Source organism: Aquimarina sp., assembly GCF_977115655.1.
In genome coordinates this window covers 57672-115308 of the sequence record NZ_CDSBKO010000010.1, presented here as the reverse complement: position 1 = coordinate 115308, position 57637 = coordinate 57672, and the positions used below count along the sequence as shown (strand labels likewise).

General features: G+C 32.3%; 51 protein-coding genes and 1 pseudogene (1 of these 52 running past the window's edge). 23 read left to right on the top strand and 29 right to left on the bottom strand.

Annotation, left to right across the window (positions count from 1 at the left end):
- Window positions 1–237: 237 nt before the first annotated feature.
- The gene (locus tag ACZIYX_RS06450) at window positions 238–1875 is read right to left on the bottom strand and encodes an ABC-F family ATP-binding cassette domain-containing protein (protein WP_462681386.1); all 1638 of its coding nucleotides are present in this window, start codon (window positions 1873–1875) and stop codon (window positions 238–240) included.
- A 506-nt stretch (window positions 1876–2381) separates the two neighbouring features.
- Here ACZIYX_RS06450 and ACZIYX_RS06445 point away from each other — a divergent pair.
- The gene (locus tag ACZIYX_RS06445) at window positions 2382–3098 is read left to right on the top strand and encodes a DUF2071 domain-containing protein (protein WP_462681385.1); all 717 of its coding nucleotides are present in this window, start codon (window positions 2382–2384) and stop codon (window positions 3096–3098) included.
- 1626 nt (window positions 3099–4724) lie between these two features.
- Here ACZIYX_RS06445 and ACZIYX_RS06440 read toward each other — a convergent pair.
- Window positions 4725–5033 (bottom strand): hypothetical protein, encoded by a 309-nt coding sequence (locus tag ACZIYX_RS06440; RefSeq protein ID WP_462681384.1) that lies wholly within the window; start codon window positions 5031–5033, stop codon window positions 4725–4727.
- 123 nt (window positions 5034–5156) lie between these two features.
- Here ACZIYX_RS06440 and ACZIYX_RS06435 point away from each other — a divergent pair, with 123 nt between their 5' ends.
- The 5 genes from ACZIYX_RS06435 to rsgA all read left to right on the top strand — a co-directional run bounded on the left by ACZIYX_RS06435 (window position 5157) and on the right by rsgA (window position 10097).
- A complete protein-coding gene (locus tag ACZIYX_RS06435; protein ID WP_462681383.1) occupies window positions 5157–5840 on the top strand; it encodes a hypothetical protein in 684 nt (227 codons plus the stop codon).
- A gap of 235 nt (window positions 5841–6075) precedes the next feature.
- Window positions 6076–6477: a lipoyl domain-containing protein gene (locus tag ACZIYX_RS06430; RefSeq protein WP_462681382.1), complete on the top strand. Its 402-nt coding sequence runs from the start codon at window positions 6076–6078 to the stop codon at window positions 6475–6477.
- 190 nt (window positions 6478–6667) lie between these two features.
- Window positions 6668–7243: a hypothetical protein gene (locus ACZIYX_RS06425; protein ID WP_462681381.1), complete on the top strand. Its 576-nt coding sequence runs from the start codon at window positions 6668–6670 to the stop codon at window positions 7241–7243.
- A gap of 199 nt (window positions 7244–7442) precedes the next feature.
- On the top strand, window positions 7443–8261 hold the full coding sequence (locus tag ACZIYX_RS06420) for a hypothetical protein (RefSeq protein WP_462681380.1): 819 nt from the start codon (window positions 7443–7445) through the stop codon (window positions 8259–8261).
- 768 nt (window positions 8262–9029) lie between these two features.
- A complete protein-coding gene (rsgA, locus tag ACZIYX_RS06415; RefSeq protein ID WP_462681379.1) occupies window positions 9030–10097 on the top strand; it encodes a ribosome small subunit-dependent GTPase A in 1068 nt (355 codons plus the stop codon).
- A gap of 254 nt (window positions 10098–10351) precedes the next feature.
- Here rsgA and ACZIYX_RS06410 read toward each other — a convergent pair whose 3' ends face one another.
- Both ACZIYX_RS06410 and ACZIYX_RS06405 read right to left on the bottom strand, forming a co-directional pair.
- On the bottom strand, window positions 10352–11086 hold the full coding sequence (locus tag ACZIYX_RS06410; protein ID WP_462681378.1) for a hypothetical protein: 735 nt from the start codon (window positions 11084–11086) through the stop codon (window positions 10352–10354).
- A 12-nt stretch (window positions 11087–11098) separates the two neighbouring features.
- Complete coding sequence (locus tag ACZIYX_RS06405; RefSeq protein WP_462681377.1) at window positions 11099–11896, bottom strand: hypothetical protein; 798 nt, start codon at window positions 11894–11896, stop codon at window positions 11099–11101.
- Between the two features lie 680 nt (window positions 11897–12576).
- Here ACZIYX_RS06405 and ACZIYX_RS06400 point away from each other — a divergent pair.
- From ACZIYX_RS06400 to ACZIYX_RS06355, 10 genes are all read left to right on the top strand, one after another.
- Window positions 12577–13449 (top strand): DUF808 domain-containing protein, encoded by an 873-nt coding sequence (locus ACZIYX_RS06400; RefSeq protein WP_462681376.1) that lies wholly within the window; start codon window positions 12577–12579, stop codon window positions 13447–13449.
- Between the two features lie 20 nt (window positions 13450–13469).
- Entirely contained in the window at window positions 13470–14015 is a 546-nt protein-coding gene (locus tag ACZIYX_RS06395) for a DUF2867 domain-containing protein (RefSeq protein WP_462681375.1), read from the top strand.
- A gap of 171 nt (window positions 14016–14186) precedes the next feature.
- Window positions 14187–14726 (top strand): TPM domain-containing protein, encoded by a 540-nt coding sequence (locus ACZIYX_RS06390; protein ID WP_462681374.1) that lies wholly within the window; start codon window positions 14187–14189, stop codon window positions 14724–14726.
- A gap of 520 nt (window positions 14727–15246) precedes the next feature.
- On the top strand, window positions 15247–15912 hold the full coding sequence (locus ACZIYX_RS06385) for a hypothetical protein (RefSeq protein ID WP_462681373.1): 666 nt from the start codon (window positions 15247–15249) through the stop codon (window positions 15910–15912).
- 36 nt (window positions 15913–15948) lie between these two features.
- On the top strand, window positions 15949–16821 hold the full coding sequence (locus ACZIYX_RS06380; RefSeq protein WP_462681372.1) for a DUF6438 domain-containing protein: 873 nt from the start codon (window positions 15949–15951) through the stop codon (window positions 16819–16821).
- Between the two features lie 114 nt (window positions 16822–16935).
- A complete protein-coding gene (locus ACZIYX_RS06375) occupies window positions 16936–17313 on the top strand; it encodes a DUF4844 domain-containing protein (protein WP_462681371.1) in 378 nt (125 codons plus the stop codon).
- 184 nt (window positions 17314–17497) lie between these two features.
- The gene (locus ACZIYX_RS06370; RefSeq protein WP_462681370.1) at window positions 17498–18649 is read left to right on the top strand and encodes a helix-turn-helix domain-containing protein; all 1152 of its coding nucleotides are present in this window, start codon (window positions 17498–17500) and stop codon (window positions 18647–18649) included.
- A gap of 78 nt (window positions 18650–18727) precedes the next feature.
- Window positions 18728–19507, top strand: coding sequence for a hypothetical protein (locus ACZIYX_RS06365; protein WP_462681369.1), 780 nt, complete (start codon window positions 18728–18730; stop codon window positions 19505–19507).
- Window positions 19508–19509: 2 nt separating this feature from the next.
- A complete protein-coding gene (locus tag ACZIYX_RS06360; protein WP_462681368.1) occupies window positions 19510–20580 on the top strand; it encodes a S41 family peptidase in 1071 nt (356 codons plus the stop codon).
- A gap of 74 nt (window positions 20581–20654) precedes the next feature.
- Window positions 20655–22262, top strand: coding sequence for a fibronectin type III domain-containing protein (locus tag ACZIYX_RS06355; RefSeq protein ID WP_462681367.1), 1608 nt, complete (start codon window positions 20655–20657; stop codon window positions 22260–22262).
- A gap of 165 nt (window positions 22263–22427) precedes the next feature.
- Here the strand turns inward: ACZIYX_RS06355 and ACZIYX_RS06350 are convergent, their stop codons facing one another.
- The 5 genes from ACZIYX_RS06350 to rpsF form a co-directional block, all read right to left on the bottom strand.
- On the bottom strand, window positions 22428–22913 hold the full coding sequence (locus tag ACZIYX_RS06350; protein WP_462681366.1) for a DUF6495 family protein: 486 nt from the start codon (window positions 22911–22913) through the stop codon (window positions 22428–22430).
- A 110-nt stretch (window positions 22914–23023) separates the two neighbouring features.
- Window positions 23024–26197, bottom strand: coding sequence for a TonB-dependent receptor (locus tag ACZIYX_RS06345; protein WP_462681365.1), 3174 nt, complete (start codon window positions 26195–26197; stop codon window positions 23024–23026).
- 104 nt (window positions 26198–26301) lie between these two features.
- Window positions 26302–26751, bottom strand: coding sequence for a 50S ribosomal protein L9 (gene rplI, locus ACZIYX_RS06340; protein ID WP_462681364.1), 450 nt, complete (start codon window positions 26749–26751; stop codon window positions 26302–26304).
- A 16-nt stretch (window positions 26752–26767) separates the two neighbouring features.
- Window positions 26768–27067, bottom strand: a complete 300-nt coding sequence (rpsR, locus tag ACZIYX_RS06335) for a 30S ribosomal protein S18 (RefSeq protein ID WP_189457518.1) — start codon at window positions 27065–27067, stop codon at window positions 26768–26770.
- Entirely contained in the window at window positions 27067–27405 is a 339-nt protein-coding gene (gene rpsF, locus ACZIYX_RS06330; protein ID WP_462681363.1) for a 30S ribosomal protein S6, read from the bottom strand. The genes rpsR and rpsF overlap by 1 nt, the downstream gene beginning before the upstream one ends.
- Window positions 27406–27575: 170 nt before the next feature.
- Here rpsF and ACZIYX_RS06325 point away from each other — a divergent pair, with 170 nt between their 5' ends.
- On the top strand, window positions 27576–28286 hold the full coding sequence (locus ACZIYX_RS06325) for a LytR/AlgR family response regulator transcription factor (protein WP_462681362.1): 711 nt from the start codon (window positions 27576–27578) through the stop codon (window positions 28284–28286).
- Here the strand turns inward: ACZIYX_RS06325 and priA are convergent.
- From priA to ACZIYX_RS06290, 7 genes and pseudogenes are all read right to left on the bottom strand, one after another.
- Window positions 28283–30736: a replication restart helicase PriA gene (gene priA, locus ACZIYX_RS06320; protein WP_462681361.1), complete on the bottom strand. Its 2454-nt coding sequence runs from the start codon at window positions 30734–30736 to the stop codon at window positions 28283–28285. The genes ACZIYX_RS06325 and priA overlap by 4 nt on opposite strands.
- Window positions 30737–31248: 512 nt before the next feature.
- On the bottom strand, window positions 31249–31815 hold the full coding sequence (locus ACZIYX_RS06315; RefSeq protein WP_462681360.1) for a chalcone isomerase family protein: 567 nt from the start codon (window positions 31813–31815) through the stop codon (window positions 31249–31251).
- A 104-nt stretch (window positions 31816–31919) separates the two neighbouring features.
- A complete protein-coding gene (locus ACZIYX_RS06310) occupies window positions 31920–32348 on the bottom strand; it encodes a DUF2147 domain-containing protein (protein WP_462681359.1) in 429 nt (142 codons plus the stop codon).
- Window positions 32349–32976: 628 nt separating this feature from the next.
- Window positions 32977–33531 (bottom strand): 1-acyl-sn-glycerol-3-phosphate acyltransferase, encoded by a 555-nt coding sequence (locus ACZIYX_RS06305; RefSeq protein ID WP_462681358.1) that lies wholly within the window; start codon window positions 33529–33531, stop codon window positions 32977–32979.
- Window positions 33532–33612: 81 nt separating this feature from the next.
- Window positions 33613–34674, bottom strand: a complete 1062-nt coding sequence (locus tag ACZIYX_RS06300; protein ID WP_462681388.1) for an iron-containing alcohol dehydrogenase family protein — start codon at window positions 34672–34674, stop codon at window positions 33613–33615.
- 81 nt (window positions 34675–34755) lie between these two features.
- Window positions 34756–35460, bottom strand: a pseudogene (gene kdsB, locus ACZIYX_RS06295) (3-deoxy-manno-octulosonate cytidylyltransferase); the annotation flags it as partial.
- Window positions 35461–35619: 159 nt separating this feature from the next.
- Window positions 35620–37047 (bottom strand): ATP-dependent DNA helicase, encoded by a 1428-nt coding sequence (locus ACZIYX_RS06290; protein WP_462681357.1) that lies wholly within the window; start codon window positions 37045–37047, stop codon window positions 35620–35622.
- 136 nt (window positions 37048–37183) lie between these two features.
- Between ACZIYX_RS06290 and ACZIYX_RS06285 the strand changes: the two genes are divergently transcribed.
- Genes ACZIYX_RS06285 through ACZIYX_RS06275 form a run of 3 tightly spaced genes read left to right on the top strand, consistent with a single transcriptional unit; the run spans window position 37184 to window position 39171 of the window.
- On the top strand, window positions 37184–37828 hold the full coding sequence (locus ACZIYX_RS06285; RefSeq protein ID WP_462681356.1) for a hypothetical protein: 645 nt from the start codon (window positions 37184–37186) through the stop codon (window positions 37826–37828).
- On the top strand, window positions 37809–38633 hold the full coding sequence (locus ACZIYX_RS06280; RefSeq protein ID WP_462681355.1) for a DUF3822 family protein: 825 nt from the start codon (window positions 37809–37811) through the stop codon (window positions 38631–38633). The genes ACZIYX_RS06285 and ACZIYX_RS06280 overlap by 20 nt, the downstream gene beginning before the upstream one ends.
- Before the next feature lies 1 nt (window position 38634).
- Window positions 38635–39171 (top strand): RsmD family RNA methyltransferase, encoded by a 537-nt coding sequence (locus ACZIYX_RS06275; RefSeq protein WP_462681354.1) that lies wholly within the window; start codon window positions 38635–38637, stop codon window positions 39169–39171.
- A gap of 6 nt (window positions 39172–39177) precedes the next feature.
- Here the strand turns inward: ACZIYX_RS06275 and ACZIYX_RS06270 are convergent, their stop codons facing one another.
- The 9 genes from ACZIYX_RS06270 to ACZIYX_RS06230 all read right to left on the bottom strand — a co-directional run bounded on the left by ACZIYX_RS06270 (window position 39178) and on the right by ACZIYX_RS06230 (window position 49337).
- Entirely contained in the window at window positions 39178–39642 is a 465-nt protein-coding gene (locus ACZIYX_RS06270; protein ID WP_462681353.1) for a hypothetical protein, read from the bottom strand.
- Between the two features lie 192 nt (window positions 39643–39834).
- A complete protein-coding gene (locus ACZIYX_RS06265; protein ID WP_462681352.1) occupies window positions 39835–40737 on the bottom strand; it encodes an aldo/keto reductase in 903 nt (300 codons plus the stop codon).
- A 213-nt stretch (window positions 40738–40950) separates the two neighbouring features.
- The gene (locus ACZIYX_RS06260) at window positions 40951–43788 is read right to left on the bottom strand and encodes a glycoside hydrolase family 3 N-terminal domain-containing protein (protein ID WP_462681351.1); all 2838 of its coding nucleotides are present in this window, start codon (window positions 43786–43788) and stop codon (window positions 40951–40953) included.
- 94 nt (window positions 43789–43882) lie between these two features.
- Entirely contained in the window at window positions 43883–44368 is a 486-nt protein-coding gene (locus ACZIYX_RS06255) for an ABC transporter ATPase (protein WP_462681350.1), read from the bottom strand.
- A gap of 115 nt (window positions 44369–44483) precedes the next feature.
- Window positions 44484–45275, bottom strand: a complete 792-nt coding sequence (locus ACZIYX_RS06250; protein ID WP_462681349.1) for a (Fe-S)-binding protein — start codon at window positions 45273–45275, stop codon at window positions 44484–44486.
- Window positions 45276–45338: 63 nt separating this feature from the next.
- A complete protein-coding gene (locus tag ACZIYX_RS06245) occupies window positions 45339–45785 on the bottom strand; it encodes an LNS2 domain-containing protein (RefSeq protein ID WP_462681348.1) in 447 nt (148 codons plus the stop codon).
- A 58-nt stretch (window positions 45786–45843) separates the two neighbouring features.
- Complete coding sequence (locus ACZIYX_RS06240; protein WP_462681347.1) at window positions 45844–47169, bottom strand: 4Fe-4S dicluster domain-containing protein; 1326 nt, start codon at window positions 47167–47169, stop codon at window positions 45844–45846.
- Window positions 47170–47174: 5 nt separating this feature from the next.
- Complete coding sequence (locus ACZIYX_RS06235; protein ID WP_462681346.1) at window positions 47175–48125, bottom strand: MlaD family protein; 951 nt, start codon at window positions 48123–48125, stop codon at window positions 47175–47177.
- Between the two features lie 87 nt (window positions 48126–48212).
- Window positions 48213–49337, bottom strand: a complete 1125-nt coding sequence (locus tag ACZIYX_RS06230; RefSeq protein ID WP_462681345.1) for an N-acetylmuramoyl-L-alanine amidase family protein — start codon at window positions 49335–49337, stop codon at window positions 48213–48215.
- Between the two features lie 200 nt (window positions 49338–49537).
- Between ACZIYX_RS06230 and ACZIYX_RS06225 the strand changes: the two genes are divergently transcribed.
- Both ACZIYX_RS06225 and ACZIYX_RS06220 read left to right on the top strand, forming a co-directional pair.
- Window positions 49538–52318, top strand: a complete 2781-nt coding sequence (locus tag ACZIYX_RS06225) for a putative LPS assembly protein LptD (RefSeq protein WP_462681344.1) — start codon at window positions 49538–49540, stop codon at window positions 52316–52318.
- Window positions 52319–52364: 46 nt separating this feature from the next.
- Window positions 52365–52745, top strand: coding sequence for a RidA family protein (locus ACZIYX_RS06220; protein ID WP_462681343.1), 381 nt, complete (start codon window positions 52365–52367; stop codon window positions 52743–52745).
- 539 nt (window positions 52746–53284) lie between these two features.
- On the opposite strand, the gene ACZIYX_RS06215 is transcribed toward ACZIYX_RS06220, so the two are convergent.
- On the bottom strand, window positions 53285–53755 hold the full coding sequence (locus ACZIYX_RS06215) for a hypothetical protein (protein WP_462681342.1): 471 nt from the start codon (window positions 53753–53755) through the stop codon (window positions 53285–53287).
- A gap of 23 nt (window positions 53756–53778) precedes the next feature.
- A complete protein-coding gene (locus tag ACZIYX_RS06210; RefSeq protein ID WP_462681341.1) occupies window positions 53779–56010 on the bottom strand; it encodes a nitric-oxide reductase large subunit in 2232 nt (743 codons plus the stop codon).
- 346 nt (window positions 56011–56356) lie between these two features.
- Here ACZIYX_RS06210 and ACZIYX_RS06205 point away from each other — a divergent pair, with 346 nt between their 5' ends.
- Window positions 56357–56695, top strand: coding sequence for a cupin domain-containing protein (locus ACZIYX_RS06205; protein WP_462681340.1), 339 nt, complete (start codon window positions 56357–56359; stop codon window positions 56693–56695).
- Between the two features lie 90 nt (window positions 56696–56785).
- Here ACZIYX_RS06205 and ACZIYX_RS06200 read toward each other — a convergent pair whose 3' ends face one another.
- Together ACZIYX_RS06200 and pfkA are read right to left on the bottom strand one after the other, a co-directional pair.
- Complete coding sequence (locus ACZIYX_RS06200) at window positions 56786–57148, bottom strand: methylglyoxal synthase (protein WP_462681339.1); 363 nt, start codon at window positions 57146–57148, stop codon at window positions 56786–56788.
- A 46-nt stretch (window positions 57149–57194) separates the two neighbouring features.
- A protein-coding gene (gene pfkA / locus ACZIYX_RS06195; protein ID WP_462681338.1) for a 6-phosphofructokinase crosses the window boundary here: on the bottom strand, window positions 57195–57637 show its end. The gene runs 544 nt beyond the window's last position; 443 of the gene's 987 nt are visible here — the last part of the coding sequence; its start codon lies beyond the right edge, outside the window; it ends in the stop codon at window positions 57195–57197.

Here is a 57637-nt window from a genome sequence, read left to right as displayed (position 1 = left end):
CAACAAAGTAAATCATTATTGAAATTTAAACCCTATACAAACATAGGATGACAAAGCCTACACTGGGATGACAAAAATATATAGAAAATTATCAACCAAATATTTCAGTCCCGCTTTTCAGCGAGGTGGCAAATTGCAGAAAGGACAAAAAATAAAAAACATCTATTTAATAATCATCCATGGATTACATTCTAAATATAGCTTATGTCATCTACTTATCATTGGTTTGTTAATGAACTAATTCTTTAAATCGATTTCTTTTAAGTTTTCGATTCTGTTTCGTATTAAAAAGTCATCAATCGTTTCAAAATGTTCGATTACTCTTTTTTCTTTAAACTCAAATACCTTTTGGGATAGCCCTTGTAAAAAATCCCTGTCGTGAGATACCAGTATTAAAGTACCATCAAACGCCAGTAAGGCTTCTTTTAAAACATCTTTAGACTTTAAATCCAAGTGGTTGGTAGGTTCATCCAGAATAAGAACATTAACTGGTTCCAACAGTAATTTTACCATCGCCAGCCTTGTTTTTTCTCCACCAGATAGTACACTTACTTTTTTATCGATATCGTCCCCCCCAAACATAAACTGTCCTAAAATGTTTTTAATCTGGGTTCTAACATCGCCTTCTGCCACCTCATCTACGGTCTGAAAAACAGTAAGATCTGGATCTAATAAAGATGCCTGATTTTGCGCAAAGTACCCTACTTTGGCATTATGACCAAGCTCGCAACTGCCCTCAAAATCAATTTCACCCATAATAGCCTTTATCATGGTAGATTTTCCTTCGCCATTACGACCAACAAAAGATACCTTCTCCCCTCTTGCAATCGCCATATTTGCATTTTTAAATACCACATGGTTGCCATAGCTTTTGGACAGGTCTTTTGCGATTACAGGATAATCGCCAGATCGCATCGATGGCGGAAACCGAAGTTTTAAGGAAGAATTATCGATTTCATCAATTTCGATGATCTGTAATTTTTCTAACATTCGCTCCCGGGAGTTTACCTGATTGGTTTTAGAATACGTACCCTTAAACCGCTCTATAAAATCTTTGGTTTCGGCAATAAATTTTTGCTGTTCCTGATATGCTTTTATCTGGTGAGCTCTTCTGTCCTGACGTAATTGCAGGTAGTGTGAATAATTGGCTTTATAATCATAAATACGCCCCATCGTTACCTCGATAGTACGATTGGTAATATTATCAATAAACGTTTTATCATGCGAAATTACAATTACTGCTTTGGCTTTGTTTAGTAAAAAATCTTCCAGCCAGATAACCGATTCTATATCTACGTGGTTAGTAGGCTCATCCAAAAGGATTAAATCTGGTTTTTGCAACAGGATTTTTGCCAGTTCGATACGCATTCTCCATCCCCCGCTAAACTCGCTGGTGGGTCTGGTAAAATCTTCTCGTTTAAACCCTAATCCCTGTAATGCTTTTTCTACCTCTGCATCATAGTTGATCTCTTCGATGGTATAAAACTTTTCGCCCAGATCGGTTACCTTTTCGATGATATCCATATACTCTTTGGATTCGTAATCGGTACGAGTCTCCAGAGCATGGTTTAAACGATCCATTTCCTGTTTCATTTCAAAAACATGGCTAAAAGCTTTGGATGCCTCTTCAAATACGGTACAGTTATCATCGGTTAACAAATGCTGTGGCAGGTATGCAATCACAGCTTCTTTAGGATACCTGATATGACCTCTGGTAGCTTTTTGTGCGCCGGCTATGATCTTCATCATAGTAGATTTTCCCGCTCCATTTTTGCCCATTAAAGCAATTTTATCATTCTCGTTAATTACAAAAGAAACGTTGCTAAACAAGGTTTCGCCGCTAAACTCTACTGCAATGCCATCTACAGAAATCATATTTTTTATTTTAGTGCTGCAAAACTAAAAAAAAGAAGGACATTCTGGATAAAAAACAAAAAAACAGTTCCTGTATTTTGAGTAACGATGGATCGAACTTCAAATTTTGTTATATCCACAGCAAAATTACCTGGCTATCTTGCAAATCTAGCCCCTCGACCTATTACTCCAATATCATTAAGTTAAACTGTATCTTTTTGAGGATTAAATGTCTGTAAAAACAAAATACTCCTTTACTTCCATCATGGATTCCCCCATCCTGCGCTGGAATCCATGATTAACAAACTTTAAATCAATAGTTTAAATTCTTAACTAAACGACATTGCCCTAAACCTCTCACAAAACCGTATCCTTCGTCAAGTTTAGGACAGGTTTTAATCTTCATTTAAGTAGTCAATTAAATCCTTAACTTAGGCTCTGTAGTTAACCAAGAAATAAGTATTTTCTTTATCTACTATGCTTTATACATTTACCTTTGTAATGTATTTGACATAAACGATCACAAAATGAAAATACCTAAAATAAAAGGAATAATGGACAGACGAATTCTTATCAACTATCAAGTAGATAAAGAAGTTCTGGAAAATTATTTACCAAAGCCATTTACACCTAAGCTCGTTAATGGAAAAGGTATTGCTGGTATATGTTTGATAAGGCTAAAAGAAATCAGACCTAAAGGATTTCCAAAACAAATTGGAATTTCGTCTGAGAATGGAGCTCATAGGATTGCGGTGGAATGGAACGAAAACGGAAAATTAAAAGAAGGAGTCTATATCCCAAGAAGAGATACCTCTTCGAGATTTAACTCTTTAATTGGAGGAACTATTTTCCCTGGGATTCATCATCTTGCTAAATTTACGGTTAGTGAATCCAACGGAAATTATAATGTAGCCTTTATTAGTAACGATGAAACGTATTTATCCATCGAGGCAAGTGAAACGAACAACTGGAATAAGGAAAGTGTATTTGAAAACCTGAATTGTGTTTCCGATTTTTTCGAAAATGGCGCAATTGGTTATTCTCCAGACAAAAATGGCTTTGACGGATTAGAACTCAAAGCTTATCATTGGAAAGTATCTCTTTTAGATGTAAAAAAAGTTGAATCTAGTTTTTTTGAGAATACAGACATTTTTCCAAAAGGATCCGTAAAATTTGATAATGCTCTTTTGATGACAGATATTAAACACGAATGGCGTAAATTAAAAAAAATAAAAAGCCACTAATCAAGTAGATGATTCTCTAAACCTTACAAAATCGATATTGCTACACCAGGTTAAAACTCTCTAAATTCACCCTTCGAGTAACCTCAGGGTTCGTGTTAGTTTAGTAAACACTACCCGTTAAAAAATTGAAGCACAGCGGGCTGAGGCACTCGAAGCTCTACCTTCAAAAGACTAAGACAGACAATTAATAATCTTAACGTAACAATGTGAAAATACCAGAATCTATTCTGTTTGGGCCTTAGTATAACCTATGGATTCCGTTATGCAACGGAATGACACAGTGTTCACTAAAGCTACAATTTCACTCCTACCAACTGCACTCGTGTTCCTACCTGCTACAATCGCATTCTTCACCCATCGAGCTACAGAGGGCTGAGGCTCTCTAAATTCACCCTTCGAGTAACCTCAGGGTTCGTGTTAGTTTAGTAAACACTACCCGTTAAAAAATTGAAGCACAGCGGGCTGAGGCACTCGAAGCTCTACCTTCAAAAGACTAAGACAGACAATTAATAATCTTAACGTAACAATGTGAAAATACCAGAATCTATTCTGTTTGGGCCTTAGTATAACCTATGGATTCCGTTATGCAACGGAATGACACAGTGTTCACTAAAGCTACAATTTCACTCCTACCAACTGCACTCGTGTTCCTACCTGCTACAATCGCATTCTTCACCCATCGAGCTACAGAGGGCTGAGGCTCTCTAAATTAACCCTTCGAGTAACCTCAGGGTTCGTGTTAGTTTAGTAAACACTACCCGTTAAAAAATTGAAGCACAGCGGGCTGAGGCACTCGAAGCTCTACCTTCAAAAGACTAAGACAGACAATTAATAATCTTAACGTAACAATGTGAAAATACCAGAATCTATTCTGTTTGGGCCTTAGTATAACCTATGGATTCCGTTATGCAACGGAATGACACAGTGTTCACTAAAGCTACAATTTCACTCCTACCAACTGCACTCGTGTTCCTACCTGCTACAATCGCATTCTTCACCCATCGAGCTACAGAGGGCTGAGGCTCTCTAAATTAACCCTTCGAGAACCTCAGGGTTCGTGTTAGTTTAGTGAACACTACCATTAAAAAACTGAAGCATAGCGGGCTGAGGCACTCGAAGCTCTACCTTCAAAAGACTAAGACAGACAATTAATAATCTTAACGTAACAATGTGAAAATACCAGAATCTATTCTGTTTGGGCCTTAGTATAACCTATGGATTCCGTTATGCAACGGAATGACACAGTGTTCACTAAAGCTACAATTTCACTCCTACCAACTGCACTCGTGTTCCTACCTGCTACAATCGCATTCTTCACCCATCGAGCTACAGAGGGCTGAGGCTCTCTAAATTCACCCTTCGAGAACCTCAGGGTTCGTGTTAGTTTAGTGAACACTACCATTAAAAAACTGAAGCATAGCGGGCTGAGGCACTCGAAGCCCTGCATACACCACTACAAGACACATCTACAAGTAAGTAATCCCTGTTCAAACAGAAAAAAGACAACCTTCATATTAAGCTATACAAAATCCACTAGCATTAAAAAAATTGCACATTCAAAAACAATCCCTATATTAGCTTTCATATTAAAAATATCCTACCCAACGCAATCTTTTGGATTGTATTTTAAAATATATACATATTAGTTATTAGTGATTTGTTGTAGAAAGTATCAGCTATCGCGGGGAAATCGTTAGCTATCCTGTCGAAAGTGTCAGCTATCACGGGGAAATCGTTAGCTATCTTGTCGAAAGCATTAGCTATCACGGGGAAATCGTTAGCTATCCTGTCGAAAGCATTAGCTATCACGGGGAAATCATTAGCTATCCTGTCGAAAGCATCAGCTATCGCGGGGAAATCATTAGCTATCCTGTCGAAAGCATCAGCTATCACGGGGAAATCGTTAGCTATCCTGTCGAAAGCATCAGCTATCATGGGGAAATTGTTAGCTATCCCGTAGAGTCCTAAAAAACTTTAGCTGCATCAAAAAACTATCTGCTATGTTGTATATAGATACTTAGTAACATTTTTATAAACATAAATTAAAACTTAAAAAAAATGGCAGAACGCGATTACAATTTTAAAGATGTAGTACTTATGGAATGGGGGGACATCATCTTAAAACACTTAAAAACAGATATAGAACACTTTACTGTATTTGACAAAAAAATAAATCCAGATTTTGTTACCGATCTGGAAAAACAAGTAACACAAGCATATAAAGACGGTGGCGATATATTAAACATCACACAACTGCAAGAAAAAACAGAGATGGTAGAAAAAACGATGCAAGAATGCCGCACGTTTTTTAAACATCTAAAATATTGGGTTTTGGATGTTTTTCCTTCACAAAATGCAATACAACGTCAATTTGGTATTGGCAGGTTTAAAGATGTTACCAAAAACCAATTAAAAATGATTTCGTATTTAGAAGGACTTACCGAAACCATACAACAGCATTATACTGCTTTAGAAACTGCAGAAGTACCGGCAGAGCTTTTAAAACAATCTTCTGTACTGGCAGAAACATTACGTAATGCCAATATAGAACAGGAACAAAAAAAAGGAACACGAACTATAGATACCGAAAAACGTGTCGATCAACTTAATGCTTTGTACCATGTTCTACAAAAAATAAATGCTGCTGCCGATACTGTTTTTGAGGAGGTGCCAGCAAAACGAAATCTTTATCGCCCTCCTTATAAAAACAAAAAAAAGGTGGTAAACGAAGAAGAGGAATAGAATACCTGCTTCCTCTTGGTTATTTTAGAAGGAAAATCAAGAGGAAGTTTTTTAAAACCATAAATCTTATATAAAAACAAATAGATTTTCTACACAATACCATCCCATATCGCTATCCAAAAAGGTCTTTTCTTTAGAAAGAATTATTAAATTTGGTACTAGTATAACAGATGTATGCGTACTGGTTAGGTATATTAAATTGTTGTAGCTAATACTTTAAAAACAACCCACTATTTTGACTAAAATTCTTAAAACAATATTTAGAAGGCTCTTTAAATCAGACGAAAAATCTAATAAATTAATTGATACTCTTAAAGCTAATCCTAATTTTCGAACTAAAGAGGAAATAGAAAAATACGGAACTCATTCACAACCAACATTTGGCTTTAAACTAAAAAGTGGTGAATTTAGAACGATTAAATCTCCTGACCTCGGAAATCAAAAAAATTTGGTTCTTACTAAATGGAATTGCCAAACTGGGGATGATGTAAAACACGGAGATATTCTGTGTGAAATTGAAAACGAAAATATTGTTATGGAATTCGAAAGTTTTTTTGAAGGAAGGATAATATGGTGTTGCGAAGTAAATACTGAGCTATCAATTGGAATGGAAATTTGTAAAATCGAAGGAATATAAAAACTAGCTATAATAACTATATGTGATCATAGCAGCTAAATGATCAATCGAATAGTTCTTGTATTTTTGGTAAAGTGCAATGCTTGCAAAAAGTTTAAATTAGCAACTAATACACTGATTTTGTCAAAAATAGGGTAGAATTTTGTCCTGCTACGACACATATATTAATCGTTGAAATACATAGACCTATATGAAAAACGCAAATTTTGGAATTTTTCTTCTAAGTTTTGTTTCCCTAATTTTAGGGTGTGAACAAAAAATTGAACCAAAAAAATCAGACTTTAAAGTAGCTCAAAATTATACTGAATTTGCAACAAAAATGGAAAATAATGACACTCTGAATATCGGAGTGGTTTTATCAATGTGTATGTGGAGGGAATATGATAAATTACAAATTACTAAATCAAACGACAGTGTTTTTATTCAATTAAAAGAGAAACAAGTAATGGAAGATGATCCTATTCATTTCAATAAAGTAGTTTATAAATTGAAAAATGACACCCTTAATTTGGAAAAAATGATGGCAGATTTCGACATTAATTACCAAAATCAAACAAGTAGCCCATTTTTTGTAATAACCAATCCAAAAGAAAAGGACACTATTTTATTGAGAACAACCGGGCTTGGAAATCGTGGATTTAATATCAAACGCTATCAAAGAATACTATTTGAGCTATATCCTAAAGAAATGGAAAAATATCAAAAAGAATATTTTGTTTCGCCACCACCACCAATTGAAGTTACGGATACTAAAATAGAACAATAAATATGTTACGTTTCCCTGTTATGTAAACTGAAACACCCGTCAAATAGAAAAAGACAACCTCCCTCCTAACCTTACCAAATCATTAACATTAAAAAAATTAAGAAAATAAAAGATTTACTAATTTAGCCAGTATAGTAGATGTTGTGTACTAGCAGGTATATTAGATTGTTAGCGTAATTATGAAAAAATCGTAACCTAAATGAAAATTGAGAAATATAATCAACGAATTCTTGCTGTTTTAGGAACAGTCGCAGTGATATTTTTAATAGTTGCTTTAATTGCATTTATTTCAATAACAATTAGGGAACATCGTAGATTTAACGACGATGATATTGAAACTGGAATTTTGTCTGTTGAGAAAATTGAAAAACTACAAAAAGAAAACAAACGTGAACAAGTAATCTCATTTGAAAACCCAAGATTAATTGATACTCTAAATTCTGTTTATATAATCCCAGTTTCTCATAAAACATTAAACGAACAAGAAGATATTGGCAAAACACTAAATGCATTTTCTTCATCTGACAGTTACGAACCATCCGACAGCAGATATTCTAACCAATATTATGGATCGTTTAATAATTTGATTGTATTTAATTCAAAAGACGGAACAAATAAAAAACTCTTTGACAAGCGAGTGAATTTTAATCAAATCAAGACTGAATATTTTGAAGATGATATTCTATTATTAATGATTGTATCGGAGAAAGACACTTATAAAGATGGAGTAATAAACCTTTTAGATTTCAAAGTACTTTATATATACTCTTTAGGTAAAAAGGAACTAAAGAAAATCGGAATTGCAGGAATGGATGTTTTTAATTACAAATTTCTTAATAACGAAAAGAATTTAACAATTTTATTTGGGGTAGATAAAAACAATGATGGGCAATTCGAGGAATACAATGAGCCTACATTGATTAAAAAATATGATTTTAAAAATGGTAAATTGACTGATATTGTTGATGAAAAAATCAATGCAAACTTACAAAAAACATTAGACGGAACTAAAAAATAACTAAGGCTAGTCAAAGATGGCTAAATAACCACCACTGTGCCTGTCACAGTTTTACTGAGTTTATCAAGCACCACCTGCTTACGAGTCTCTAAAAAGGATATTTACCAAATCCAAATTTCCTCTTTATGTAAATAATATATCATAGCAATGTGTCTCCTTTTATTCTGAATCTGGATGTTTCAATTATGTTTCCTCTCTGGCTTTTTTATTATCAAAGTAAAATTTAGTGCTAGATTAAAAGTTATTTCTTTTTTGTAATAACACTAGATTTTTTTAAATTAAACAAGAAATAAAAATGTGCAGATCGATTGTTTCAAATATACTCCCTTTGCTTCCATTCATGTATTTGGCGATGTACTTAATCCAAAAAACATCCTTTGTTTAAAGTTTATAAAGATATTTTACTAGTTTTGTACTATAATTAAATTTTATGTTTATCACATCTTTAATATCATATTCGGATATTGTAAAATAGAGGCTGTTTAAAAAGTATATTTTAGAACTAACTAACTAACTCTCACGTAGAGCCGAGTCAAAATGTATGGATAGTCAAAGGGACTTATCTTTCGACTCTGCTCGAGAGTACAGAAGAATTGACTTTTTAGACACCCTCCTCTTTCTTTACTTCAGGTAAATCCCCTGAGGTTATACCACTTATATACATTTTACAAATAAACACATCCACTATAAACACTTTAGTGTTTACATTCAATCTATTTGATTTATAAATAATGGATAGTGTTTACAATACTTTAAAACACATAGAATATGAAACTGGAACATTTAGGATATAACAATAAAATAGAAAAACTAAAAATTGAACTTAATCTTGAAGACTTTGAAATTGGAAGAATCATTTCGGAGCATAAAGAAAGATATACTGTTGCAACAGAAAAAGGGATATTTGATGCAGAAATTACAGGAAACTTAAGGTATACCGCAAATACTCGTAAAGATTTTCCTGCTGTAGGAGATTGGGTTGCTTTGGTTATCTATGATTCCTATAGATCGATAATTCATAAAGTATTACCGCGTAATTCAATTATTTCAAGAAAATCAGTTAGTTCACCCGCAGATATACAAATAATCGCAACAAATATAGATTACGCCTTTATTGTACAAGCTGTGGATAGAGATTTTAGTATTAATCGAATGGAACGGTATCTTACAATTTGTAATGCATCCAATATTCAACCAATAATTGTCCTTAATAAAATAGATATAATAACCGAAGTATTACTAATGGAATTGATTAATAATATCAAAAAAAGAATTACGAATGTACCAATATTTCCTATTAGTAATACCACTAAACAAGGCATTGAAAAGCTGAAAGAGGTTATATTAAATGGAAAAACATATTGTCTTTTAGGTTCTTCTGGTGTTGGAAAATCTACACTTGTAAATACCTTAGCCGAAAAGCAATTAATGAAGACCCAAAATATTAGTCCGTACTCTATAAGAGGACAACACGCTACAACGCATCGGGAATTAATAATTCTAGAAAATCATGGAATATTAATTGATAACCCGGGAATGAGAGAGGTTGGGATTACTGATGCCCCTGATGGTCTGGAACAAACATTCGAAATAATCATTGAAAGTTCTAAAAGTTGTAAATTTAAAGATTGTACACATACTGTAGAGGTTGAATGTGCTGTGATTCGAGCTGTTGAAACAGGTAAAATTGATAAATCATCTTATGAAAACTATCTTAAAATGGAAAAAGAAAAAGTACATTTTGAGGCAACTATTTCTGAAAAACGAAAAAAAGATAAAGATTTCGGAAAAATGATAAAACAATATCAAAATATGAAAAAGTCAAAAAAGCACTAAACACAATAGTGTAGTAAAACCAATAAAAAAAACGTTCAGAATATACTAACTTCTGAACGTTTTTTGAAGTAATACCCGTTCTCAAAAGGTACAGCTTCTAAATCTCATCTTATGCTGTAAAACTTCGTAATGAAGCTTGAATAAGCTATAAGTGCAATCGTTTTCTTAATTTTAGCATAGCTGTTTACCCTTGGTTTATCGAAGTGTTATAGTTAAAATCAATAACCCCGGAGAATTAAACTCCACAATGTGGATTAAAGAAAATATGCATCTACATGATAAAAAAATGATTGTACTGCATCAAAGGTAGTGGTCGGGATTTTTTGACCATCAATAGTTACAAAATTACTAACACTATCTGCGGCCGCAATACCTACTATTTTTCTAAGATCATCATATAAATGTTTAGCACTTGATTTTGTAGTGTACAAATAAGATATTCCATTTTCTTGATTAGGGTTCCAAAACTTAAAAGAGTGTTTAAAAACGGATAAGAAATTTAAGTATTTTTGATAATCCTTTGCCGATAAATGAGGAGTTAATTTTAATCTGGAAATTATAAAGTCATCTACCGTATCAAAGTTTTCAAAAGTATTCAAATCCTTAAAATCCCTTAAGCCAACTTCATATAAATCATTACTCATTAATCCTTTTTTATGTAGTTCTTCAAACATTTTTAAAGGATCACTATAGTCACTGTACCAATACAGGTTGTCTAGCTTTTCTTTAGCATATTTTGCTGAAAGAATTTCTACCGTATGCTCTACAAAATTATCTTTAGAAGTATTTTCGGGCAGGTTCTTTAAAATAAACCTAAGCTCCTCATTATGTTTAAGTCCAGCCTCGTTAAATGAATCCGAGTTTATGATCTCAGATATTGATTTTGTTGTCTTTTGATGTGTTGTTACTACCTCTTCATTATCTTTAGAACAAGAAAAGAAGTTAAGTGCAATTAAAATAAGTATGGATATGGATATTGTATTTTTCATTTTGTACTGTTTTTATTTAGTTATTCCATCATAAATTACCTGACGGGCAAATTCTCCCCAAGAAGCGCCAATAGCTCCTAGAGTGCCCCCTACTACAACTCCGTGAAAGCCTCCCACGAGTCCGCCCCAGAAACCTGCAACAGCACCTCCTCCATCGGCAGCAGCTATTGCAGCAGGGTCTCCGCCTTTTTTAGCAAAAATCCCTTGAAAACCAGAATTAGGATCATTATGTACTTGATACCAAAAATGAGCAGAATGTCGGGCTATGGATAAAGAAGCGTAGCTTAATGTTTTACCATACTCTGTGTCGAATGTTGTATTCTCTATTCGGGTTTCAATATTTTTAATTCGTTCTATAAAATCAATTAGTGTTTTACTAGTGTCAAAATCTAAATCAGAAGCACGTAATGCTTCGTTCATATCCGATAAAAATGTATTGTATTTATGATCTTCTATAGTAAGTGTATAATTTTGTTTGAAAACATCTTCCAGAACCTTTCTGTCTACCATTTCATAACTATAAAATTCATTTTCTTTCATAAATTGAGTCATGATTTCCATACTTCTATCCCAATCTAACTCGTTTGTTTTACTTATATCATAATGCTCCATTAAATAGGATAATGCTTTATTATGAGAAACTCCAATATGATCTAATGGGTTTTTTGGATTTGACGGAGAAATGACATCTATTTTTAACTCAACTAAATGTTTTTTGCTTTGGTCATCTGTATTCATATCTTCTTTCTGGCATGAGCTGGCAAAAATTATGATACATATACATAAAAACTTTATTAGTGTACTTTTCATTTTTATAGTGGTTTTAATTTGTGAGTACCTACTCTTTCGCTTTTCGGTTATCGCGATCACAATACTTGTGATTTTTTAATAAAACAGGATGATCAGTCCTTTCTTGCAATTGCAATTATGCTCTAGGGAGTAAAAAAGAAACCAAAAGTTACCCATTACCATTCAAAAAAAATTCATACAAGTGATTATAGAAAAGTAATGACGTAATAATTTTATTGCTATAACTAGGGGTTTGTAGTCTTTCTATTTTTATGCCTAACCTAAAAAAACTACGATAGCACGTAACTATTTTTGGCACTGAGTATGAGTAAACAGTACTAAAACAAAAAAATATAGCTTTTTACAATAAGTGTACCCCATAGAGTAACCATTTTATTGTATATAGAATCCCACAACATTAAAAAGTTTAAGAATCTAAAAGATTTACTAATTTAGCTACGACTAATCATATTAAATCGTTGGATACAACCTATAAGTAAAATATGGACTGTACAGTAACTTAAACGTTCTTTTCTATTTGCAGTCTCACTTAGATTTTATGATAAGGAATTTATAAAATCTGTGTAGATTTGCCGATAACATGGTACTATTTTGCCCTGCTAAGACACGCATTTAGCATTGCCATGTATTTAAAAACTAAATTTGAACACTAATACACACAAAACAAATATTATATACGTATGGCATCAGGATTTTTTGCGCTATTAGATGACATTGCAACTCTCATGGACGATGTGGCTGCCATGAGTAAAGTCGCAACAAAAAAAACAGCAGGTATCCTTGGGGATGACTTAGCGGTTAATGCCGAAAAAGCCTCAGGATTTGTTTCTTCGAGGGAATTACCCGTGTTATGGAAGATAACCAAAGGATCTTTTTTAAATAAACTAATTATTCTGCCTATTGCTTTTCTGTTAAGTGCTTTTATTCCTGCCGCGATTATTCCTATTCTATTAATCGGGGGTATTTATTTGGCGTATGAAGGAGCAGAAAAGATATACCACTACATAGTCCATAAAAAGGATACAAAGCAGCCTATCGAAGATACCGTAATGACAGAAGGCGAAATATTAGAATATGAAGATAAAAAAGTAAAATCTGCAATCATCGTGGATTTTATCTTATCGGTAGAAATCATAATTATTGCACTAAGCAGCGTAGTCGAAGAAAAACTTACCATACAAATTGCAGTGGTTACCATAGTTGCCATATTAGCTACCATTGGCGTTTATGGCATCGTAGCATTAATAGTAAGAATGGATGATTTTGGTTTTAGATTGATCGCATTAAATAAAAACAAAACAAGTATTTCTAAAACTATAGGAAGAGGCTTGGTAAAAACATTACCGGTAATAATCAGGAGTTTAGCGGTAATAGGTACCATAGCAATGATTCTGGTTGCAGGAGGTATATTTACGCACAACATACCTTTTATACATGATCTTTTTCATTCTTTTCCTGCAATTTTGGCAGATTTTATTGTTGGGCTACTAGTGGGGTTTGTTGCTTTGCTTATTTTTCAAATTGTCTTAAAAATCATCCCTAAAAAAAAATAACGAAATAACAGTAGTATGCTATGAAGATAATCAAAACTACTCTTCCTGTTAATTCTGCTCTGAATATTTCTGGCAAAAAGTATAGCTACACAGATAGTTTTAAAGGAATTGTTCGTAATCCTAAAAATAATTTTACTGCAACAGATTTAGGAAAAGCTTTTTTTAGGAGTGGTCCAAAGTGGGTTGGAGCATTATTTACTTTACGAAATAAAATAGTATCACTGTTCGGGTTAAAAACTTCAAGTATTAACAAAGACAGAAAAAAGGTGCTTGAAAACTTTAAATGCGAACCGGGAGACCAACTGGGCTTATTTAAAATATTTGAAAAAAGCGAAAACGAAATTATTTTAGGAGAAGATGACAAGCATTTGAATTTTAGGGTTTCTTTATTTAAGAAACAACATAGCAATGAAGTAAATAAGAAAGAAATAACAATATCTACTACTGTAGAGTTTAATAATTGGTTCGGGAAATTATATTTTTTACCTGTTCGACCATTTCATAAAATAATTGTCCCTACAATGCTAAAAGGAATTATTAAAGAATTAGAAAAAGGGATTAAATAGTATAAATTAGCTATAAAAACATAGATAGCGCAGTAGCATTATAACCTGCTATGGTAGATATACTTTTCCAAACTTTCTATCATTATCCTATTTATCCCTAAAGAATAATTTAAATAACAAGTTCCTTTAATTTTGTATTAATCATAACCAAAACGTTACAAAACATAAAGTATGAAAATTAGAACTAAAATATATGCCCTACTCCTAACTATTGGTTTAATTTCTTGTCAAGGTTCTACACAAGAATCAAATACTAAAAAACCAGAAACCAAATCTGATTTTTCGGAGGTGAAAAACAGCATCTTCCCTAAACCGATTGGAATTATAAATGATTACGCACATATTTTTACAGAATCCCAAACGAATGAGTTATCCCAAATGCTTTATAATTATGATATAGAAACAACAAGGCAAATTGTAGTTGTAACAGTCGACAGTATTAAACCATACACAGAAGCCCAAAAATACGCAGTAGGATTAGCGAAAAAATGGGGCGTTGGCAATTCTGAAAAAAACAACGGACTTGTTATTGTATTATGCAATCCGATTAGGCAAATAGGAATCGCCACAGGAACTGGAACCCAACTAATTTTGACAGATAAAATTTGTACCGATGTAATTGAAAACACTATGATTCCTGAGTTTAAGAATAAAAAATATTATGTCGGAATCAAAAAAGGTATACTGCAATTAATAGATATGTGGCAATAAATTACTGTACGAAATCAAACAGTTCTACAAGGTAAAAATCTCTACAGCAAAAGTCTTAAAAATCTGGCTCCGATTCATCTGAAATACGTCAATCGTAGTGAAATTCTCATAATAATTTTGTGCCGACCTTTCGACAAGTTCAAGATGACTGGAATTTCAGTACTAAAAACCTATTCTAAATAGCTTTGCTGAGCTTGTCGAAGTAAAATTTTTCTACATGTTATCTCGAATTCGATATGGACATGGAGAAAAATCACTTGAATTGACGGTGTTTATGGTACATCCCAATATTAAACTTGGGATAAAATATAAATAAGTCATCTCTCTCTGCAAGCCGGGGTACTTCTGCTTAATTAGGTCTACTTATTATCTTACACCTGTATTGTTTTGTATTCCTTATAAAATAAAATTTATAATAAATTATAAAACATTAGGTAACATTTTACATGGTTATGACATATACCTATACTATTACAAAACCATTACAAAACCATTACAAAACCATTAAAAAACAACCTAAATGACAAGAGAAGAACATGTAAAATTTTGCAAAAAATGTATCAACAGACAATTTGATATGAAAGTTGGACTTTTATGTAATTTAACTGGAGAAAAAGCAGATTTTGAAAAGGAATGCAAATCGTTTAAATTAGATGAAGCTGTTATAGAAAAGATCGATAATATAGAAGCTGTTGAGCATCATGAAGTTTTAGAAAAGCTATCGGATAAAAACATCGCTAAATTTAAATTAGAACAAGATTATACTAAAGGGATAACAACAGGTGTAATAGTAGGTGCTATAGGAGCTATTTTATGGGGAGCAATTACTGTTGTAACCGAGTTTCAAATAGGATATATGGCAATAGCAATTGGTGCAGGTGTTGGTTTATCGATGAGATTTACGGGAAAAGGTATAGATCAAACTTTTGCAATTACAGGTGGTGTAATAGCCTTGTTAAGTTGTTTATTAGGTAATTTTTTAAGTGTTATTGGATTTATTGCAAATTTAGAGAGCTTAGGATATCTTGAAACTTTATATTTATTTGATTATAATCAATTAATCCCAATAATGGGCGAAACTTTTAGCCCGATAGATCTACTATTTTATGGAATCGCAGGTTATGAAGGATATAAATTTTCGTTCAGAACATTTACAGAAAAAGAATTATATGATCTTGAAAACTAAAAGGCTGTATCTAATATAAAATATATGCTAAAAAGAATGCTTTCCTTTATTTTATTATTTATTTGTTTGAATTGTAAAAATTATAATGAAAACAATCTTTCTGACATGTTAAATGGAGATTGGAAAAACAATTTTATTGTACATACTCCTTACGGAAGAGAAAACCATGAACTCTCTTTTACTTTTTTGGATACCATATGTTCTAACTATTCTAATGGGCGCTATGCAAATTTTATAATTAAAGACAGTATTTTAACTATAAAACATAAATTTTATACCTATAAAAGATATAAAAGAGGAGGCGAAATTTATCAATATAAATTAGATAATATTAACAAAAAGTCTTTTCAAGTTACTCCATTGTCTATAAATGCAAAAAAAACATTTTATAATCAAAGTAGAAAATTTACCAAAGTCAACACAATAAATAATTATAGATTCAAACATATTGGATTTTATTGTAACCAATGTTATGGGAGTTGCCCTTCTTTATATCTTGAGATAAGTGAGTCAGGAGAAATTTTATTTAAAGGAATTAAATATACTGAAATGAATGGTTTATATTTTGGAAAGCTAGATAAAGACATCTTAGATTTAATAAACAAAAAGATAAATTATATTAATTGGTCTGATCTGGATGAATCCTATAGTTCATCACAAACAGATCTTCAAACATGTAAAATTAGAATTTTACTCGATAATAATACCGAAATTAATTGTAGAATATACGGGCGAGGTAAGGAACCTTTTGAAATACATTATCTTTTTCATTTTTTAAAAGAATCTTATAAGTTTACGAAATTAGAAAAGGACTCTCTACTACAAAGTGAATTCAAATTCAAAGATTTAGCAATCCAAAGATACCCTCCTGTCCCTCCTCCTCCTAAACCAATAATTATTGAGAAATAGAACTATAAAAACATACTCTTATGACAAGTTATAACAATTTGAAAAACAATGAAATACCTCAATATAGCAATCGTTTTTTTAACATTATCTGCTTACGGGCAAAATTCCATTAAAATGAAAACACCTGAGAATGCAAAGGAAAAGTTTGCAGAATTTATAGCAAAGGAAAAGTTTTTGCCAGAAAATTATTACCCAGGAATTGCAGTCGAAAAAATGCGACCAATCTTAACTAAAAAAGTGAATCAATCTGCAGTAGACTTTCAAAAAATTTCAGAATCAAAAAATCCTACCAACAAAAAATATCACGAAAAAATAAAAATTGGACTTGCTAGATTCACAGACGTTTCTGTAGAGTTAGATACAGAAGATAGAGAACGAGTTTGCAGGTATTTTGAAGAGTTAATGGATATTATCGAACTTAAAAGTTCTAATGGACAATTAAACAAATTTATGTATGGATTTGATCTAGACATGCTCAAAGAAAAAAACTAAAATCTTTACTATGATTTAATTCGATAATTAATTCATCATAATAAAAATACTGAATATCTTGCGGGTTCTTATAAAAGAAAAATAATAGCTAAAAAATGAAACAAGCCATAACAAAATTTTTTATGCACGCAGAAAATAATTACTGGCTAGTTCCATGTGACCTCTAAAACAATACTATAAACACATGAAATTAGTTTTAGATTTTGTATTCATTACAGCATTTTTACTAAATACCTTAATCATATTTTTATTAGCTAAAAATTCATCTAAAGAGCTTCATAAAAGAATCCTTCAAATCATTTTTGTATTTATATCATTCTCTATTTGTTCTGTATACGCTTACTTGCATAAAATCAGGATATTATTTTACACAACATTTATTTTTGATCAATCTATAACCACATTTATTGGTCCATTGCTGCTTTTATATGTCAAGTCTATTTTTTTACCAAGTAAAGGTTTACTCAAAAAAAATAGTATTCATTTTATATTTCCTTTTCTTTGTTTGTGTATTATTACAATACCATCCCTTATCGCTACATATAACAAGGTTTATATCTTTGCGTATATCGCAAAATACGAAAATTATTTTCCTTTAATCATCCTGTATTCATTAGTGTACTGTAGTATTGCTCTACGAGTTTTACAAAAGGCTAAAGAGGTCATTAAGCATAACTACTCTAACGTAGAACACATGGATTTAACCTGGATAAAACGCTTGTTAATTGGTGCAATTTTTATTATAAGCATTGATGTTTTGTCTACATTATATGAATTATGGTTTGGAAAACTAGAATGGAATACTTTTTATCTTACTGCTATTGGTGTAGTTATACTTGTTATATATCTGGGGTATTATGGGATATTACAAACCAAAGTTTTAATTCCTTCCTTTTTAATAGCCCAAGTAGAAGAACCACAGGACATAAACATTTCTAAAACAGAAAACCCCGAAAAAACAAAACCAGCACTCCCCTACCAATATAGTGAATCCGAGTTAGACGAATTAGAGCAATCGCTAAATATGATTATGAAAGAGCAAAAACCATTTTTGGATGAAAATTTATCTTTAAATTCACTTGCTGCACTTTTGTCTATTTCTGACAAAAAACTGTCTACATTACTTAATCAGCGTATGCAAATATCTTTTTATGATTATGTAAATGGTTTTAGAGTAGAGGATGTTATTGATAAACTTAAAAATCCTTCCTACAATAAATTTACTTTATTGGCCATAGCCTTTGAATCTGGTTTTAATTCTAAAACCAGTTTTAATCGTATTTTTAAAAAAGTAACCGGTATTTCTCCATCTCAATATAAAAAACAGCTTCAATAAGCCTTATAATAAGTGCCAATTCTTCCTATGGAGCGTTTCATGCTTGGTCCTGCCCTTTATTTGCATCAAAAAAAGTAAATGAAACACATACGTATTACAATAATTTTAAGCTTAGGCTTTTTATTTGCTGCTAAAGCGCAATCTGTAGAGGACAGAAAAAATAAAATTGGTATACAAACCGGGTTCCTCCAAACGTACCATAAAGATGTAAACTTTTCCCCATTAAACAATACAGGTAATGGATATGGTTTTGGTCTTAATTATGAACGATCTACCCAAAAAAAACATCTAATCTTTAGTACGGTCCATTACTATGAATCTGTCTTGACATCCAAAGCTTCTGAGTTTTTTAAATACGACAGGTATCTTTTAAATTTTGAGATCGGGTTTTTATTTCATAAACCGCTCCCTAATAAAAACCTAAGACTAAACCTTGGGGGAAGCTTTCAAAGCAGGACAGACTTCATGGATTACAAAGATTTTAAATCCGTGTCATTCTTCAACTACCACGGTTTAGCTTTAAATAGCCGTTTAGAATATACCATAAACCCAAAACATAGCTTGGGATCGGCACTGTCTGTACCTGTTTTAGGGGTTTTGGTAAGACCTCCTTATACGGGTTGGGATAAATATATGATAGAAAACGAAGATAACTTCACGAAAGTGTTGTACAAAGGCAAGACAACCAGCTTAAATGATTTTTTTGGATATAACTGGCAGGTATTTTACAACTACCAACTATCCAAAAGAATAGGTATTCAACTTCAGTACCAATTACGCTACAATAAAACCAAACAGCCTAGTAAAGCTATTATTGCCAACCATCAAACATCTGTAGAACTAAACTTTAAATTTTAAACATGAAACGTATTATTATTTTACCCTTGGTTATAATCATTTTATTAGGTAGTTCGTGCGAAAAAATATTCTTGGAAGAGGATGAACCGAATACCCCTATAAATAATTTTGAGATATTCTGGAACGATTTTGACCAACATTATAGCTTATTTGAAGTAAGGGGATCTAACTGGGATAGTATATACAACGTATACAGACCCAGAGTAACGGAACAAACAAGCGATAGTGAATTATGGGATATTTTTAAATCCATGATTAGCTATTTAGACGATTCTCATACCATGATTTTACAACCCAAAAAAGATTTTGATCCTGACATCCATTATTTTGAATCCGGATCATCTGAGGTAGAAACGGTAGAAGAAGAATTTAGCCTTCCTCTTTTAAGTAATAAGTATCTTGAAAATATCTCTCTGTTAGAAAACCCTAAACCAGATTTAATACATCTTTCGGCCAAAATCAAAGATAAAAACATTGGCTATATTTATCTAAATGCCATCGAAGCGAAAAACCCTGATTTTATAGATGGTATCATTAACAAATTAAAAGATCATAAAGCCATTATTTTAGATCTTAGAAACAATACAGGTGGTAGTGACCCTATCGCTACCCAAATTGCAGGAAGATTTGCAACTTCTGAAAAGTTAGTGTATACCGTAGAGGAACGAAATGGTCCTGGGTATTCGGATTTTTCAGACAAGATATCGTATTATTCCAAAAAAACAGGAGATACATTTTATGATAAACCTTTACTGGTTTTAACAGATAAAATTACGGTAAGCGCTGCAGAAGTATTGTTATTACATCTTAAATCGTTTGAGCAAGTTACCCAAATAGGAGATGTTACCGCAGGAGATTTTTCAGATACTTCAATGAGGCGTTTTCTTCCTAATGGGTGGCAATACCGATATTCTATTTTTAAGTTTTTATTGCCTAATGGTAAAAGTCTGGACGGTATCGGTCATATCCCTGATGTATACGTTAGAAATACAGAAGATAACATTAAAAACGATGAAGATAAAGTAATGGAAACTGCTGTACAGTTTTTATCCAGTACTTATAATATAGAGTAATATAAACTCAAATATTACTATTTATGTCCCCTTTTACTAAATAAAGGAAATAATCATAAAAAAGATGTAAACACATGAAAAATAAATTTGCAAGACTATGTATATCATTTACACTTACTACCCTATTAAGCTGTCAATCTGATGATTCTAATTCTATAAATCTAGCTCCAGAAAGTTTTGATATTATAGTTAGCGAAATACAGTCTTCAAAAGCTAAATTAGCATGGACCAAGGCAAATGACCCTGAAGGAGCTGCTGTGTCGTACGATATTAAACTAAATAACAAAGAAATAACAACAAAAAACAGCAATCTTCAATATGAATTGATGGATCTTGAAAATAATAAAACTTATGAAGTAGAGATTATTGCTAAAGATGATAACAACAACACAACCAGTTCAAAAACTTCATTTACTACAAATGACCTGCCATTACCTTCTGATTTTGAAGTAATTGTTAAAAATGTAAAATACTCGACCGCTAGTCTAACTTGGGACGAATCTTTTACCTCAGAAAATAATTCTATTACTTATTCGGTTTACTTAAATAATAAGCTGGTACAGGACAATATTAATGAATTGGCATACGAACTCAATTCTCTAAATCATAACACTAATTATATTGGTAGATTAATTGCTACAGCAGATAATGGGAAATCCTTAATTAAAGATTTTGAATTTGTTACTTTAGAAAATCAATCCCCAACTAATTTTAATCTAAAGTTAAACGATGAGTACTCAGACCATCTTGGTTTTGCTTTTGTAATATTTGACTTTGACGAAGCTATAGATCCAGAAAACGATAGTATAGAATATTCTGCTTTCTTAAATGGGCAAGATGTTTATACCGATATTTTTGAAGGAGTGATCTATCCGGATCACCTAAACACCGTATCCAAACCGCTTCCTAACAAATATCTTAGATTACAAAACCTAAACGGAAACACAACGTATAGCTTGCAAATACAAGCAAAAGATACCTATGGCAATGTAAGTTTCAGTAACACTATCCAATTCAAAACAAAAACCACAGCCCCAAATAACTTTGAAATCAATACATATAGTGACGGTAATGGTAATTTATATGTTGATTGGAATAGGCTTACCGAAACTAATTTTATTCTTGGGGATATTAATACACTAGAAAACATTTCTATTTACTTACTTGATGGAGAAAAAAAATCACTTAGTAAAGTTGGAGTCGATCACTATGCAGACAGTCATACCGCTACATTTAATACTAGTGAGATCCCTGCTAATAAAGAATACCAACTTCAAATAGTTTTAGATTGGAAGTTTAATAACAAACAATCCTACAGCAATGTAGCTACTGTTGTTAATAAAGTATATTCTGCAACTTCTGTTAAAGGAAAAGAAGCAAAAATTTACAACTCTGGTTCTGCATATTTCCCTTTACAATTTACGGTGACTTTTATAGATAGTTTAATTTCAGAATATACTGATTATGAAATTACCGCGATTCGAATAAATGAGTATACATTTGATAATTTTGTATTTATCGAACAAGGAGCAACAAACAAAGGATATTTAACCGGAAACATTACACAAGAGCAATTTGACATGCTAAAAAATTCCAGCACCCAAAACTCTGGTATAGAAATTAAAGACGAATCAGGGTACCACTACATCAATATGCCAAATGGCTACTCTATTGTTAACTAACCTGTATTGATAATTCAGGGTGGTAATATTTCTTGTACTGGATATTCAAAAGATAAATAGTATTAGTATATCTCAAAACTATAACTTCGAAAAAATAAATCCCTTTGCAATGAGGGGTTTATTTTTTTAAAATTTCTGTTATATTGTTTTTAACCCAACAAAAAATTATGGTTTTTCTTTATCTTGAATCCATTTTGCAAAATACCGATACAACTCACCATTCGTTATATTCGCCCCCTGTTGGATTAAAGCAAATTTATCTGCGTTTTTATCTTTACCATATTGCTTAGAAGCATTATAAAAAACCACTTCATCATTTAATAAATTATTTCGTAACCATTGGTACCCTTCTTTAGTGGTAATATCTACAGATTCCTTATTTACTTTTATTGAAATAAGCAACATTTGGTCTTCGGCCAATTCAAACAAATGTATTTGATTTTTTGAAAAATGCTCTACATATCGGGCATTACCAAGAACTTTTTCCCAAACTAAATCACTAAAAACATCTATTTCTTCCTCGGCAACCTCTGGCTTATTTAATTTAATATCGTTCCACTCCTCTACGGTAATTGTTTGGGCAGACAAAAAATTGATAAATTCTACATGTAACTCCTCTAATTGCTCTTTGCTTAATCTTTGGTATTTCATTTTAAAAAAATTGATTGCAAAAATAAGTATAAATAAGAAAACCGCCCTTATATCCATGAGCGGTTTTTACTTCTATTATGATTTTACTTTTTTTAGTACATCCACAAAAATCAGTTAAAGATATATCGTAACCCAACCTGCGCCTGCCATCTGGACCTAAGACTTGAATCATACCCAAAAGTCTTAACCAAATCAGAATTAAAAGAATAGGTAGAGGTGTTTGTATCATCTACGTTAACTCCTAAAACTTGTACATTATTAGGCTGCTGCACTAATCCCCAATCTGAATGGATCAAATTGCCAATGTTTAAAACATCCAAACTAAACTGGATAGTATTTACTCTTTCTCCTACATTAATATTAAAATCCTGTATAAATTTAAAATCTATTTTATTTCTCCAGGGTGCTATGGCACCATACCGTTCTGCATACCTTCCCCTATTTTCACGAAGATAGTCATCTTGTTGAATATAGGCTTCAAAAGCAGCCCTCTGTGCCTCTCTGGTATTAAAATCAGAACCGCTAAAATTATACGTTGCCAATTGATCCTGTGTAGGAATATAAATTAAATCGTTTAACCCAGACCCGTCTCTATTAATGTCCCCTGCATAGGTATAATTAAATCTGCCTCCCTGAGCAAACTCTGCGAAGGCAGAAATAGTAGTAGCATATTTATCATTGCCATACGACCATTTTTTTGAAGCTACCGCAATAATTCGATGCTTGTCTCCATATTTTGAATAGGACTGAACATCATTATTTACGTTTCCTAAAGCAGGGTTACCGGCAAATGCATCCCCGGTAATTTCAGCTTCTATAGAATTAACATCTTTAGAATCCAAGTAGCTATAGGCAACACTGGCATACAAATTATTTGTAAAGTTTTTGGCAGCTTTAAAAGAAGCATTGATAACTCTTCCTTTATTAGAATTAGTAAGTACAAAAGCATTGTTAGTTCCTTTATCTGTATCACTATAAATATCTCTGTTATCTATTCCTGCTAAGGTTCCCGAAGGTGTTTTCAATCTCCAATTCTGTACATGTACTCCGTTTATATCATTGGTATAAGCAAAATCCCCGGTAAGGATTATTCCATTCTTCAATCTGTAATCCACACCAAAACTGGATCTCCAAACTTGTGGAAATTGAAAATCCGGATCTACCATCTGAAAAAATCCATCATCTGCGCCACTAACCTGATTTCCTATCCATACAAATGGTAGTCTGCCTGTAAATATACCTGTACCTCCACGAACCTGAAAAGTTTTATCTCCTTTTACATCATAATTAAAGCCTAACCTTGGAGATAACAATAATTTATCTGATGGTAATACGGTAGAATCCAGATTCACTGCTTCTCCTGTAGATGGATCATAATACACTGTACTATTATCTCTGGAGGCACCATTATCTGTATCTATATACTTTTGGATAAGATCTGCTGTGTCAAAATATAGTGGTTTATCAAATCTAAGCCCATAAGTAAACTTAAATTGCTCTGTGATATTCCATTCTTCCTGAATATAAAATGCTAATTGCCCTACATTTAATTCTGCTAATTTAAAACCTCCATCATTACCTTGCCCCGCAGTATTTAAAGCAGTAAATCTTTCTTGGGCAAATTGTAAGTTTTGTGATAATCCACCATTTGCATTATTTGCATCTGCAACAAAATCATTAACAGAGTTGTAAGAATTAAATAACCCAAAATAAGTTCCATCAGAAAATCCTGCAAAACGCTCAAAAGCTGTTAAATTAAATGAATTTTTAAATCTAAACATTTCAAAAGAAGCCCCCACAGTAATTGTATGATCTCCTAAGAAAATATTAAGATTGTTAGTTGCCTGAATTACTTTTTGATCTAATTTATTATTAATAGAAAAAGGTTCATGACCAGCGATGATATAATTAGAGCCTGCTCCATCTTGAATAGTTATTACTGGTGCTGGTACAGATAATGGGTTTCTGAAATCATCAAAATGAGTATAACCTGCCTGAAATTTATTTGAAAAAGTGTTAGAGAGCCTGGAATTAACTTCTAGCTGAAAAGAGTTGATGTTATTATTAATCTCATAACCTGAATTTTCAAATTGTAGCGTTGCTGCACTAGGACCACGAATACCTATAGCCGTTGGGTGTGCTGGTTTTTCTTTTGATGCTCTTAAAAAATTATAGATTATAGCTGCACGATGCTTATCATTTACATTCCAGTCTAACTTAAAAATACCTTTTATAGATTCTGAGTCATAAGTAAACCCTTTATATGCCCCTGTATTATACCCTAGGTTTGCCAACGCATTGCTTACTGCCAATAAATCGGATTCTGCTACTCTGGATTCGTTTATTGCACCACTACCGGTATTAGGTAACCAGGGAGCTCCTAAATCTGTACGTTGGTCTCTTTCTGCATTTGCAAAAAAGAATAGTTTATTTTTAACAATTGGGCCACCAATACTAAAACCATATTGTCCTTGTTCCAGATCTGACTTAAATACATCCTCTCCTTTTATTTTTCCTCCAGTTAAATCTTCATTTCTAAAAAATCCATAAACAGTTCCTTTAAATATATTAGTTCCACTTTTGGTAACAGCATTAACAGATGCTCCTGTAAACCCGGATAATGTAACATCATAAGGTGCTGTGGATACTTGAATTTGTTCAATTGCATCTAAAGAAATTGGTTGTGCATCTGTTTGCCCTCCAGGGGTGGCCGCATCTAACCCAAATGGATTATTAAATATAGCTCCATCCAAACTAAAATTATTGAACTGGTCATTTCTTCCTCCAAAAGAGTTTCCACTTGCTGTTGGCTCTAATCTGGTAAAATCGGCTGCAGATCTCGAAATAGTTGGTAAAGTACTTAATTCTCTTCTTCCAACACTAGTTTCAGCTCCAGTACGTTCGCTACTAAAAGTGCTATTTTTACTACTAGTTATCACTACTTCTGCCAGTTCATTATTTTCTTCTGCCAAAATGATATTAAGATTAAATGTCTGTCCTAGTTGTAAAAAAACATCATCCAAAAGATATTTTTTAAAACCAACATAGCTTACTGTTATTCTATATGGCCCTCCTACTCTTAAATTATTTAGATTATACCGTCCATCAAAATCAGTAATCCCGCCATAAGAAGTTCCTGTAGGCGTATGCACAACAGCAACATTAGCTCCTGGTAATAATTGGTTCGCATTATCTCTTACAATTCCAGAAACATTAGAGGTAGTTACCTGAGCGTTACCTGAAAATCCCAACAACACCAATACTATTAGAATATTTTTTTTCATTTAATAATAACATTTAATTTATAGAATAAAAATAAAATAAAAAAATCGCTCAGAAGAGCGATTTTTTTATTCTTATAAAACAGTTATTAACCGTTTTTTCCTTATTAAGCTTGAGGAATTACCTCAAAAGAAACAGTAGCAATAACTTCTCTGTGAAGGCGAACAGAAGCTTCATACTGTCCAAGACGTTTTATAGTCCCTCCTGGTACGGTAATAAACTTTTTTTCTATCTCTACTCCTTGTTTTGCAAATGCTTCTGCAACATCTGCGCTAGAAACAGAACCAAATAATTTATCTCCGGTTCCTATTTTTGCAGAGATCTTTACTTCTAATGCTCCAAGCTGGTTAGCTATTTTTTGGGCATCTTCTATCTCTTTCTTTTCTTTAAAAGCACGTTGCTTTAAAGTTTCTGCTAGTACTTTTTTTGCTGAAGGAGTAGCTAACACTGCTAATCCACCAGGAATCAAATAGTTACGACCATAACCATTTTTAACTTGTACTATATCGTCTACAAATCCTAGATTCTCAACGTCTTTCTTTAATATAAGTTCCATTATGTTATGACGAATTTTATTTTAATAAATCACCAACGTATGGCATTAGAGCCAAATGTCTTGCTCTTTTTACAGCAACACTAACTTTACGTTGATATTTTAATGAAGTTCCTGTAAGACGACGAGGTAATAGTTTACCTTGTTCATTTACAAATGCCATTAAGAAATCAGGATCTTTATAATCAATATATTTAATACCCGATTTTTTGAAACGACAATACTTCTTAGTTTTTGTTGTATCTATATTAAGAGGAGTAAGATATCTGATCTCTCCATCTTTTTTTCCTTTAGCTTGTTGTTCTATAGATGACATAATTAAGCTTTTTGTTTATTTCTGTTTCTTCTTTTTTCTGCCCAAGCAATTGCATGCTTGTCCAAACGTACAGTAAGGTAACGCATTATACGTTCGTCTCTTCTGTATTCTACTTCTAAAGCATTAATCGCCTCACCGGATACCTGATACTCAAACAAGTGATAAAATCCACTTTTTTTATGTTGGATTGCATAAGCAAGCTTTTTAAGCCCCCAATCCTCTTTTGATATCATCTTGGCACCGTTAGAAACAAGAATATCTTCATATTTCTTTACTGTTTCCTTTATCTGATCTTCAGATAAAACGGGATTCAAGATGAAAACAGTTTCGTATTGATTCATAAAAATCTATTTTTAAATTAAAATTGGCTGCAAAAGTAACATTATTTTTTGGATTTTCAAATCTTATTTTCACTTCGATGAAACACTATTTTTATCGATAAAAAACCAAAATTGTTTGTGGAAACAATTTATATTCATTAATATTGTACTTAGAAAATAACACTATACAAGTGGAACAATCTCAATTAAAATGTGCGGTAGTAGATGATTCCCGCCTTCAGCGACTAGCTATTGTTAAGCTAATAGACGAACATTCATCACTAGAATTAGTGGCTGAATGGAATAATGCTATTGAAACTAAAAATGGTTTACTCGACACCCAGGTTGACTTATTATTTCTGGATATCGAAATGCCTATCTTAACCGGGTTTGATCTTTTGGATGACTTAGAAAACAAGCCTCATATTATTTTTGTTACAGGAAAAACCAAATATGCTTTTAAAGCTTTTGACTATGATGCTATCGATTATTTAAGAAAACCTCTTAAAAAAGATCGTTTTAATGCTGCTGTAGATAAAGCTCTTAGCATGTCTCGTATTGGCGGTGAAAATACTGTAATTGAAGATGATGACTATATTTTTGTAAAAAGCAACCTGAAAAAGCGAAAAATATTCCTTAATCAATTAAAATATGTAGAAGCTTTAGGTGATTATGTAAAACTTATTATGGAAGACGGAGATCCTATTGTTGTTTTGGCAACTATGAAATCTTTTGAAGCACAACTTCCTGAAGATCGTTTTTTAAGAATTCACAAATCTTATATCGTTAACCTAGACAAAGTAGAACGTTACAACAGTCGTAATATAGAAATAGCAGACGAAAAAATACCCCTTAGCCGACATAAAAAACATTCTTTAATTGAAGCTTTGAATAACAGTTAATAATTATCTACATTAATTATAACTCTTACTCCTGAAAATTCTTTTATAGTTTTAAAAGAAGTATTTATTTTTTTAACAACTTCTTTTGTTTTATTTAAAGATTGACCATGTGGTATTTTTATTACTATATTTTTATGATATTGGTTTCTAATTCTTGATACAGGAGGGAATTCGGGACCTAAAACATTTTGTTTAAACACATTTTTAAGAGATTTTGCTAACCAATCTGTAGCTTCATTTACTTTGTTATAGTCCTTGTGTTTGCTTGTGATCTTTATTAACTTATAAAAAGGCGGGTACTTATATTGATGCCTTTCTTCGATTTGGTCTGCATACATTCCTGAGTAATCGTTAACAGAAACTTGCTGCAAAATTTGATGATAGGGATTATATGTTTGAATCAAAACCTTACCTCTTTTTTTTGTTCGACCAGCCCTGCCTGCTACTTGCTGCATTAGTTGGTAACTTCGTTCATGAGCTCTAAAATCAGGAAAGTTTAGTAAATTATCTGCGTTCATTACTCCAACCAGGCTCACATTTCTAAAATCTAAACCTTTAGAAAGCATTTGCGTACCTACAAGAATATCGATCTCCCTGTCTTCAAAACGATTTATAATTTTTTCATACCCGTGCTTACCTCTGGTCGTATCCTGATCCATTCTTCCTATTTTATAATCAGGAAACAATTCTTCTAATTCTTTTTGTATTTGCTCGGTACCAAAACCTTTTGTACTTAAATCTACACTATCACAAGCATTGCATTTTTGTGGCATAGCTATATTATATCCACAATAATGGCATCTTAATTGGTTTTTAAAACTATGAAAAGTAAGACTTACATCACAATTAGGACATTGAGGCGAATGACCGCAAGTATTACACTCTATTACAGGGGAATATCCTCTTCTGTTCTGAAAAAGAATCACTTGTTCTTCTTCTTTTAATGCATCTTGAATAGCTAACAGCAAAGTGTCACTAAAATGCCCTGTCATTTCTTTTTTTCTATATTTTGTTTTAATATCTACAAGATTAATTTCGGGCATTAAGACATTTCCATATCTCCTTGTTAATTGTACAAATCCATATTTTCCTTGCTGTGCGTTATAATAAGTTTCAATTGAAGGAGTTGCTGATCCCAAAATAATTTTGGCCCCAAACATTTTTGCCAAAACAACAGCTGTATCTCTGGCATGATATCTTGGTGCCGGGTCATATTGTTTAAAAGTGTTTTCATGCTCCTCGTCTACTATTATTAATTCCAAATCTATAAATGGTAAAAATATTGCGGATCTGGCTCCTATTATTATGCGTGCTTTTGATTTTTTATCTTTAACATTGTTCCAGGCTTCTACTCTTTCATTAACTGAATACTTGGAATGATAAACGGTAAGTTGTTCTCCAAAATACTCTTGCAATCTGGTAATAAGTTGGGTAGTAAGTGCTATTTCTGGCAATAAATACAAAACTTGTTTTCCTCTTTTAATAGTCTCCTCTATAAGTTTAACATACACTTCGGTTTTACCAGAAGAAGTTACCCCATGAAAAAGACATACATCCTTTTGTTCAAAAGACTTTTTAATTTCTCCTAAAGATTTTAACTGATATTCATTAAGTTGTTTTGTTTCTTCGTTTTTTTCTCCCAAATACTGAATTCTATCTGTCTGTAAATGATACTCTTCTAATATTTTTTTATCAATCAATGATCGCACTACAGCAGCAGAGCTTTTTGACGTTTTTAAAAGCTCATCAACTTTTATTGGTTTTTTAGTTTTTGCCTGTATTGTAAACAGATGAAGCAAAACTTCGCGCTGCTTTGGTGCTCTTGCCATAGAATCCAGCAAGTCTCTTAATGATTCCTCTTTGGCATACTCTACGTTCAATCGTATATACCTTACCATTTTAGGTTTATACTGCTCATAAATTTCTTCCTGAACTATAATTACTCCTTTCTCCAGTAACCGTTTTATCACAGGAAGCACATTTTTTTTTCCTACTATATCCATCACCTCTTGTATACGAAGAAGGCTTTGGTACTGAAGAGCTTCATAAATTAAAAATTCATCATCTCTTAAAAGAGATTCTTCAAAACCTGAAGATTCATTTTTATGAATAATGGTTTCGCTTTCTAATAAAAAAGCCCCGGGTAAAGCTGCTCTCATAACTTCCCCTTTTGTGCTTAAATAATAATCTGAGATCCATGACCATAGTTGCAACTGATTTGATGTAACTATTGGAGATTCATCAAGGATATGCTCTATTTCTTTTGCTTCATAAACCAAGGGAGGCGTTTGATGTACTTTGGTCACCAAAGCAGCATATACTTTGCTTTTTCCAAATTGAACAGCTACACGCATTCCTGGTTTCAAAAAACCAGCTTCGTCTTTATTAATACTATAAGTAAACTCTTTATCAAGAGGTATAGGAAGAATTACATTTATAAAATACGACATTATCAATTTTAACTAAGAGCCAAATATTAAAAGCACTATTGTAACAAAAATACAAGTTTAACCCGAATTATCTATATCATTCAGTTAAGAATTTAAACTACTGATTTAGAGTTTGTTAACAACAAATTCCAGTCCCATTATTCAAAGAGATGACAAATTACCGGAATGGCAAAATAACCAAAACACAATGCTTTCTGCTTGTTCATTCTAGCGTAGGCTGAAATCTATGATGGAGTAAAGGGGTATTTTACTTTTACAGATATTTAATCCTCAAAAAGATACAGCTTAACTTAACGACATTGCCCGAATTATACATCAGAAAATCTATTGTTACTAAAATTATACTTTGGTTTAGTTCTGTACAAGTGTTATGCTTGATGCCGTATCAAGTTCTGGAACAAGCTTTTTGTCCTGAACAAATCAATAATCCCGGAGCAAGTGGTTTAATTTTTAAGAATAAAAAAATCTGACTTAAATATAAAATCAGATTTTAAAAATATTTTGAATATCTATTATTGACCCGCTCCCAGCATTCCTCCTTTAATGATTTGACAAGCTGGCTCATTTCCTAACCATATTTTAAACAAGGCATATTTAAAGTCCCGTCCTTCTATAAAACCCAACTCCTTTCCATTTTTATACGTTTTTACACCTTTTCCCTTTAGATAAACCAGATCATAAAAGTCATTAATCTGCATAGGCGAATCAAATAATTTAAGAAAATCGTCTATTCTTGCATCCAGACTTTGTGTATTACCAAACATAGCATCATCAAAACCTTTTTTGAATACCTTAATCATTCTTTCATTAGTAACCTTATTGGATGCAATATTTAATCGAATAGCCATGGTTTCGTCTGAGTCCAACACTTTTTTATCGTCTGTATATGGTGTTTTTGTATAAAGTGTCCCCGAGTAAGTTTTAAAAGATAAAACTTTTCTCATTGCACCTCCATTATATACTAGTTCTTCTCCTTCAAAATCAACCTTATCAGGAACTACAACACTACCTATTCTAATTTGTGCTATAGCAGAGATACTGAAAATAGCTGCAATAACCAGAGGAATTATTTTTTTCATTATTTAGTTTTTTATTGATTACTAAGAATTTGGTCATAAACATTTCAAAAAACTAACATTAAAAAAATGTTAAAATTAAAAATAAGCAATAAAAACCGGCTGAGTCAGATTCTAACCCATTGCTGGGTTCGGTATAAAAAAGCTATATAACCTCTAACATTAAGGATATTTGGTTTATTTTTATCTATCCATATTTTACATCGATATGTTTTACCATTTTCTGGGTCCATAATTGTTCCGTTCTCATATTCATCCTCGTCCCTTTCCAGTCCTTTAAGGATAACCATTCCTTCTATTGGCTTATTATGATCTTCTCCTTTGCAAGCAATACAAATTTGATCTTTGTTAATCTCATCCAGTACTTTTCGTATTTTTCCAAACCATTTCCCCCCGTTTTTGTATATCTCTACAACAGACCGAGGTTTACCTGTATTATCGTCAATTGTTTTCCAACTGCCTTCTATCTGACTTTGCAATGGTAAAGTTCTGAAAACAAGAAAAACAAGGATAAAAAATATTTTATAAAAATTCATATTCCTACCGTATTTATCCATTTTAATAATTAAAGAATCAAAATTCAACTCCCACTGAGGGTCTAATCCTCTTTGATGGGCTCAAAAACAAAAATATATTTAATGATGTAATGACGCAATGATATAATGACGCAATGATATAATGACGCAATGATATAATGACGCAATGATATAATGATGCAATGATATAATGACGCAATGATATAATGATGCAATGATGCAATGATATAATGATGTAAGGATGTAATGATGCAATGATGTAATGACGTAATGATGTAATGATACAAACCTAAGGCTTTTATATTTTGCAACATAACTATCAACGTAAACACCAGAAATACTAATCAATTAAAAAATACAGAATATCAAAAAAAGGTTTGGTAATTCTAGCAATGTCGTTAAGTTAAGGATTTAAACTATGGATTTAAAGTTTGTTAATGATGGATTCTAGTCCTGTTCTTCAATGGGATGACAAATTTCCGGAATGATAAAATAACCAAAATACAATGCTTTCTGCTTGTTTTTCCGGCGCAGACAGGAATCCCATGATGGAAGTAAAGAGGTATTTTGCTTTTACAAATATTTAATCCTCAAAAAGATACAGCTTAGCTTAATGACATGGATAATTTTAATTGCTATCAAAACTATATTTGGGTATTTTACCTTTTACTCCTTTAAAAAAAGAGTACATAATGATAAGATCTTTTTCTATATCTCCGGTAGGATAAAATGGCTCTGATATTTTATTTTGTTTTTTTCCAAAATCAAATGCAACCATAATAATAGGTACATTAGCAGCCATCGCAATATGATAAAACCCTGTTTTCCAGTTTTTTACTTTTTTTCTTGTTCCTTCTGGAGCTAAAGACAAACGCAACTCTTTTCTTTGTTTAAATAATTCTGCAATTGCCTCTACCTTATTTTGTCCAGAAGTTCTATCCAAGGATATACCTCCTACTTTTCTAAGATACCATCCTAAGGGCCATCTAAAAAGTTCTTTTTTACCTAAAAAACTAATTTTAACATCTTGCAATTGCCTAATCAACAACCCTATATAAAAATCATGCCAACTGGTATGAGGTACCACAATTATAACGCATTTATCTATAGTTTCGGCTTTAAAACTCCCTATTATTTTCCATCCTAAAACCCTGTGATATATAAAGGAAGAAAATCGTTTCATCTGTTAGTGTTTTATAAGCAATAAGATAGAATTTACTCACAAACTCTATCTTATCCTTAATTTATTGTGACCTAAAATAAATTATAATGAGCGATAAATTTCTTTCAATTTATTTGCATTTATTTTAGATTTCCAGTCATGCCCAAGTGCATTTTCCCAAAGAGGCTCCAGACTTAAAGCAACAGAAGTCATTACATTTAATTGATCTTCGGTTATATTGGCACAAACCCCTATAGGCAAATTAATATTGTGATACTCTTTCATTTTTTTAAACAATGCAACACCTTCCGGATAGTACTCTTCGAGTTTATCAAAAACTATACAATTGCCTATCCCGTGTTTAGTACCCAGTACATACGCCAATCCATAGCTCATTGCATGAGCAACACCTACTTGAGAATATGCAATACTCATACCTCCATGCCATGAAGCCATCATTAGTTTTGCATCTGCTTCTTCTTTATCTAAATCAGACCCTAAAAATATTTCCTTACAAAGATCTAATGCTTTTTCTCCATAGCTTTGACTAAAAGCATTGAGGTATGTTCCGTCCAAAGATTCTATACAATGAATATAACAATCCATACCTGTATAAAACCATTGATCTTTGGGCACATCATGTATTAACTCTGGATCCAGTACTACTTGATCAAAAGGTGTAAAATCTGAATTTATACCTAGTTTACGTTCTGGTCCTGTAAGTACTGTTGTACGGGATACCTCTGCACCTGTCCCTGAAATGGTGGGGATTCCTACATGGTATATTGCTTTATTATTAACCAGATCCCAACCTTGATAATCTGCTGCACTACCCGGATTTGATAGCATAATCGCTACAGCTTTTGACAAATCCAGTATAGAACCACCTCCAATACCTATAATCCCACTAGGAGTATATTGGTGATCTTTTTTTATTTTGGCAACTATAGCGTCTACTTGAGATGTTTTAGGTTCTTCTGCCGTGGATATGTATATAATTTGGTCTGTATATAACAACAAAATTCTATCCTGAATAAATGAGGTATTATTCTGAAAAACATCATCTATTAAATAAATAAATGGGGCAACTCCATTTCGTTCTGGTGAAATAATATCACTAACCTGATCAAAAGCTCCTTTCCCAAACACAACTTTTGGTACCATAGGGAAATTTTTGTGCTTAGAAACTTTTACTTTTTCTGAGGTTGTTATAGATTTTGGATTCAATAGATTTTCTTTATTTATTATTCTTTTTGCTTTTTCCAGGTCTTCCGGGGTATCAATTTCGACGCCTTCATGCATGGTTTCTACCATTTTTATATTTTTACCATATTCCAGATACCTTATACATTCTATTTTTTCTGAAGCTTCTATAGAACGCATAGGCAATCTGTAAAAATCTAAAATAGCTTGCTTTCTAAATGCATAAACGCCTTTATGTTTATAATATACATGATTTATTTCTTTATCTCTTGGATAGGGAATGGGAGCACGTGAAAAATATAAAGCATAATCTTTTTCATCTACTATGACTTTAACACTATTAGGGTTCATAATATCTTCCCAATCCTTCATAGGTGTCATAAGACTAGCCAAATCTATATGTTTTGAATCTTCCTGATAGAATACATTGAGTACTTTTTCCAAACTTTCTCTATCTGTAAAAGGTTCATCTCCCTGAACATTTACAACAATATCAACATCCATATCTTCAACAGCTTCTGCAATTCGATCACTCCCACATGAGTGCTCTTTATTACTCATAATTGCAATACCGCCATTAGAAGTTATTTCTTGATATATAATATCACTATCTGTAACCACAAATACAGATTCAAATAGTCCAGAATTAAGGGTAGCTTCATAAGTTCTCCTAATAACACTTTTACCCCCAAGGTCTTGCATTAATTTACCAGGAAATCGCGTGGCCGCGTATCTCGCAGGAATCATTGCGATGGTTTTCAGAATATTTTTGTTCAAAATTTATTGCTTTTCTTCATTTGCAAAAATAACTTTTTTATATTAATTCTCTAACTTTGTCAACTATTTAGTTTTATCAAAATTTATTAAAAAAATATTAAAATACGAGTTTTTAATTACTTATACTCATCAATTCTCGCTAAAAAAGTCATTTTTAAATCCAATTAGGTATAATTTTTTTTTAGCTCTGGTGATTGCTGTATATAACCATCGCAAATAATCTTTATTTATTCCATCTGCAAGGTATGGTTGTTCTATAAATACATTGTCCCATTGTCCTCCTTGCGATTTATGACAAGTTATTGCATAGGAAAACTTAACCTGTAAACTATTAAAAAACCTATTGTTTTTAACTCCTATAAATTTTTTATACTTAGATTTTTCATCTTCAAAATCTTTCATCACTTCTTGATATAGCTTATTGGATTCATCATAAGTTAAAGATGGGGTTTCTGAGGTTAAAGTATCTAATAACAAAACCGTTTCAAAAGGTTTTTGGTTGGGATAATCTACCATTTCAACATTTACAACAGCAAATCTAAATCCATATAATTCTTTTATAGAATAAATTTCCAGAACCTTAATTATATCTCCATTTGCGATAAAACCAGCTTCACTTTTATTATCTAACCAAAAATAGTTATTCTTAACCACCATTAAATAGTCTCCAGAAGACAGTTCTTCTTCCTGAAAAAGTATTCGTGATCTAATTTGTTGATTATAAATATTTGCTCTTTTATTAGATCTCAATATAATTACTGATTCTTCCTGTCCTGAACTAGAGTATGCTTCATTTAGTGCTTCCATGATTTCATGACCGTCAAAAAACCTTATTACATCCGGGTATCCATTTATTTGAAACTGAAACGAGCTATAGTATCCATCATTCAAAATTTCTCTTAATCGGGTAGCATTCATTAGTATACCGCTATTTTCTGCTTGCCGTACAACCTCGTCTAATTCTATTTGAGTAACATCTTTGTTAAATCCTACTGAAAGGATATTAGGATCTAATGCCGGGCTAACTTCTAATTTTACAGGAGGTAACTGTGCGGTATCTCCTATAAAAAGGATTTTACAATTAGATCCTGAATATACATACAGCATCAGATCATCCAGCAAAGATCCGTTTTCAAACAGTTTACTATCACTTGGAGTATCGGGAATCATCGAAGCTTCATCTATTATAAAAATTGTATTACGGTTTTTATTTTGTTTTAGTTGAAAAGCTACTCCCCCGCTTTTGTTTTTTTTGGGGTAATAAATATTTCTGTGAATAGTCTGGGCTTGTTTACCAGAAAAATTACTAATTACTTTGGCTGCTCTTCCTGTAGGAGCCAAAAGAATTGCATTTAATTTGGCTTTCCATAGGTTTTTAACCAAAACTCCTATCAAAGTAGTTTTTCCTGTACCTGCATAACCTTTTAATAAAAAAAGTGATTCTTTTGATCCCGATAACATAAAATGGGATAGTTTTTGAAGAACAATATCTTGTTTTATAGTAGGTTCAAAAGGAAAATCTTTTTTTAGTATTTCATAAAACTCTTTTTCCTTCATTAAAAAAATATATCTGTATGATTCATATCTCTGCTAATAATTCAAAGATAAGGAGGATTTTTTGGCAATAAACTTTTACGATTAAAAAAAAATTGTAGATTTGCGTATACACTAATGTTTAAAGCTAAATCATAAAATGAAAATTGTTGTTCAATTAGTTCTGTGGGTAGTTATAGGATTCTTAGGATACTTAGTATTCAATTCTGTTAACGGTCCTGTTAAGTTCAATAAAATAAAGCAAGTTCGATATGCTAAAGCTGTTGAGAATTTGAGGGATATCCGTACTGCGCAATTAGCATATAGATCGATAACCGGAAAATTCGCAAAAGATCCAGCTCAATTAATTACATTTATCGACACTGCTAAATTTACTTTAACCCAAAGAAGAGACTCTAGTTTTATTAGATTCAACAAAATACTTAAGATTGATGAACCAAGGGATACTGTTGTAGTTGATACTCTTGGATACGCGTCTGTTAAAGATTCATTATTTAAAACAGGGAATCACAAAAACATGATGAAAGTACCAATTGAAGGTGTTGATGCTAATTTTGAAATGGATGCTGGTTTTATTAATAAAAACGATCTGAGAATTGCTGTTTTTGAAGCTAAAGTTTCTAAAGACATACTTTTGCATGACCAAGATAAAGATCTTTTATCTCAGGAAAAAGAAGTACAATCTGTAGATGGTGTAAACGGACCTTTTCTATCTGTAGGATCAATGACAGAAGTTATGACTTCTGGTAACTGGCCAAGAACTTATGGTGCAAACGACCAATAACATAGCCAATAAATTAAAAACATTGTCCATTCAGGTAAGCTTGAATGGACTTTCTTTTTGTGTTATAGATAATTCTTTAAATGAGATTATATCTCTGAACTATGAAAATTTTGGGATACAACTAGCCCCCAAACAGGTTCTTGAAAAAATAAAATCCATTTTTGATCATAATCATCAACTAAAAAGGTCGTTTGATAACATAGAAGTAATTTATCAAAATGATTTATATACTGTTGTTCCAAAATCCCTGTTTAAAGAGGAATTATTAAGCGACTACCTTAAATTTAACATAAAGGTACTTGATAATGATTTTATCGCTTATGATGAATTAGACAGGCATGATATTGTATGTGTGTACATCCCATATACAAATATTAATAATTTTTTTTTCGAATCTTTTGGTTCATTTACATATAAGCATACCAGTACTATATTAATCGATACTTTACTTACACAAGAAAAAAACAATCTGTTTACCACTGTTTTTGCCAATATAAATGAAGTTTCTTTTGATTTAGTTGTTATCACTAAAGGAAATCTTATTTTGAGCAACAATTTTCCTTACCAAACTAAAGAGGATTTTCTCTACTATTTGATGTATACCACAGAGCAATTAAAATTAAACCCGGAAGAGTTTAAATTAGTTTTTTTGGGCAATATTTTAAAGAATAGTGATTTTTTTAAAATTGCGAACACCTATATTCGAAATGTGAGCTTTGGTAATTTTTTCAACAACTTAAAAACAGGTTCTAATGTAGATCCCTTTGAGTCTCATCAACATTTTGTTTTACTAAGTCATTTCTAATATGCGCATTATTTCGGGAAAATATAAGGGAAAAAGACTAACTGCTCCAAAAAAGCTTCCAGTTCGTCCAACTACAGATATGGCCAAAGAGGCCTTGTTCAATATTATAAACAACAGCTATAATTTTTCTAATATAACTGTTTTGGATCTTTTTACAGGTACAGGAAACATTAGCTATGAGTTTATATCCAGAGGTACAGAAAATATAACTGCAGTAGATTCTCATTATGGGTGTTTAGGATATATCAAAAGTGTAGCAAAAGAACTTGACTTTTCTATAGAGATAGTCAAAAGCGATGTTTACAGCTATCTTGAAAAAGTAAAACATAAAGCAGATATAATTTTTGCAGATCCGCCTTATGATTTTACTGATGACCAATTTTTAAAAATTCCTTCTTTAGTTTTTGAAAATGATTTATTAAACAAAGATGGTATTTTGATTATTGAACATTCCAAACACACTTCTCTCGAAAAATCTCCTTATTTCAGTAATGCAAGAAAGTACGGTGGATCTACTTTCAGCTTTTTTGAAAAATAATTTTTTTTATATTACACACTCTGCCCCCATTACTGATGTTCGAATAGTGTTTTCATCAATAGTAGTAAGACTGCTTAACGAATTAATCTGATGTGTTGTATTGTCTATAATTTCTTCATAAAAAGCTAAAATTTTTACATCAAATCCGGGGGTTTCTTCTGCCGTTATTTTAAATATATTCATTTGATAAATAAAATTATTTAATATATGGTGGCTTGAGGATAGCATCGCTTTATAAATATTTAATTTAATATTTTCTATATCTGCTTTTTTACTATATCGCTTTATATCTATAAAAAGAAATATAAAAAAGAATATAACAGGTATGATTAATTCATCAAACTCATATTTTTCAAGTTTTGCTAATAACCTTACCAGTTTTTCAAATAAATCCAATTCAAAAAAAACAGATGATATATACAGGATAAAAGACAAAAGTAATCCTATAAATGTTAGCTTATAATTATTCATTTGATATGTGTAAAAGGGGTTAGGGGGAAAATATGTAAAGAATCTTAACATAGCAATTATTACTATATATGTATTTACTTGTATAAATATATCCAAAAAAATGTATTTTACAAGTAGTATATGCTATTTTTATGATTTTTCAGCAAAAAGATTAGCTGGTTTTTTACGTATAATATTAAACAAACAATACCATTAAGGTACTTGTTTACCTGTAGATGCTTCCCAAATCATAAACCAATCTTCGTAATTAATATCAATTTCTAAACCTTTTACAGCAGATTGGATACGGTTAATTTTTGTAGAACCAATAACAGGTATAATACCAGATGGATGTTTCAATATCCAGGATATTAAAATTTGATCTGAAGTAGCTTCGTATTTTTCTGCCAATTTATCAACTACTTTACTAATTCTATTTTTTCTATCGCTTGGGTTTTTAGAAAATAATTCCCCTTTTGCAAACACAGAATATGCCATTGGTCTTATCTTTTTGGTGATACATTGATCCAGAGTACCGTCCAAAAATGGATCTAATTGTAATGCTGAAACTTCTATTTGATTGGTTACCAAAGGTGTAAAAGAATTTAGCATTTCAAATTGTGTTCTGGTAAAATTAGAAACTCCGAAATGCAATATTTTTCCGTCATTTTTAAGTCTTGTAACAGCTTCTGCAATCTCTTCGGGATTCATTAAGGGGCTTGGCCTATGAATCAAAAGAAGATCTATATAGCTTGTTTTCAGGTTGATTAAGGATTGTTCTACAGAGTATATAATATATTCTTTACTGGTATTATATGATGTAATAAGATTGTCTGGTCGGTTAGGGGTCACTAGCTTAATCCCGCATTTTGTTACAAGTTGTATTTTTTGTCGCAGAGCATTTTTATTTCTAATTGCATTGCCAAATAGTGCTTCTGTTGTATAATGCCCATAAATATCTGCATGATCAAAGGTGGTAACATTGGTATCCAGACAATCCATTATTAATTTTTGTGCCTGATTTACGGTTAAATTAACTCCCCATTCCCCCCAATTCATACATCCTGCTACTATTTTTGAAAACAACGGACCCTGATGTGAAATTTTAACTTTCATGCTTTATTAGGTTAAAAATTATTTATGATACTATCAAAAACCTCAAAAGTAAGCTTATGAGATATCCTCTTGAAAATATATTTTGTTTTGAAAGTAAGGCTGAAGAAAATCAATCACTTCATGGCAAACGTACAATACGGCCTGTAAAAATTTTCTCTTTTATTTCATGACAAGCCCCAAAAACTAAAACTCTACAGTGTGGATCAAAAGCCCTTAGTAATCTATAGCTTCATAAATCACCTTTTGTATTTTTGATCTTATATCATTGGATATAAGTTTTCGGTTAGCTGCATCAGGAAAAGTACGATTGCTTAAAAAAACATATATAATTTCTTGTTCCGGATCTGCCCATGCAAAGGTTCCTGTAAAACCACTATGACCAAAACTTGTCATAGAAATACAACCACAGGTCGGACCAGCATCTCCTAACTGGGGTTTATCAAAACCTATACCTCTGCGAACATTTTTATGACAATAATAACATGTATTGAACTCTTCTAATGTTTGTTTGCTAAAATATTGTTTACCCCCATAACTGCCTCCGTTAAGATACATTTGCATTATTTTGGTTACATCATTTGCATTAGAAAATAATCCTGCATGCCCGCCTATACCTCCCAACATAGCTGCTCCTTGATCATGGACATATCCATGTACAATTTCATCTCTAAAAATCCTATCGTTTTCTGTGGGGATTATATCTTTTTTCTTAAATTTTGTAAGGGGTAAATATGTAGTATGATTGGCTCCCAGAGATTTATAAAAATGTTGTTGTGTTAGATTATGCAATGTGTTTTCATAATAGCTTTCAATATAGGATTGCAAAATATAAAATGGTAAATCGCTGTATTTATAGCTTAGTTTGTCTCGCAAATCACTATCTCTAATTTGTAAAAGAAGAGAATCCTTCATATCACTTCTGAAATAGAGATTATCTGTTACTTCTAAATTAAAATCGTTTGAACGTTTATTTCTATAATATTTTTTGTCAGGCTTTTTTGTTATAGAATCCATTGTATAAATATAAAAAGGAATCCATGCTTTTAGTTTTGCGTAATGAGACAACATTGATCGAACAGTAATATGTTCTTTATTTGAATTTTTAAAAGAAGGTAGCATCTCTCCTAATCTTGTATTTAAAGATATTATTCCTTTATCTTTTAATTCTATAGTAAGTGGCAATGTTGCTAATATCTTAGTAAGAGAAGCCAAATCATAGACATCATTTCCTCTAACTTTCCTAAATTTATCATAGGTATGATATCCATAATTTTTATTGAATATCACTTTCCCTTTTCTAGCTACGATAAGCTGGACTCCTGGTGCCATTTTTTCATCCAAGGCAAAATTTACTATAGAGTCTATTTTTTCGAGTTTATAAGAGTTCATACCTGCACTTTCGGGAAGCCCATAAGTTAATCTTTGCAAAGATTGGGTTTTATATCCTGTTCCTACAGGAAATTCCTCACCTATGCTTACCGGAAGTTTTCCTTTGGCTTCTATTGCTCCAAAAAGTAGTTGTGCCGATTTTTCTTGTGCAATTTCGCTATTTTGATATGCCATTAGTATTCCTTCCAAATTAGTAGTGGTTAACATATCCAGCATGGCATAAGGTTTGGCAAAAACACTAAGAACTGTGGTGTTTGCTCTTGCTATTTCGTATAACCAAACTAATTCTTTATCTTTAAACTTATATTCTTCCCAAGGAGAATTATTTGATTTATGAAAGCCTACTACAACATAATTATAATTACGTAGTTGCTCCATAATCTCTCCTAACTGATTGCCTTTTACCCAATCTACCTGAGCATATTTATTTAATTCTTCAAAAAAAACATCTCCAGAAGCATCTCCTAAAGAGACATAAGCTATTTTTTTTATATCTAAGTTTTTAATCGGCAACGTTGCTCTATCATTTTTGATGATTGTTAAAGAGTTTTCTACCAATTCATGATGCAAGACCATGTTTTTTTTACTATTCAGCTCTTCAAAAATAAAATCTGTTTTAACTGGCAAATATCTATGAAGCCCTGCTTTATATTTAGCCAGCAAAATCTTTTTTACAGAGTAAGACAAACGTTCTTCTGTTATAGTGCCTGAATAGTATGCAGAAACTATTTTTTGTGATGCCAGTGGTACATTTTCAGACATTAAAAGAATATCATTACCTGCCAAAAAAGCTTCCAGATCAATATCCCCGGGTTCTTTAAAACCTGAAACTCCTTTCATATCAAGAGCATCTGTAAAAATTAACCCTTCAAAACGCAAGCTATCTTTTAACAGATTAGTAACTATTTTTTTAGAAATAGAGGATGGATAATTTGATCTATACTCTATACTTGGAACATTAAGGTGAGCAACCATTATACCAGACAGCCCTTCTTTTAAAAGTTTTTTATATGGATATAGCTCGACACTATCAATTCTTTTGGCATCAAAATTAATAGTAGGCAATGTTTCATGTGAATCACTATCTGTATCTCCATGACCTGGAAAATGTTTTGCGCTTGCCATAATACCTTCAAGCTGCATACCTTTCATAAAAGCTAATGCTTTTTGGGTTATTTTTTCTTTATCTTCTCCATAAGATCTGTTACCAATTATAGGGTTTTCGGGATTGGTATTAATATCTACTACGGGTGCAAAATTAATATGAACTCCTATTCGTTTGCAGTGTTTTGCTATTTGTCTTCCTGTTTCTTCAATTAATTTATCATCTTGTATAGCTCCAAGGGTCATGTTCCATGGGAAAATCTGGGTTGAATCTAATCGCATCCCTAATCCCCATTCTGCATCCATACCAATTAGCAATGGTATTTTGGATAATTTTTGGTACTTATTATTGAGCTTTGCCTGCCCAAGGGGGCCTCCTTTTGAAAAAATAACTCCTCCTACCTGAAAATCTTCTATCCAGGATCTTACTTCTTCTTTTTTCTTTTGGGTATCTGATGAAGAGATGCTTACCATAAATAACTGACCTACTTTTTCTTTTAAGGTCATCCTGTTGTACACACTGTCTACCCACTTTTTTTGTCCCTCGTAATCCTTCACTACTAAGGGATTTTTTGACTGAGCGCAAACATGATATGCAAGAAGAAATATTAAGAAAGAAATATACTTTGTAATTATATACCGCACGAAAATTTTAATTTAAAAAACGGTTATGCCAACTATCTTTTGCAGGAACTTCCCAATTGGTTCGGTACTCGGCAATATTAGTTACCAAGTTATTAAAAACGATAGTATTGGGGGATACTGATTTATTTTTTGCCATTTTTTTAAAATCATTAAGAGGTTTGTAGGCTACAAATTCTCCTTGCTTAAAAGACACATTCATTTTATCTATCAAATCTACATTGTATTCTTTTTCTAATTGCTGAATAAAACGTACTGAAGTATCTATAGAACATCCTGTTGCCGGAGTGACCCCTTGATCCAAACCTATGATTATAAATCGTTTATATTTAATTTCATAACCACCTTTTAGATCTGCCCCATGTGCAGTCCATTGTTCTAAAAATTCATTTATTTTTTTCTCGATCTCTACTAATTCATCTGAAGTGAATGATCTATTAGCCTGATAGATCCATATTCGGGATGTTTCAGGAAGGGTATCAAAATCTACTAACATAGCTATTCTTTATTTAGTAAAGTAACAAAAAGTATTACTATTATTTATCATTATAAAAAAGAGTTAATACGAAAAACATACTAACTCTAAAAAATATTTTGTTTGAGGATAAGTTTTACAAATCCTGAGCATTGGCTATAAGCTCTGCTACATCTAATACTTGTATACTATCTTCTTTTTCTTTGCTTTTTACCCCATCTGTCATCATTGTATTACAAAACGGGCATCCGGCAGCAATAATATCTGGTTTTGTTTCTAATGCATCTTCTGTACGTTCTACATTAACATCTTTATTACCGGGTTCTGGTTCTTTAAACATCTGCGCTCCACCGGCTCCACAACATAAGCCATTTTTCTTGCAACGCTTCATTTCAATTAATTCGACTTCTAGTTTTCTAAGTAAATCTCTTGGTGCCTCATATACATTATTTGCTCTGCCAAGGTAGCATGGATCATGAAAAGTAATTCGTTTTCCTTTAAACTTACCTCCTTCGACTTTTAATCTGCCTTCATCCAGCAAAGATTTAAGAAACTGAGTGTGGTGCATTACTTCATAATCTCCTCCCAAGGCAGGATATTCATTTTTTAAGGTATTAAAACAATGCGGGCATGCGGTAACTACTTTTTTAATTTCGTAGGCATTCATTACCTCTATATTAGTAACCGCCTGCATCTGAAACAAAAATTCATTACCTGCTCTTTTGGCGGGATCTCCTGTACAGCTTTCTTCGGTACCCAAAACAGCAAAATCTACATTAGCATTATGAAGTAATTTGACAAAAGCTTTTGTGATTTTTTTGGCTCTGTCATCAAAACTACCAGCGCATCCCACCCAAAATAAAACTTCTGGTTTTTTACCCTCAGCCATATATTCTGCCATTGTTGGCACCTTTACTGTCTCGCTCATATTATACTAAGTTTAAGATTTATGATTTTTAGCTTTTAGATTAAAATCATAAATACTCTTGTTTTAATCGTGTTTTCCGTCATCAAAGACTTCGATAGTAACCACTCTTTCTACTAATTCGGTAAATTTACCAGTATATCTGGTAGCTTTCACTAAGTGATTATCTATCCAATGATAGTTTCCTCCTCTGGGTTTCCCCATTAAAAGGCTATGGTACTTAAAACCATGCTCTTTCAACCATGTTTCTGTTACTTCTCTGTGGTCTTCTGTTCTTGAAGTAAAAAAGCATATTATATGTCCTTCGTCAAACCATTTATTTAGTGTTTTCAAAGCGTCGGGAAATGGTGCGCATGTTGCCATTCTTTCTGGCTCTTCATTTGGTACATCTTCAGTAATGGTTCCATCTATATCTATAAGATAATTTTTAATTCCTTCTGGCAACACAGGGCTTACATGTTCTCCTTCTTCTATCTTATCGTGCAATAATTTATCTACTTCTTCTTTTCTCATGATTTCTAATAATTTGTGGTTTAATTGGTTAAAAAAAGTGGTTAGTTTTTATATTACATTATTCGTTGCTCCAATTTAATCTGTCCATTTGGTTAAATGGCCATGGTGCTCCATTGTTTTCTATATTAGACATCATATTATTTAGGTCAGATGGTGCTGCACTTTGCTCCATTACAAGATAACGTCTCATATCTATAATTATTGACAGAGGGCTAATACTTACCGGGCAAGCTTCAACACAAGCGTTACAACTGGTACATGCCCATAATTCTTCGGGGGTTATGTAATCGTTTAATAATTGTTTACCGTCCTCTACAAAACTACCATTCTTATCTATATTATTTCCTACTTCTTGTAAACGATCTCTCGTATCCATCATTATTTTACGGGGAGAAAGTTTTTTTCCTGTTTGGTTTGCAGGGCATTCGCTTGTACAACGCCCACACTCTGTACAGGTATAAGCATTAAGTAATTGTACCCAGTTAAGATCCATAACGTCTGAGGCTCCAAATTTTTCTGGTTCTCCTTCTTCCTGATTTTCTTCGGGAGCTGCAAATGGGTCTGAATCCGGATCCATCATCATCTTTACTTCATTGGTAACGGCTTCAAGATTATCGAGTTGACCTTTTGGATTTAAGTCTCCATAATATGTATTAGGAAAAGCTAGCAATATATGCAAATGCTTAGAGAAATATAAGTAATTCAGGAAAATAAGGATTCCCAAAATATGTAACCACCAAGCTGCCCTTTCTATAATCAAAAGCGATGTTTCTGACATATTGTTAAATAATGGAGATATATACTGACTTACGGGATAGGATCCGGCTTGTATATAATGATCTGCCCCCAAGGCTTGTAATTGAAGATCTGTTGCATTCATCACCAAAAATAGTGTCATTAGTACCATTTCAAAATACAAAATAAGATTTCCATCATTTTTTGGCCAACCTTTCATTTCTGGATTCCAGAAACGTTTTAGTTTTATTACATTACGTCTAATCCAAAAAGCAATTACCCCTATTAGTACTAGTAGCGCTAAAATCTCAAAAGAACCTATTAAAAAGTTATATATCCCTCCTAAGAATGCAAAGATTCTATGTGTTCCAAAAATACCGTCGATTATAATTTCAAGTACTTCGACATTAATAATTATAAACCCAATATATACTACGATATGTAATATTCCTGCTATTGGCCTGCGTACCATTTTGGATTGCCCTAATGCAATCCTTGCCATATTTTTAAACCTTTCTTTTTTATTATCAGAACGTTCTACATCTTTTCCTAATCGTATATTACGAATCACTTTTTGAATATTCTTAATAAAATATCCAACACCTATAGTAAAAGCGAGTATAAAAAGGATGTTAGGTATATATTGCATAATGATTATTTTATTGAGTCTGTTGTTTTTTGGTAAGGAGTATTTTTCTTTCCAAAAACAGAAATATGAACATACCGTTTAGGGTTTAATCGCAAATCCTGTATCAATAACTCTAATTGTTTACTTGTTTTTTCTAAATTATCATATAGTTTGTCATCTTTCAATAATTTGCCAGCGGTTCCTTTTCCTGAATTAAGGTCTTTGGATATTTTATCAAAATTAGCTAATACAGTTTCTAAGCTATTTCCTAGTTTGGATATATTTATTTGAGCCAAAGAGTCTGAAACCTGGCTAAGGTTTACAGACATTTTATTCAAGTTATCGATAGTATTATTAAGTTTTCCTTCGTTACCAGAGAGTATCGATTTTAAAGATCCTGAAGCTGCATTAAAGTTTTTTACAGTACTGGTAAGGTCTTTAAATATAGAATTCAGGTTATTTTTATTATCTACATTCAAAATCCCATTAACTGAGTTTAAAAGAGTATCTGCATCGATTATAGCTGCTTCTAACTTTTCTTGTAAAGGTTCTAGTTTATCATTTACCAGCTCCAACAATCCTGATTCTATTTTACCGGGTAAGGTATCGCCGTCTTTTGCTTCGAATCCTTTTTCATATACTGGTACTATTGCCATGGATTTTCCGTTAATCAGCCCGGCGCTATATATTTTGGCGATGCTGTTTCTTGAAAAGGAAAAATCACTGTCTACACTAAACTCAACGACAAGATTTCCTTTTGTGTCTACAAAACCAATAGATACTACTTGCCCTACTACTTTACCGTTTATGGTAACGGGCGAAGAAGGTATTAAACCTTCGACATTATCATAAACCGAATAAAAGGTTCTATTGCTTTCAAGTAGATTTTTTCCTTTCAGGAAACTATAGCCAAAGATTAAAAGTGCTATTGCGCAGATTGCTAATATTCCTGTTTTGACTTCTCGAGTAAATTTCAAAATAGTTTATATTTTAGGACACAAATTTAGAATAAAAATACTTTTTTATGGGTAATTTATTAAGTAATTATTCGGTATTTGTTCAGATTAATTTGAAGATGTGCTTGCTTTTAATGCTTCTGTTAATGGAATTAGTTCTTTATTACGAAATGCAACAACAAAACTAGAGCCAAAACCTTTTTCTACTGCAATCTCTCTAAGTTCCTGTGCCAGAGTGTAGTTGGATGTGCTTCCGAAAAAATATTTATAAATCTCTCCTGTTTTATTTTTTGATAATTGATCCAACCCATTAAAATTAAAAGGTTCTAACTCTATATCTCCGGATCCTGCTGCAATTTGTACTTTAAAAGTTATATCGTCGTATACTTTATCTCCTTCCATTTTTGCGGTAACTTTTGTAACTTCTGTGGTTTTAGGTTTGGTAACCTTGTAAATTGCATCCAGGCTTTCTTTGTAATCTATAATAGAGGTTGTAATAGATTTTGCCATTTCTTCCTGTCCTTTTTTGGAGTTAAGATATTTTCCTTCGGTATTATTGGTAAGAAACCCTAATTCGATAAGTACGCTTGGCATATAGGTTTGATGAAGCACTACAAAGCCTGCTTGTTTTACACCTCTACTTTTTCTGTCCAGGCTTTTTTTGAATCGATTTTGCACAAAACTGGCTAAGGTTAAACTTTGATCCAGATATTCTTCCTGCATTAGGGTAAGACCTATAATAGACTCTGGAGAGTTAGGATCAAACCCGTCATAATTTGCTTCGTAATTATCTTCTAAAAGAATAACTGAGTTCTCATTTTTTGCTACATCAAAATTTTCATCATTTGCGTGCAGCCCCAAAACAAAAGTTTCTGTTCCTGAAGCTTGAGATCTATGCGAATTACAGTGTACAGAAACAAAAAGGTCTGCTCCGGCCTTATTAGCTATACTACCCCGTTCGTGTAATTCTATAAACTCATCTGTTTTTCTGGTATAGACTACTTTAAACCTGCCATCCTTTTCTAAAGCAGTGCCTACTGCCAAAACTACATTCAAAGCTATTTCTTTTTCTTTATAACCATTACCCCTGTTTCCGGGATCATGCCCCCCGTGTCCTGCATCCAAAACAACCACATACTTATTTTTTTCTTGTGCATATATCGAAAATTTAAAGCCGGACCCTATAAAAATAAAGACTACTAGAAAAATACTATGTACTATACTTCGTTTCATTAATAATAAATAATTTAATCTGTTTTGAAACATTCTGGTAATGTTTCAGTTTTTAATATAATAAGTTAAAAATCTAACGATTGTAATCTATAAAATAAACTTAAATCCTTACTTGTTTGTATAGCTTAAAAAACATGTTTTTGATATAATTTTTTATTTTTTTATGAATTACAATCTAAGCATAAAAAATATATGTAATTTTGGCACTTCAAAAACTAAGCCATAGTTATACAAAAATAGGATTTAAACCATTGCAAACAAAGGTACGTTACATACTTTATTCACTAAGTTTTTCACTGTTTTGTTTTTGTCAAATTACAGCACAAGAAACAAACAGGACTGAAGAAATACGCATTTCTGCATCTCAAGATACGATTACCAGTACACAAAAAGGTATAGAGATCAATGCAGAGAAGCTACTTAATGAAAAAGAACAGGACTCTGTAAAACAAGACTCTACTGTTACAGAGCCTCAGTTATTGACAGATAAAGTGGTATATAAAGCTGTTGATTATATGCGACTAAGCCGTAAAGAAAATAAGATGTATCTTTATGACAACGCCGAAATCGTTTATGGAGATATGCAAATCAATGCTGGTTTTATTGTTGTAGACAATAAAAAAAATGAGGTATATGCATACGGGATCAAAGATTCTATAGGTGAATATACACAGACACCGGTTTTTAAGCAGTCTCAAAATGTGGTAGAGCCGGATTCTATCCGTTTTAATTTTGATACAGAAAAGGCTCTTATTTATAATTCCAGAACAGAACAAAACGGGTTTAAGATCAAAAACGAGATTTCTAAACGAGAAAATGATTCTGTAGTTTATATGAAGAATGTAAAATTTACTACTTCAGATAATATTGATGATCCCGAATATTATTTTTATGCCCGAAGAATTAAATTTGTTCCTAAAAAGAAAATCGTAACTGGTTTGGTTAACATGTTCATTGCAGATGTCCCTACTCCTTTAGGGTTGCCTTTTGGGTATTTTCCGCTTACCGAAGACAGAACATCCGGATTTATACTTCCCAGTCCCGGAGAGGAAAACAATCGTGGGTACTTTTTACAAAACGGAGGGTACTATTTTGCTATTAGCGACTATGTTGACTTAACGCTAACGGGGGATTACTATACCAATGGCAGTTATACTTTTGCTACAGAATCGGCGTATGCCTTACGTTATAAGTTTAGAGGTAATTTAAGGTTCCGGTATGAGAACAACTTACAAAGTGAACGAGGGTTTCCTAATTTTTCCAAGACCACAACATATAATATACAATGGTCGCATAGCCAGGATGCCAAGTCTAATCCAAACTCCAGGTTTTCTGCTTCTGTAAACTTTGGTAGTAGTGATTTTTTCCAACAATCTACCAATCAATCAAATACTGGTAACTTTTTAAACAACCAATTAAGTTCTTCTATATCTTATTCTAAAACGTTTCAGGGAGACCCACAAGTAAATGCTAATATTGCGGCAACGCATAATTCTAATACCAGAACAAAAGTAGTAAACTTATCTCTTCCTAATACAAGTATTAGTGTTTCCAGGATATTTCCTTTTGCCCCAAAAATCGGGGTCAAAAAAGGGGTTATACAAAATATAAATACACAATATAATTTTAGAGGAGAAAACAGGATTACTACCAGGGATAGCCTTTTGTTTAAAGCAAAAATGTTTGATGATGCTCAGATTGGTATGCAACATACCATCCCTCTAAGTACAAATTTTAAAATATTTAAGTATTTAAGTGCTACAGCTGGAACAAATTTTCAGGAAAACTGGGTTTTTGAGACTATTCAACAGAGCTATGACCCGGATGCAAAAAATGGTGCCGGAGAGGTGGTACGAGATACTATAAAAGGCTTTGACTCCTTTAGAACTTATAATTTTTCTACTAGTATAGGAACCACTGTTTATGGTACTTTTAACTTTAAAAAAGGGAAAAAAATTGAGGCTATACGGCATACTATGAGACCTTCTGTAAGCTATAGTATCAATCCTGCCTTTAGTGAGTTTTACGATTCATATACGGTTACAGATAATCCTAATACAACCAATATTGATGAGACAAAAATAGTAGAGTACTCCAGATTTGAAGGTGGCTATTTTGGTGCACCTAGTAATGTGCTTTCCAGTAGTATTGGGTTTTCTTTAAGCAATAATCTAGAAATGAAGGTAAAAAGTAAAGATTCTACTGCTACAGAGTCCAAAAAAATTACTTTGTTAAACAACCTTAATTTAAGTACTTCGTATAATGTAGCAGGAGATTCGTTAAAGCTTAGCCCGTTATCTATAAACGGTAATATCCCTATTATTCAAAATAAGCTCGACATTAATTTTAACACACAATTAGATCCTTACGCATTAGATAATAACAATCGTAAGATTGATGTTTGGAACATCGATAACGGCGGTAGCCTTTTTCGTTTAACCAACGCCAGTGCCAGTTTTGGATATTCTTTTTCTAGTAAAGATTTTGAAAAAGGAAAATCCAACGATGATCCATACGAAAACCAAACTTTTAGAAACGAGGGCAGACCTGATAATCTTTTTGGAGGAGGCACAAATTTTGGGGATTCGCAATCTTATGATAAACCAAAAGACAAAGAATTGGATAAGGATATAAAAAACTATCATTATAAGATCCCTTGGTCACTACGATTATCCTATAATGTAAATTATAGTAATAGTGCGCGGCAAAATGAAATATCCTCGCATTCTATTATGTTTTCTGGAGATGTTGAGCTTGCCCCAAGATGGTCTGTTGGTGTATCCTCTGGATATGATCTTAAAAACCCCGGATTTACTTATACCAATTTAAGATTTCAAAGAGATTTGGAAAGCTGGATTATGAATTTTAACTGGATTCCTTTCAGCGAAAGAACTTCATGGAATTTCTTTATCGGTATCAAATCCTCTGTACTTAGTGATATTAAATGGGATAAAAGACGAGAGCCGGACAAACGGTTATAGGTTTGAGGTAAAAAACTAAATATAATTAAAAACTATATACTTTCTTATGAAAAAAATTATAACCACATCCAAAGCCCCTGCTCCTATCGGGCCATATAATCAAGCTGTTTTAAGCGGAAATACATTATATACTTCCGGGCAAATTGCTATTGATCCGGAAACCGGAGAATTAGTATTGGACACTATTACCAAAGAAGCCGAGCAAGTAATGCTAAACCTTAAAGCTGTATTGGAGGAAGCCGGAATGACATTTGAAAATGTGGTAAAAACCACTATTTTTTTAAACGACATGAATAATTTTGCTGAAGTAAATGCTGTTTATAGTGCTTATTTTAGTGATGATACTGCTCCTGCAAGAGAAACTGTTGCTGTTGCTGCCCTGCCTAAGTTCGTAAATGTAGAAATATCTGTAATTGCCGTACAATAAATTTGTAATTACATTTTGCAAAAATGTTATAAATACAAAACCTTACAAGACACCTAATTTTGTGAAGTTTTTTTATGATCCAATGGTTCTTTAAAAAAATATAATATCTTTTGAGATTGTAAAAACAAAGACTTTTAGTACCTTAGATACCTTGCGCAATGTTTTGTTACTAAAAAATGGTTTCTAAGCAAACGATTTTTTAAACGTGAATCCAGACCCAATAAACTGGATACAATTTGACAGTATCATAAAGACTTTTTTTAATAAAAATGTAGCCTCGCTATAAACTACAAAAAATCCACAGCATCTTTTACAAGGTTGTGGATTTGTCTTTTTACTATTTATTCTCACTCATACCGCTTACTCATACGCTACACAGATTGCAAATATGTGCTATCATATCTACTATCGAGGGCAGCACAGAAAACATTTCTTTTAGGGCTGGTTTTTTGAGAAATTTACAATAAAAAAGAGGGTGTTCGACTTTTTAAACACCCTCCTTTTAACTTAACCAGTTTTAAAATAGTAATACCAATAATTTATTTGATAACAGGAGGCATAGTATTCATTATATGTTTTTTATACTGTATTATTTGTTTGTATCCTGTATAGAACAAGGTAAACATTTTAAGTATTTCTAGTATCACATACATAAAATGTTCTGTGTTTGATGGAGATACCCCTCCGTTTATAACTACTTCTGCATACCCATCTAAAACAGGTAGTAAATATATAGATTGTACTGCCACAATAATGAGAAGAACTAATACTGTCAAGAATAATTTTTGATCTGCATTTTTAATACTTCTTATTTGTAATAGTAAAATCAAACTAAAAACAAGTTCTACTTTATTTAGTGCTCCAAAGATTATTCTTCCTATTTCTACCCCTATTGCGGTAGTTACAGACGGTGCCTGAAATTTTAAAGGAGCTTCCATAAAACTTATTGCCAATACAAACCCTGCCCAAATAAATGTACACACAAAACTATATTTATATATCTTTTTCATTAGTATCTATTTATATACTAAACTTAGGATTTTTTATTCTTTTGTACCATACATTTTAAGGTTTCCTTAATCGTAAACCAACAAAAATATCCTATCCCTACAGAAAAAATAACGTCTCCAATAATTCGCAACCATTTAATAGTTTGAAATGACGGAGAGTATAGTAACTCTGTACTTCTTGCATACCAATATCCATGTTTAACAGAGGCTAATGCTTGTATAATACCTTGTGGCAACAAACTAAATACTACCATAGCAAGTAGCCCTATATTTAAAGACCAGAATGATATTTTCAATATTTTATCGTTCCACACTGTTTTTGAAATCATACGTAGTGAAAAAAGTATTAATCCCATTCCTAACATACCATAAACTCCAAATAGAGCTGTATGTGCATGTACTGCTGTGGTATTTAGTCCTTGTATATAATATAGAGCAATTGGCGGGTTTATCAGGAAACCAAATACACCTGCTCCCAGCATATTCCAGAAGGAAACTGCAAGAAAGAAATAAATTGGCCACTTGTATTCTTTTACCCATTCTTTAACTTTTAACAGGCTCCAGTTTTCCCAGATTTCATACCCGATTAAGGTTAAAGGCACTACCTCTAAAGCACTAAATGTAGCTCCCAGGGCTATAGCGTGAACAGGAGTTCCTGAAAAATACAGGTGATGCAGTGTTCCTATAATACCTCCTGAAAGGAATATAATAGCAGACAGTACGGTAACTCTTCCTGCAGTTTTTGCTGGTATAAGTTTCATTTTTGTAAACAAAAAAGCGATGACAACGGTTGCAAAGACTTCAAAAAATCCTTCTACCCATAAGTGAACCAGCCACCATCTCCAATAATTTATTACAGATAGAGAGGAGTTTTCGCCATACATTAATCCTGAAAAGAAAAATGTACCTATTGCAATTACAGATATTAAGAATAGTATTAATAAGTGTCTGGTGTTATCTTTTCTGCGTATACCAACAAGAATATGTCTTCCTACTAAAAACACCCACAATACTAAGCCTACTGCTAATAGTATCTGCCAAAATCTACCTAAATCCATGTACTCATACCCTTGGTGCCCAAAGAAAAAATTAGTGGTTAACTCTAAGTATTGTTTTACCCCAAGCCACTCTCCTACCATAGAGCCTAATACCACAATTAGTATTGCTATAAATAAAAAGTTGATGCCAAATGTTTGATATTTTAGTTCTTTATTACTTACTAAAGGTGCAATAAACAGCCCCGTGGATAACCATGCTGCTGCAATCCAAAAAATTGCTAATTGTGTATGCCAGGTTCTGCTTATAGTATATGGTAGGTATTTAGATAATTCTAATCCAAAAAATGCTTGTCCTTCTACAGTATAATGTACTGTAATAATACCCAGAACTACTTGTAGTGCTATTAAAAGGCTTATTACTAAAAAGTATTTTAATGTTGCTTTTTGAGAGGCAAACAAGGTAATATTTGTTAAAGGGTTTACATTAGGTATTTCTCCTTTTTCTTCTCGCTCTCTATGGCTGCTTCGTATATGGTACCAAACCATAATAGATATAAATAATAATAGTAAAACGATCGAAAATCCCGACCATATCTGTGCATCTACTGTTATAAGATTATCAATTAATGGCTCATGCGGCCAATTAGAGGTATAGGTAATAGTATCTCCTATTCTATTGGTAGAGGCTGCCCAGGATGCCCAAAATAAAAATGCATTAAGGTCGTCTAATTTAGATGCATCTACCAGCATGTCTTTTGGTATTGCATATTCTGCATTTCCTTTTGAAAATATGTCTTTATAATGCTTTGCATTGGATAAAATAGCTTCTTTTCTGTCGGCAGTAATCCAAACATTTTTTGTTATCGTATCATAAGTATTTGTTTTGATTTGATCTACCAATCGCCCTTTTAATAGTCCTTTATTTTCGGCAGACAGGTTTTCATATTTCTTGCCATAAGGTAAAGACCATTTATTTAATAAAAACATTGCTTCTTTATGAATCCAATCGGCAGACCAGTCTGGTGCTACATAGCTACCATGTCCCCAAATAGAGCCTACTTCCATCCCGCCAATAGACTCCCAAACGTTTTGCCCTCGTTGTATGTTTGCTTTTGTAAAAAGCACTTCATTTGTTTCTGCTACCAGAACTTTTTTTGGTATAGGAGGTTTTTCCTGATATATTTTGACTCCTACCCAAATTAGTGCAGTAAAAGAGAGTACTACAATGGTGATAAATCCTATCCATATTTTTTTCATTGTGTTAGTTTTAGGTTTCTGTTAATTTTAAGAGCAAAACTAACACCCCTACTGCCCCTCTTTTTATGATTGAGATCATGTTGAATAAAATAGATGACAAGACAAGAAATAACGAACTCAGCAATATCCTATCCCCAGCCCTTCTCTTCGGGAAGGATTTAGAACAGGATAAACACCTTTAAATCAATTAAATGTATATTCTTACAACTATCAATGTTATTATAAACTAGAGCCTATCTAATCATATATGTAAACTACAATTGTATACTAATTCTATTTTATGACTGAACTCATAAAACATGAAATAAAAAGGGTATACTTTTGAAGGAAATAAAAATATATTAGTATGCAAGTAACCTCATTACTTAAAGATCTTAATTATGGAGATAAAAATCCTGTAATTACCAAATTAATTGAAAACGATACTACCAAAGAAATACGAATTGTATTTAAAAAAGGACAGGAAATGAAGGAGCATAAAACCAAATTTCCTATAACGATAGAGGTTTTTGAAGGTGAAATTGATTTTGGTGTAAATAACGTGTCCTACATTCTTAAAAAAGGGGATATTATATCTTTGGATCCTAATGTAAGCCACAATCTTATTGCTGCAGAAGATAGTATTATAAGGCTTTCTTTATCTAAAAATGATTCTGTAGAGAGGGTATTAAATGTAAATACGTAATACTGTATCAATAACCCTGCAGAAAGCTTACCAAGTGTGCTTATGATTTTTTTGAAGTATTCTTCAGAAAATTAAACCTCTAATGAGGCATTAAAGTCCTTTGAGTAATAACTCTGCTGTTGCCGGATTAGTTGCCAAAGGCACATTATAAACGTCGCAAAGTCGCATTAGCATAAATATATCGGGCTCATGTGGATGTTTTGCTAAAGGATCTCTAAAAAAGATAACCATATTCACTTTTTTTTCTGCTACTCCTGCTGCTATTTGTGCATCTCCTCCTAGTGGTCCCGATAATAATGCTTCTACTTCGAAGCCTGCTCTAATGGCTTTTTCGCCAGTAGTACCTGTAGATATTAATTTGATGTTTTTGGAATGGAGTATTTCTTGATGCTCATTAAGAAACTGAACCATTTCAGCTTTTTTTCCATCGTGTGCAATTATTGCTATAGTCATATTTAATTTTTACTATGTACTTTTTATTTGCTTTTTACTATTTTTTTTAAGTAGAAAGAATATCTGAAATACGTAATAGTTCTTTATTAATACTATGTCCTTCTTTTAATCCACTATCAAAACTTGTAGCTGTAATTTCATTATTTAATATCCCTACCATTAGGTTTTTTTCTCCATCCAAAAGTAGTTCTACGGCTTTTACGCAAAGTCTGCTTGCAAGGGTTCTGTCAAAACATGAAGGAGTTCCCCCTCGTTGCATGTGTCCCAAAACAGTAACTCTAACATCATAATCCGGCATGTTTTCTGTTACGTAATCTGCCAGTTCGTATACATTTTTTCCTATTCTGTCTCCTTCGCTTACTACTACTATACTAGAGGATTTCCCAGAGCGTTTACTTCGTTTTAGAGATTCTAACAGACGGTCTAAACCTAAATCTTCTTCGGGGATGAGTATTTCTTCGGCTCCTGCTCCTACTCCACTGTTTAAAG

Bases quoted from the DNA above. Each gene is read 5' to 3' on its own strand.
- ACZIYX_RS06410 (WP_462681378.1), bottom strand. From the start codon at position 11,086: ATGAAAAATACAATATCCATATCCATACTTATTTTAATTGCACTTAAC.
- ACZIYX_RS06355 (WP_462681367.1), top strand. From the start codon at position 20,655: ATGAAAAATAAATTTGCAAGACTATGTATATCATTTACACTTACTACC.
- ACZIYX_RS06400 (WP_462681376.1), top strand. From the start codon at position 12,577: ATGGCATCAGGATTTTTTGCGCTATTAGATGACATTGCAACTCTCATG.
- ACZIYX_RS06210 (WP_462681341.1), bottom strand. From the start codon at position 56,010: ATGAAAAAAATATGGATAGGATTTATCACCATTGTAGTACTCTCTTTT.
- ACZIYX_RS06390 (WP_462681374.1), top strand. From the start codon at position 14,187: ATGAAAATTAGAACTAAAATATATGCCCTACTCCTAACTATTGGTTTA.
- ACZIYX_RS06300 (WP_462681388.1), bottom strand. From the start codon at position 34,674: ATGGTACCAAAAGTTGTGTTTGGGAAAGGAGCTTTTGATCAGGTTAGT.
- ACZIYX_RS06345 (WP_462681365.1), bottom strand. From the start codon at position 26,197: ATGAAAAAAAATATTCTAATAGTATTGGTGTTGTTGGGATTTTCAGGT.
- ACZIYX_RS06350 (WP_462681366.1), bottom strand. From the start codon at position 22,913: ATGAAATACCAAAGATTAAGCAAAGAGCAATTAGAGGAGTTACATGTA.
- rplI (WP_462681364.1), bottom strand. From the start codon at position 26,751: ATGGAACTTATATTAAAGAAAGACGTTGAGAATCTAGGATTTGTAGAC.
- ACZIYX_RS06310 (WP_462681359.1), bottom strand. From the start codon at position 32,348: ATGAATTTTTATAAAATATTTTTTATCCTTGTTTTTCTTGTTTTCAGA.
- ACZIYX_RS06425 (WP_462681381.1), top strand. From the start codon at position 6,668: ATGAAAAACGCAAATTTTGGAATTTTTCTTCTAAGTTTTGTTTCCCTA.
- ACZIYX_RS06205 (WP_462681340.1), top strand. From the start codon at position 56,357: ATGCAAGTAACCTCATTACTTAAAGATCTTAATTATGGAGATAAAAAT.
- ACZIYX_RS06220 (WP_462681343.1), top strand. From the start codon at position 52,365: ATGAAAAAAATTATAACCACATCCAAAGCCCCTGCTCCTATCGGGCCA.
- ACZIYX_RS06270 (WP_462681353.1), bottom strand. From the start codon at position 39,642: ATGAATAATTATAAGCTAACATTTATAGGATTACTTTTGTCTTTTATC.
- ACZIYX_RS06380 (WP_462681372.1), top strand. From the start codon at position 15,949: ATGCTTTCCTTTATTTTATTATTTATTTGTTTGAATTGTAAAAATTAT.
- ACZIYX_RS06395 (WP_462681375.1), top strand. From the start codon at position 13,470: ATGAAGATAATCAAAACTACTCTTCCTGTTAATTCTGCTCTGAATATT.
- ACZIYX_RS06420 (WP_462681380.1), top strand. From the start codon at position 7,443: ATGAAAATTGAGAAATATAATCAACGAATTCTTGCTGTTTTAGGAACA.
- ACZIYX_RS06215 (WP_462681342.1), bottom strand. From the start codon at position 53,755: ATGAAAAAGATATATAAATATAGTTTTGTGTGTACATTTATTTGGGCA.
- ACZIYX_RS06250 (WP_462681349.1), bottom strand. From the start codon at position 45,275: ATGAGCGAGACAGTAAAGGTGCCAACAATGGCAGAATATATGGCTGAG.
- ACZIYX_RS06360 (WP_462681368.1), top strand. From the start codon at position 19,510: ATGAAACGTATTATTATTTTACCCTTGGTTATAATCATTTTATTAGGT.
- ACZIYX_RS06445 (WP_462681385.1), top strand. From the start codon at position 2,382: ATGAAAATACCTAAAATAAAAGGAATAATGGACAGACGAATTCTTATC.
- ACZIYX_RS06275 (WP_462681354.1), top strand. From the start codon at position 38,635: ATGCGCATTATTTCGGGAAAATATAAGGGAAAAAGACTAACTGCTCCA.
- rpsF (WP_462681363.1), bottom strand. From the start codon at position 27,405: ATGAATCAATACGAAACTGTTTTCATCTTGAATCCCGTTTTATCTGAA.
- ACZIYX_RS06315 (WP_462681360.1), bottom strand. From the start codon at position 31,815: ATGAAAAAAATAATTCCTCTGGTTATTGCAGCTATTTTCAGTATCTCT.
- ACZIYX_RS06240 (WP_462681347.1), bottom strand. From the start codon at position 47,169: ATGCAATATATACCTAACATCCTTTTTATACTCGCTTTTACTATAGGT.
- ACZIYX_RS06305 (WP_462681358.1), bottom strand. From the start codon at position 33,531: ATGAAACGATTTTCTTCCTTTATATATCACAGGGTTTTAGGATGGAAA.
- ACZIYX_RS06375 (WP_462681371.1), top strand. From the start codon at position 16,936: ATGAAAACACCTGAGAATGCAAAGGAAAAGTTTGCAGAATTTATAGCA.
- ACZIYX_RS06255 (WP_462681350.1), bottom strand. From the start codon at position 44,368: ATGTTAGTAGATTTTGATACCCTTCCTGAAACATCCCGAATATGGATC.
- ACZIYX_RS06265 (WP_462681352.1), bottom strand. From the start codon at position 40,737: ATGAAAGTTAAAATTTCACATCAGGGTCCGTTGTTTTCAAAAATAGTA.
- priA (WP_462681361.1), bottom strand. From the start codon at position 30,736: ATGTCGTATTTTATAAATGTAATTCTTCCTATACCTCTTGATAAAGAG.
- ACZIYX_RS06450 (WP_462681386.1), bottom strand. From the start codon at position 1,875: ATGATTTCTGTAGATGGCATTGCAGTAGAGTTTAGCGGCGAAACCTTG.
- ACZIYX_RS06200 (WP_462681339.1), bottom strand. From the start codon at position 57,148: ATGACTATAGCAATAATTGCACACGATGGAAAAAAAGCTGAAATGGTT.
- ACZIYX_RS06285 (WP_462681356.1), top strand. From the start codon at position 37,184: ATGAAAATTGTTGTTCAATTAGTTCTGTGGGTAGTTATAGGATTCTTA.
- ACZIYX_RS06290 (WP_462681357.1), bottom strand. From the start codon at position 37,047: ATGAAGGAAAAAGAGTTTTATGAAATACTAAAAAAAGATTTTCCTTTT.
- ACZIYX_RS06370 (WP_462681370.1), top strand. From the start codon at position 17,498: ATGAAATTAGTTTTAGATTTTGTATTCATTACAGCATTTTTACTAAAT.
- rsgA (WP_462681379.1), top strand. From the start codon at position 9,030: ATGAAACTGGAACATTTAGGATATAACAATAAAATAGAAAAACTAAAA.
- ACZIYX_RS06230 (WP_462681345.1), bottom strand. From the start codon at position 49,337: ATGAAACGAAGTATAGTACATAGTATTTTTCTAGTAGTCTTTATTTTT.
- ACZIYX_RS06440 (WP_462681384.1), bottom strand. From the start codon at position 5,033: ATGATAGCTGATGCTTTCGACAGGATAGCTAACGATTTCCCCGTGATA.
- ACZIYX_RS06405 (WP_462681377.1), bottom strand. From the start codon at position 11,896: ATGAAAAGTACACTAATAAAGTTTTTATGTATATGTATCATAATTTTT.
- ACZIYX_RS06245 (WP_462681348.1), bottom strand. From the start codon at position 45,785: ATGAGAAAAGAAGAAGTAGATAAATTATTGCACGATAAGATAGAAGAA.
- ACZIYX_RS06280 (WP_462681355.1), top strand. From the start codon at position 37,809: ATGGTGCAAACGACCAATAACATAGCCAATAAATTAAAAACATTGTCC.
- ACZIYX_RS06435 (WP_462681383.1), top strand. From the start codon at position 5,157: ATGGCAGAACGCGATTACAATTTTAAAGATGTAGTACTTATGGAATGG.
- ACZIYX_RS06385 (WP_462681373.1), top strand. From the start codon at position 15,247: ATGACAAGAGAAGAACATGTAAAATTTTGCAAAAAATGTATCAACAGA.
- ACZIYX_RS06365 (WP_462681369.1), top strand. From the start codon at position 18,728: ATGAAACACATACGTATTACAATAATTTTAAGCTTAGGCTTTTTATTT.